This window comes from Streptomyces sp. P17 (genome assembly GCF_032436805.1).
GTDB lineage: Bacteria > Actinomycetota > Actinomycetes > Streptomycetales > Streptomycetaceae > Streptomyces.
This window is the reverse complement of record NZ_JAVRBF010000025.1, coordinates 1-55,164: the sequence shown is the minus strand read 5'-3', so window position 1 is coordinate 55,164 and position 55,164 is coordinate 1. Positions and strand designations below refer to the sequence as shown.

Annotated in this window: 56 protein-coding genes and 2 pseudogenes (1 of these 58 only partly in view); 27 read left to right on the top strand and 31 right to left on the bottom strand. The window is 69.7% G+C overall.

What is annotated here, in order from left to right; all coding sequences use genetic code 11:
• From RMT89_RS18025 to RMT89_RS18005, 5 genes are all read right to left on the bottom strand, one after another.
• On the bottom strand, positions 1–404 hold the 5' portion of the coding sequence (locus RMT89_RS18025) for an ATP-binding protein (protein WP_399498357.1). 1 nt of this gene lie to the left of the window's left edge; 404 of the gene's 405 nt are visible here — the first part of the coding sequence; its start codon is at positions 402–404; only part of the stop codon is in view: it crosses the left edge, with 2 bases visible at positions 1–2.
• Between the two features lie 204 nt (positions 405–608).
• Positions 609–1,013 carry a (deoxy)nucleoside triphosphate pyrophosphohydrolase gene (locus RMT89_RS18020; RefSeq protein ID WP_315884772.1) on the bottom strand — a complete coding sequence of 135 codons (405 nt, stop codon included), beginning with the start codon at positions 1,011–1,013 and terminating at the stop codon, positions 609–611.
• 32 nt (positions 1,014–1,045) lie between these two features.
• On the bottom strand, positions 1,046–1,237 hold the full coding sequence (locus tag RMT89_RS18015) for an SPOR domain-containing protein (RefSeq protein ID WP_315884771.1): 192 nt from the start codon (positions 1,235–1,237) through the stop codon (positions 1,046–1,048).
• A gap of 325 nt (positions 1,238–1,562) precedes the next feature.
• Positions 1,563–2,315 (bottom strand): GntR family transcriptional regulator, encoded by a 753-nt coding sequence (locus RMT89_RS18010; protein ID WP_315884770.1) that lies wholly within the window; start codon positions 2,313–2,315, stop codon positions 1,563–1,565.
• Between the two features lie 147 nt (positions 2,316–2,462).
• Positions 2,463–3,644: a DUF4190 domain-containing protein gene (locus tag RMT89_RS18005; RefSeq protein ID WP_315884769.1), complete on the bottom strand. Its 1,182-nt coding sequence runs from the start codon at positions 3,642–3,644 to the stop codon at positions 2,463–2,465.
• A gap of 114 nt (positions 3,645–3,758) precedes the next feature.
• Between RMT89_RS18005 and RMT89_RS18000 the strand changes: the two genes are divergently transcribed.
• On the top strand, positions 3,759–4,517 hold the full coding sequence (locus RMT89_RS18000; RefSeq protein ID WP_315884768.1) for a hypothetical protein: 759 nt from the start codon (positions 3,759–3,761) through the stop codon (positions 4,515–4,517).
• Positions 4,518–4,585: 68 nt separating this feature from the next.
• Here the strand turns inward: RMT89_RS18000 and RMT89_RS17995 are convergent, their stop codons facing one another.
• On the bottom strand, positions 4,586–6,160 hold the full coding sequence (locus tag RMT89_RS17995; RefSeq protein ID WP_315884767.1) for a S8 family peptidase: 1,575 nt from the start codon (positions 6,158–6,160) through the stop codon (positions 4,586–4,588).
• Between the two features lie 273 nt (positions 6,161–6,433).
• Here RMT89_RS17995 and RMT89_RS17990 point away from each other — a divergent pair, with 273 nt between their 5' ends.
• Entirely contained in the window at positions 6,434–6,643 is a 210-nt protein-coding gene (locus RMT89_RS17990) for a hypothetical protein (RefSeq protein WP_315884766.1), read from the top strand.
• Between the two features lie 137 nt (positions 6,644–6,780).
• Here the strand turns inward: RMT89_RS17990 and RMT89_RS45975 are convergent, their stop codons facing one another.
• From RMT89_RS45975 to RMT89_RS17975, 3 genes are read right to left on the bottom strand one after another with little or no spacing between them, the layout of a single operon-like run.
• Positions 6,781–7,167, bottom strand: coding sequence for a hypothetical protein (locus tag RMT89_RS45975; RefSeq protein WP_399498354.1), 387 nt, complete (start codon positions 7,165–7,167; stop codon positions 6,781–6,783).
• The gene (locus tag RMT89_RS17980) at positions 7,146–7,925 is read right to left on the bottom strand and encodes a DNA-formamidopyrimidine glycosylase family protein (RefSeq protein ID WP_315884765.1); all 780 of its coding nucleotides are present in this window, start codon (positions 7,923–7,925) and stop codon (positions 7,146–7,148) included. The genes RMT89_RS45975 and RMT89_RS17980 overlap by 22 nt, the downstream gene beginning before the upstream one ends.
• A gap of 11 nt (positions 7,926–7,936) precedes the next feature.
• Positions 7,937–8,389, bottom strand: a complete 453-nt coding sequence (locus RMT89_RS17975; RefSeq protein WP_315884764.1) for a YbhB/YbcL family Raf kinase inhibitor-like protein — start codon at positions 8,387–8,389, stop codon at positions 7,937–7,939.
• Positions 8,390–8,572: 183 nt separating this feature from the next.
• Here RMT89_RS17975 and RMT89_RS17970 point away from each other — a divergent pair, with 183 nt between their 5' ends.
• Positions 8,573–9,187, top strand: coding sequence for an antibiotic biosynthesis monooxygenase (locus RMT89_RS17970; protein WP_315884763.1), 615 nt, complete (start codon positions 8,573–8,575; stop codon positions 9,185–9,187).
• A gap of 19 nt (positions 9,188–9,206) precedes the next feature.
• Here RMT89_RS17970 and RMT89_RS17965 read toward each other — a convergent pair whose 3' ends face one another.
• Complete coding sequence (locus tag RMT89_RS17965) at positions 9,207–10,625, bottom strand: DUF234 domain-containing protein (RefSeq protein WP_315884762.1); 1,419 nt, start codon at positions 10,623–10,625, stop codon at positions 9,207–9,209.
• 99 nt (positions 10,626–10,724) lie between these two features.
• Here RMT89_RS17965 and RMT89_RS17960 point away from each other — a divergent pair, with 99 nt between their 5' ends.
• Positions 10,725–11,306, top strand: a complete 582-nt coding sequence (locus RMT89_RS17960; protein WP_315884761.1) for a Uma2 family endonuclease — start codon at positions 10,725–10,727, stop codon at positions 11,304–11,306.
• A 72-nt stretch (positions 11,307–11,378) separates the two neighbouring features.
• On the opposite strand, the gene ychF is transcribed toward RMT89_RS17960, so the two are convergent.
• Complete coding sequence (ychF, locus tag RMT89_RS17955; protein WP_315884760.1) at positions 11,379–12,467, bottom strand: redox-regulated ATPase YchF; 1,089 nt, start codon at positions 12,465–12,467, stop codon at positions 11,379–11,381.
• 170 nt (positions 12,468–12,637) lie between these two features.
• On the opposite strand from ychF, the gene RMT89_RS17950 reads away from it, so the two are divergent.
• Entirely contained in the window at positions 12,638–13,219 is a 582-nt protein-coding gene (locus tag RMT89_RS17950) for a DUF6542 domain-containing protein (RefSeq protein WP_315884759.1), read from the top strand.
• Position 13,220: 1 nt separating this feature from the next.
• Here RMT89_RS17950 and ppgK read toward each other — a convergent pair whose 3' ends face one another.
• Positions 13,221–13,964 carry a polyphosphate--glucose phosphotransferase gene (gene ppgK, locus RMT89_RS17945; protein ID WP_315884758.1) on the bottom strand — a complete coding sequence of 248 codons (744 nt, stop codon included), beginning with the start codon at positions 13,962–13,964 and terminating at the stop codon, positions 13,221–13,223.
• Positions 13,965–13,993: 29 nt separating this feature from the next.
• Complete coding sequence (locus tag RMT89_RS17940; protein ID WP_315884757.1) at positions 13,994–15,004, bottom strand: 4-hydroxy-3-methylbut-2-enyl diphosphate reductase; 1,011 nt, start codon at positions 15,002–15,004, stop codon at positions 13,994–13,996.
• 63 nt (positions 15,005–15,067) lie between these two features.
• Between RMT89_RS17940 and RMT89_RS17935 the strand changes: the two are divergent.
• The 4 genes and pseudogenes from RMT89_RS17935 to RMT89_RS17920 all read left to right on the top strand — a co-directional run bounded on the left by RMT89_RS17935 (position 15,068) and on the right by RMT89_RS17920 (position 18,689).
• A pseudogene (locus RMT89_RS17935) lies at positions 15,068–16,446 on the top strand (APC family permease).
• Positions 16,447–16,478: 32 nt separating this feature from the next.
• A complete protein-coding gene (xseA, locus tag RMT89_RS17930) occupies positions 16,479–17,687 on the top strand; it encodes an exodeoxyribonuclease VII large subunit (protein ID WP_315884756.1) in 1,209 nt (402 codons plus the stop codon).
• 9 nt (positions 17,688–17,696) lie between these two features.
• Complete coding sequence (locus RMT89_RS17925) at positions 17,697–17,924, top strand: exodeoxyribonuclease VII small subunit (RefSeq protein ID WP_315884755.1); 228 nt, start codon at positions 17,697–17,699, stop codon at positions 17,922–17,924.
• 174 nt (positions 17,925–18,098) lie between these two features.
• Positions 18,099–18,689, top strand: coding sequence for a malonic semialdehyde reductase (locus RMT89_RS17920; protein WP_315884754.1), 591 nt, complete (start codon positions 18,099–18,101; stop codon positions 18,687–18,689).
• Between the two features lie 93 nt (positions 18,690–18,782).
• Here RMT89_RS17920 and RMT89_RS17915 read toward each other — a convergent pair whose 3' ends face one another.
• Positions 18,783–19,307, bottom strand: coding sequence for a DUF4245 domain-containing protein (locus RMT89_RS17915; protein WP_315884753.1), 525 nt, complete (start codon positions 19,305–19,307; stop codon positions 18,783–18,785).
• A gap of 128 nt (positions 19,308–19,435) precedes the next feature.
• Here RMT89_RS17915 and glpX point away from each other — a divergent pair, with 128 nt between their 5' ends.
• Positions 19,436–20,470: a class II fructose-bisphosphatase gene (gene glpX, locus RMT89_RS17910; RefSeq protein ID WP_315884752.1), complete on the top strand. Its 1,035-nt coding sequence runs from the start codon at positions 19,436–19,438 to the stop codon at positions 20,468–20,470.
• A 75-nt stretch (positions 20,471–20,545) separates the two neighbouring features.
• Here the strand turns inward: glpX and RMT89_RS17905 are convergent, their stop codons facing one another.
• The gene (locus RMT89_RS17905) at positions 20,546–20,923 is read right to left on the bottom strand and encodes a WhiB family transcriptional regulator (protein WP_269661420.1); all 378 of its coding nucleotides are present in this window, start codon (positions 20,921–20,923) and stop codon (positions 20,546–20,548) included.
• Positions 20,924–21,086: 163 nt separating this feature from the next.
• Positions 21,087–21,767 (bottom strand): DUF1707 domain-containing protein, encoded by a 681-nt coding sequence (locus RMT89_RS17900; RefSeq protein ID WP_315884751.1) that lies wholly within the window; start codon positions 21,765–21,767, stop codon positions 21,087–21,089.
• A gap of 156 nt (positions 21,768–21,923) precedes the next feature.
• On the opposite strand from RMT89_RS17900, the gene RMT89_RS17895 reads away from it, so the two are divergent.
• The 3 genes from RMT89_RS17895 to RMT89_RS17885 all read left to right on the top strand — a co-directional run bounded on the left by RMT89_RS17895 (position 21,924) and on the right by RMT89_RS17885 (position 27,130).
• Positions 21,924–23,591 (top strand): fumarate hydratase, encoded by a 1,668-nt coding sequence (locus RMT89_RS17895; protein WP_315884750.1) that lies wholly within the window; start codon positions 21,924–21,926, stop codon positions 23,589–23,591.
• Positions 23,592–23,925: 334 nt separating this feature from the next.
• Positions 23,926–24,267, top strand: coding sequence for a hypothetical protein (locus RMT89_RS17890; RefSeq protein ID WP_315884749.1), 342 nt, complete (start codon positions 23,926–23,928; stop codon positions 24,265–24,267).
• Between the two features lie 13 nt (positions 24,268–24,280).
• Positions 24,281–27,130 carry an NACHT domain-containing protein gene (locus RMT89_RS17885; protein WP_315884748.1) on the top strand — a complete coding sequence of 950 codons (2,850 nt, stop codon included), beginning with the start codon at positions 24,281–24,283 and terminating at the stop codon, positions 27,128–27,130.
• A 4-nt stretch (positions 27,131–27,134) separates the two neighbouring features.
• On the opposite strand, the gene RMT89_RS17880 is transcribed toward RMT89_RS17885, so the two are convergent.
• Positions 27,135–27,617: an allene oxide cyclase barrel-like domain-containing protein gene (locus RMT89_RS17880; protein ID WP_315884747.1), complete on the bottom strand. Its 483-nt coding sequence runs from the start codon at positions 27,615–27,617 to the stop codon at positions 27,135–27,137.
• A gap of 148 nt (positions 27,618–27,765) precedes the next feature.
• Between RMT89_RS17880 and RMT89_RS17875 the strand changes: the two genes are divergently transcribed.
• The 3 genes from RMT89_RS17875 to RMT89_RS17865 all read left to right on the top strand — a co-directional run bounded on the left by RMT89_RS17875 (position 27,766) and on the right by RMT89_RS17865 (position 32,317).
• Positions 27,766–29,163, top strand: coding sequence for a class II fumarate hydratase (locus RMT89_RS17875; protein WP_315884746.1), 1,398 nt, complete (start codon positions 27,766–27,768; stop codon positions 29,161–29,163).
• A 72-nt stretch (positions 29,164–29,235) separates the two neighbouring features.
• Positions 29,236–29,964 carry a DUF402 domain-containing protein gene (locus tag RMT89_RS17870; RefSeq protein WP_315884745.1) on the top strand — a complete coding sequence of 243 codons (729 nt, stop codon included), beginning with the start codon at positions 29,236–29,238 and terminating at the stop codon, positions 29,962–29,964.
• Positions 29,965–30,232: 268 nt separating this feature from the next.
• On the top strand, positions 30,233–32,317 hold the full coding sequence (locus tag RMT89_RS17865; protein ID WP_315884744.1) for a SpoIIE family protein phosphatase: 2,085 nt from the start codon (positions 30,233–30,235) through the stop codon (positions 32,315–32,317).
• 40 nt (positions 32,318–32,357) lie between these two features.
• On the opposite strand, the gene RMT89_RS17860 is transcribed toward RMT89_RS17865, so the two are convergent.
• Positions 32,358–34,649, bottom strand: coding sequence for a transglycosylase domain-containing protein (locus RMT89_RS17860; protein ID WP_315884743.1), 2,292 nt, complete (start codon positions 34,647–34,649; stop codon positions 32,358–32,360).
• A 244-nt stretch (positions 34,650–34,893) separates the two neighbouring features.
• Here RMT89_RS17860 and RMT89_RS17855 point away from each other — a divergent pair, with 244 nt between their 5' ends.
• The 5 genes from RMT89_RS17855 to RMT89_RS17835 all read left to right on the top strand — a co-directional run bounded on the left by RMT89_RS17855 (position 34,894) and on the right by RMT89_RS17835 (position 39,693).
• Positions 34,894–35,829, top strand: coding sequence for an SPFH domain-containing protein (locus RMT89_RS17855; protein ID WP_315884742.1), 936 nt, complete (start codon positions 34,894–34,896; stop codon positions 35,827–35,829).
• Positions 35,826–36,053: a hypothetical protein gene (locus RMT89_RS17850; protein WP_315884741.1), complete on the top strand. Its 228-nt coding sequence runs from the start codon at positions 35,826–35,828 to the stop codon at positions 36,051–36,053. The genes RMT89_RS17855 and RMT89_RS17850 overlap by 4 nt, the downstream gene beginning before the upstream one ends.
• Before the next feature lie 105 nt (positions 36,054–36,158).
• Positions 36,159–36,683, top strand: a complete 525-nt coding sequence (locus RMT89_RS17845) for a PadR family transcriptional regulator (RefSeq protein WP_015658114.1) — start codon at positions 36,159–36,161, stop codon at positions 36,681–36,683.
• On the top strand, positions 36,680–37,369 hold the full coding sequence (locus tag RMT89_RS17840; protein WP_315884740.1) for an ABC transporter ATP-binding protein: 690 nt from the start codon (positions 36,680–36,682) through the stop codon (positions 37,367–37,369). Before RMT89_RS17845 ends, RMT89_RS17840 begins: the two co-directional genes overlap by 4 nt.
• A complete protein-coding gene (locus tag RMT89_RS17835) occupies positions 37,366–39,693 on the top strand; it encodes an FtsX-like permease family protein (protein WP_315884739.1) in 2,328 nt (775 codons plus the stop codon). The genes RMT89_RS17840 and RMT89_RS17835 overlap by 4 nt, the downstream gene beginning before the upstream one ends.
• A gap of 1 nt (position 39,694) precedes the next feature.
• Here the strand turns inward: RMT89_RS17835 and RMT89_RS17830 are convergent, their stop codons facing one another.
• Positions 39,695–40,699 (bottom strand): LysR substrate-binding domain-containing protein, encoded by a 1,005-nt coding sequence (locus RMT89_RS17830; protein ID WP_315884738.1) that lies wholly within the window; start codon positions 40,697–40,699, stop codon positions 39,695–39,697.
• Positions 40,700–40,832: 133 nt separating this feature from the next.
• On the opposite strand from RMT89_RS17830, the gene RMT89_RS17825 reads away from it, so the two are divergent.
• Complete coding sequence (locus RMT89_RS17825; protein ID WP_250077425.1) at positions 40,833–41,387, top strand: peroxiredoxin; 555 nt, start codon at positions 40,833–40,835, stop codon at positions 41,385–41,387.
• A gap of 6 nt (positions 41,388–41,393) precedes the next feature.
• The gene (locus tag RMT89_RS17820; RefSeq protein WP_315884737.1) at positions 41,394–41,927 is read left to right on the top strand and encodes an alkyl hydroperoxide reductase; all 534 of its coding nucleotides are present in this window, start codon (positions 41,394–41,396) and stop codon (positions 41,925–41,927) included.
• A 22-nt stretch (positions 41,928–41,949) separates the two neighbouring features.
• Here the strand turns inward: RMT89_RS17820 and RMT89_RS17815 are convergent, their stop codons facing one another.
• The 5 genes from RMT89_RS17815 to RMT89_RS17795 all read right to left on the bottom strand — a co-directional run bounded on the left by RMT89_RS17815 (position 41,950) and on the right by RMT89_RS17795 (position 47,150).
• Positions 41,950–43,224, bottom strand: coding sequence for an AI-2E family transporter (locus RMT89_RS17815; protein WP_315884736.1), 1,275 nt, complete (start codon positions 43,222–43,224; stop codon positions 41,950–41,952).
• A gap of 119 nt (positions 43,225–43,343) precedes the next feature.
• Positions 43,344–44,036, bottom strand: coding sequence for a transglycosylase SLT domain-containing protein (locus tag RMT89_RS17810; protein WP_315884735.1), 693 nt, complete (start codon positions 44,034–44,036; stop codon positions 43,344–43,346).
• A gap of 399 nt (positions 44,037–44,435) precedes the next feature.
• Positions 44,436–45,761: a PhoH family protein gene (locus RMT89_RS17805; RefSeq protein WP_315884734.1), complete on the bottom strand. Its 1,326-nt coding sequence runs from the start codon at positions 45,759–45,761 to the stop codon at positions 44,436–44,438.
• A 339-nt stretch (positions 45,762–46,100) separates the two neighbouring features.
• Positions 46,101–46,874, bottom strand: a complete 774-nt coding sequence (locus tag RMT89_RS17800) for an isoprenyl transferase (protein WP_315884733.1) — start codon at positions 46,872–46,874, stop codon at positions 46,101–46,103.
• A gap of 120 nt (positions 46,875–46,994) precedes the next feature.
• Positions 46,995–47,150 carry a hypothetical protein gene (locus RMT89_RS17795; RefSeq protein ID WP_315884732.1) on the bottom strand — a complete coding sequence of 52 codons (156 nt, stop codon included), beginning with the start codon at positions 47,148–47,150 and terminating at the stop codon, positions 46,995–46,997.
• Between the two features lie 663 nt (positions 47,151–47,813).
• On the opposite strand from RMT89_RS17795, the gene RMT89_RS45970 reads away from it, so the two are divergent.
• The 3 genes and pseudogenes from RMT89_RS45970 to RMT89_RS45960 all read left to right on the top strand — a co-directional run bounded on the left by RMT89_RS45970 (position 47,814) and on the right by RMT89_RS45960 (position 49,069).
• Complete coding sequence (locus tag RMT89_RS45970; RefSeq protein WP_399498344.1) at positions 47,814–48,221, top strand: DNA glycosylase AlkZ-like family protein; 408 nt, start codon at positions 47,814–47,816, stop codon at positions 48,219–48,221.
• Positions 48,214–48,489, top strand: a pseudogene (locus RMT89_RS45965) (hypothetical protein); the annotation flags it as partial. The gene RMT89_RS45970 and the pseudogene RMT89_RS45965, both read left to right, overlap by 8 nt.
• Positions 48,490–48,625: 136 nt before the next feature.
• Positions 48,626–49,069: a DNA glycosylase AlkZ-like family protein gene (locus RMT89_RS45960; RefSeq protein WP_399498343.1), complete on the top strand. Its 444-nt coding sequence runs from the start codon at positions 48,626–48,628 to the stop codon at positions 49,067–49,069.
• On the opposite strand, the gene RMT89_RS17785 is transcribed toward RMT89_RS45960, so the two are convergent.
• Positions 49,066–49,884 carry a methyltransferase domain-containing protein gene (locus RMT89_RS17785; RefSeq protein ID WP_315884731.1) on the bottom strand — a complete coding sequence of 273 codons (819 nt, stop codon included), beginning with the start codon at positions 49,882–49,884 and terminating at the stop codon, positions 49,066–49,068. The genes RMT89_RS45960 and RMT89_RS17785 overlap by 4 nt on opposite strands.
• 100 nt (positions 49,885–49,984) lie before the next feature.
• Between RMT89_RS17785 and RMT89_RS17780 the strand changes: the two genes are divergently transcribed.
• On the top strand, positions 49,985–50,500 hold the full coding sequence (locus tag RMT89_RS17780) for a DinB family protein (RefSeq protein WP_315884730.1): 516 nt from the start codon (positions 49,985–49,987) through the stop codon (positions 50,498–50,500).
• Here the strand turns inward: RMT89_RS17780 and RMT89_RS17775 are convergent.
• The 6 genes from RMT89_RS17775 to RMT89_RS17750 form a co-directional block, all read right to left on the bottom strand.
• The gene (locus RMT89_RS17775) at positions 50,495–50,959 is read right to left on the bottom strand and encodes a GNAT family N-acetyltransferase (RefSeq protein ID WP_315884729.1); all 465 of its coding nucleotides are present in this window, start codon (positions 50,957–50,959) and stop codon (positions 50,495–50,497) included. The two genes, RMT89_RS17780 and RMT89_RS17775, sit on opposite strands and share 6 nt — an antisense overlap.
• Before the next feature lie 93 nt (positions 50,960–51,052).
• Positions 51,053–51,925 carry an LLM class flavin-dependent oxidoreductase gene (locus tag RMT89_RS17770; protein WP_315884728.1) on the bottom strand — a complete coding sequence of 291 codons (873 nt, stop codon included), beginning with the start codon at positions 51,923–51,925 and terminating at the stop codon, positions 51,053–51,055.
• A gap of 10 nt (positions 51,926–51,935) precedes the next feature.
• On the bottom strand, positions 51,936–52,535 hold the full coding sequence (locus tag RMT89_RS17765) for a hypothetical protein (protein ID WP_315884727.1): 600 nt from the start codon (positions 52,533–52,535) through the stop codon (positions 51,936–51,938).
• A gap of 110 nt (positions 52,536–52,645) precedes the next feature.
• Positions 52,646–53,245 carry a hypothetical protein gene (locus RMT89_RS17760; RefSeq protein WP_315884726.1) on the bottom strand — a complete coding sequence of 200 codons (600 nt, stop codon included), beginning with the start codon at positions 53,243–53,245 and terminating at the stop codon, positions 52,646–52,648.
• 96 nt (positions 53,246–53,341) lie between these two features.
• Entirely contained in the window at positions 53,342–54,562 is a 1,221-nt protein-coding gene (locus RMT89_RS17755) for a putative T7SS-secreted protein (protein ID WP_399498339.1), read from the bottom strand.
• A 134-nt stretch (positions 54,563–54,696) separates the two neighbouring features.
• Entirely contained in the window at positions 54,697–55,014 is a 318-nt protein-coding gene (locus RMT89_RS17750) for a hypothetical protein (protein ID WP_315884724.1), read from the bottom strand.
• Positions 55,015–55,164 lie beyond the last annotated feature (150 nt).

Here is a 55,164-nt window from a genome sequence, read left to right as displayed (position 1 = left end):
CAGGGCACCGCGAGTTCGAACCACACCGTTTTGCCGGCACCCCCGGGGCGGGTGCCCCAGCGGCGTGAGGTGTGGGCGACCAGCTGGAGGCCGCGGCCGCTCTCGTCCTCGGGGGCGGCGATCCGCTCGCGCGGGAAGTCGGGGATCGGGTCGGAGACCTCGACCAGCAGGACCCCGCTGAGGTGGGAGGGGCGGACCAGGCGGACGCCGATGGGGCCGGTGGCGTGCCGCAGGGCATTGGTGACGAGCTCGCTGACCAGGAGGGCAGCTATGTCGGCGAGGCTGTCCAGGTCCCAGTCGTGCAGTCGGCCGCGGACGGCGGCACGGGCGGCACGGACGGCGCCCGGTTCGGCGGAGAAGGTCCACTCGACGCAGTCGCCTTCGGTGTCGATCACACCGATCACTTCCCAGGCAGCGGTGTCCTATTTCGCGGGGTTAATGGGGACATACCCGGTATTTGTAGGGGTGTATCGCTGCGGTGGGCGCACTGTGGCGCGAACGGCGTATCAGGGGCGCCCAATAGCTCGGGGGCTGGTGTTGCCGGGCGGGTGCGTTGTGGTTGAATCGCGCCCACGCGGCGGAGCCGCATATCGACACAGTCCCGCCCCCTAGGGAAGCCTCCGGCGCCGTTCGATCTTCTGTACCGCCGGGACATCCTGGTCCAGCCACTCCACGTCCCACAGTTCTGCGGGCGTCAGCCAGCGCAGCTCGTCGTGGTCCTGAAGGGGCTTCGGGGCCGGGGAATCCGAGAGGAGGCGGGCCGTCCAGACCTGCAGCACATACGGCTCACGCAGGGGCCACTCCCCCGGTACCCGCTCCACCGCTTCCGTCTCCACGCCCAGTTCCTCGCGCAGTTCGCGGACCAGGGCCGCTTCGGGGGTCTCGCCCGGTTCGACCTTGCCGCCGGGGAGTTCCCAGCGTCCGGCCAGTTCGGGGGGTGCGCTGCGGCGGGCGGCGAGGAGGCGGCCGTCGTTCAGGAGGGCGGCCCCCACCACCACGATCGGTTCCGTCATGCGCCGGAGCCTACGGGACCCCTGGGGTCGGCTCAGTTGGCGGTCTCGGCGCCGTTCTGGCCGATCCTCTCGACCCAGTAGAGCTGCCTGTGCCCGCGGGAGTCGAGGCTGTCCGCGATCTTCTGGGCCTCGGCCCGGGTCGCGTACCGGCCCACGCGGTAGCGATTGCCGTTGTCGTCCTGCCGTATGACGAGCCAGGGAAGAGTGATCGTGCTGTCGTTCATCGCGCCCCACCGCTCCTTCCCGCCCAAGGCCGTCCCGCCCGCGGCCTGTGCCGTGCCCCGCCCGCCGAGGAAACCGCAATCCGCATATGCCCGAGCCTACGCCTAACCTTTACGCAGCGAATACGGCTTTTCACAAAGAGGTACGCAACCGGCCAGGACGCAGGGGGCGCACGTCATCGAACGCGCCGTCGACACGCGCCGACGCATCAAGTCAGCGGCATGCCGGGCACATCGGTGACGACCTGCGAGAACGACCAGATTCCAACCCCTGCCGAAGGGGCTCCGGTTGATCCGGTGCCGGGGGCAACCGCCCCGGAGTTGTGCGCTACTTCACGGGGAGGTGGTAGGCGACCCGGTAGCGGTCGGCGGGGATGACCACGTCCGCGGTCTCCACGGGGCGGCCGGAGGCGTAGTAGGTGCGCTGGATGACGAGGACGACATGGCCGGGGACGCCGCCCAGGGCGTGCAGTTCCTCGGCGAGGCCGGGGCGGGCGCCGACCTCCTCGGTGACGTTGTCGACGATGACGTCGATGGCGCGCATCCGCTCGACGACACCCATGCCGCCGAGCGGGCCCTCCTCGGGGAGCATCACGGGGGTGCGGCCGGTGACCACGAGGGGCTCCCAGGAGGTGGAGAGCATCATCACCTCGCCGGCCTCACGGAAGAGGTATCTGGTGCACATGACCCGGTCGCCGGGTTTGATGGCGAGCCGCTCGGCGACCGCCCCGCTCGCCTCCGCCTGCTCGCTGCTGGACTCCCAGGTACCGCGCGCCTCGCCGTCGGCCTGCTCCTGCCGGAAGGGCGTGGCCCCACCGGTCGGGCGGAACCCGGAGCGGGCGATCCGGCGGGGCACCGGCCGCTCGCGCACATACGTCCCGGAGCCGGAGCGGCCCTCGACCAGGCCCTCCGCCATCAGCACCTTGCGCGCCTCCAGAGCGACGGTGTCCGAGACGCCGTACTCCTCGCGGATCCGTGCCTGGGACGGGAGGCGGGTGTGCGGTGGCAGCGAACCGTCGACGATCTTCTTGCGGAGATCACCCGCGACACGCAGGTACGCCGGCTGCTCACCGAATGTCACTGGCCGCTCCCATCAGGTTGTACAGACAGCAACAGCGTGGCAACCGTGGGTTGTGCCATGCAAGCAAAGGCCAGAGAATCACTCGATGTGATGACTTGTGCCCGCGGAAGGCTTTACGCAGGCACTTTCTCCCCGCTATAGCCGCGATCACACATCGAGTTCCCCGCGGCCCGGGCTCTCGCTCCCGGTGTCGTACTCGCCGTCGTAGGTCGGCACGGCGGTGGCCAGACCCAGAGCCTTGCGCGCGGTGACGGTCGTGGGGCCGTCGACGTACTCGTAGCCGGTGTCGTAGTGCTCGTAGAACGTGTCCACGTCGTCGGAGGCGGCCGCCTTCTCCCACGCCCTGCGGGCGTCCCGCATGTCCGCGACCAGGCCGGCGACGGACTCCTCGGCGCCGCTCTGCCAGCCGTGCGCCTCCAGCGCCTCGATCTGCTCGCCGAGCACGCCCTCGACGTCCTTCGCCCAGTCCTGGTTGGCCGGCAGGTCGTCCTCGGGGTAGTCCTCGGGCTCCTCGTAGAGCACGTCGTCGACGGCGCTCATCGCCTTCAGGAAGGCCAGCTGGTCGGCGTCGAGGGTGGTCTCGTCGTTGCGGAGCGAGCCGGTGAGGGGGGCCTTGGTGTCGGTGCTGCCGAACAGGCAGGTGATCTCGCGGTCGCCGAAGCGCCAGCTCTGACTGGACGGGACGAGGTAGTAGACGTCCACGGCCTCCGGCACGGCCCAGGGGTCCATGGCGTACTGGGCTTCCAGGGTGTAGCACTTGTCCTCGGCGGTCCGGGTCACCGAGTCGTCGCCGGGGAACCGTCCGCCGGGCAGGGTGACCACCGCGAACACCTCGCCGTCGTGCCGCCCGGCGCAGGGCACCTCCGTCACGTCGTAGGTGGCGCCCTCCAGGGAGTCGGACGGGGAGTTGAAGCAGTCGCCCTCGGCGAGGGCGTAGGCGGTGCCGTCCGCGCTCGCCGCGTCCTTGACGCTCTCCCAGACGTCGGAGGCGAAGCCGGTGGACAGCGTCACCGTCCACAGCGCGAGCCCGACGGAGGACAGCACGGAACCGGCGATCGCCATCCCCTTCCCCCGCTCGCCCTTCTTCTTGATCTGCGCGAGGGCCACCAGACCGAGGACCAGACCCACGGCCGGCAGGAAGCAGAGGATGCCGAGGACGAGCGCGGCGATGGCGAGGCCGTTCACGGACGCGGGGCGGCCGTAAGGGCCGTAAGGGTGGTACGGGTAGGGCGCGTACGGGCCCGGCGGAGGGAACTGGCCTTGTGCGTACGGTCCCTGGGGCCCCGGAGGCTCCTGCTGGTGGGGCCCGTGGGGCGGGGGTATCGACACGAGTACCGTGCTCCTGTTTCGGACGGCGAGGCCGGGACGAGGCAGAACTGGCGTACGTCTGAACGCACGCGCATGGTAAACGCGGCAGGCGTGGGGGCGGAATGCGGGTGACGAATGCGACGATCCGGGCAGTCACGGGCTGACGGCGCGTCGGGCGGGGTCGCGGAGGGCGGCACGGTCTTCTCCGGCGGGCGGGGTCGGCCGCTGCCGGCCTTCCTCGCGGACGGCGCGGCGGGGCCGGCGCGCGAGGGGCTGACGGACGCGGTGGGGCTGCCCGCGGACCGGGCGCCGTCCGCGGCGCGGGAGCTGCTCGCCGGGCTGGGCTCGGCACCCGGCCTGGACTCCGCCCTCGGCCTGTGGACCAAGCGCACGCTGGAGCTGCGCGAGCGCTGGGAGTCGGGGCTGCCTGCGGACGCGCACGGGGTGCTCACCTGCGGACGACGTGGGAGGAGCCGTTCGAAGGCGGGTCACCGTGCGCGGCCACAACTGGATCGACGTCCAACTACTGCTCGGCGAGGGGCAGATGACCCCCGGGCAGACCCTCGGCGCCGGTCTCGACCGGCTCGACGGCACCCTCAAGCCGACGGCGGGCGAGCGGTTGAAGAGGGGGGACGCCGGCCCGGGCTCTCCTGCGCCACGCCCCGGACCGGCTTCCCCGGTATCAGCTCCGCTCCGCTCACCGTGGGCTCGGTAGCGCAGTCCTCGGCGGAGGTCCAGGCGGCGGCGGTGACGGTGGCGGGCATCGCGTGGATGGGCGGGTTCGGCGGGGAGCTGCCGTACGAGACGACCAAGGCGTACGTCCGTGTCGACCGGCCCTTCGGCTTCCTCGCGGTCCACCGGGAGACGCGGCTCGTCCTCGTCGCGGGTGGGTGACGGGTCCCGGGCCCTTCGACGAGGACGAGTACAGCTGACCGGTGCAGCCTCCTGTCAGTGAGTGAGCGTCAGAACTGGAGCGCCCAGGCGTCGATGCGTCCGGTGTCGATCGACGCGTTGTCGCTGACCCGCAGTTTCCACGTGCCGTTGGCGACCTCGGAGGAGGCGTTCACCGAGTACGTGGTGTTGATGTTGTCCGAACTGCCGCCGGTGCCGTAGCCCTTGAGGGTGTACGCCGTGCCGTCCGGGGCGATCAGCTGGACCTGGAGGTCACCGATGTAGGTGTGGACGATGTTCACCTCGACGGCCAGGGCCGAGGGCGCGTTGCCGGACACGCCGGAGACGGTCACCGGGGACTCCACGGTGGAGTTGTCGCTGATCGCGTAGTCGCCGGTGTTCTCGAAGCGCGGTCCGGGCGGGGTGGTGGTGCCGCCGCCGACATAGAGCAGCCGGTTGGGCGAGCCGGTGCCGGGGCTCGTGACGACGTTCGGGGTGGCCGCGGTCGTCAGGGCCGAGGAGACCTGCGCGGGGGTGGCCGAGGGGTTCGCGGCCAGGTAGAGCGCGGCCGCGCCGGCCACGTGCGGGGTCGCCATCGACGTACCGGAGATGGTGTTGGTGGCGGAGTCGCTGCTGTTCCACGCCGAGGTGATGGACGAGCCGGGTGCGAACAGGTCGAGGACCGAGCCGTAGTTGGAGTAGCTGGCCTTCGCGTCCGACGAGGTGGTCGCGCCGACCGTGATGGCCTCCGTCACGCGGGCAGGGGACCTGGTCGAGGCGTTCGTGGACTCGTTGCCCGCCGCCACGGCGAAGGTGATGCCGGAGGCGATGGCGTTGCGGACCGCGGTGTCGATCGCGGTGTCCGCGCCGCCGCCGAGGGACATGTTGGCGACGGCCGGCTTGACCGCGTTCCGGGCGACCCAGTCGATACCGGCGACGACCTGCGCGGTGGTGCCCTGACCGCTGTTGTTCAGCACCCGGACGCCGACGATCCGCGCCTTCTTGGCGACGCCGTACGCGTTGCCCGCAACCGTGGCCGCGACATGCGTGCCGTGGCCGTTGCCGTCCTGGGCGGTGTTGTCGTTGTCGACGGCGTCGTAGCCGTAGGAGGCGCGGCCGCCGAAGTCGCTGTGGCTGATGCGGACGCCGGTGTCGATGATGTACGCCGTCACGCCCTGCCCGGCCGAGTCCGGGTAGGTGTACGAGCTGTTCAGCGGGAGGTTGCGCTGGTCGACCCGGTCCAGGCCCCAGGAGGGCGGGGAGGGCTGGGTCTCGGTGATGCTGAGGGTGCGGTTCTGCACGACGGAGGCGACGGCCGGGTCGGCGGCGAACTTCTTCGCCTCGGCCGCGGAGGCCTCGACCGCGTAGCCGTTGAGCGCCTTCTTGTACGTCCGCTCGATGTCGGCGCCGTACTTCTTGGCGAGCGCCCGGCCCTCGGCCGAAGCGGCGCGGGCCGCCTCCGGCTTCAGGGTCACGATGTAGCTCTCGGCCACGGCGTTCGCGGCACCGGCGTACTGGACACGGCCGTCGCCCGCGGTCGGGGCGGCGCCGGCGGGGAGAGCGGAGACGAGGCCCGCGGTGAGTAGCGCGGAGGCCGCCACGCTGATCGCGGCCAGTCTTCGCCGGGTAGAACGCATCACTGCCATCTGAGGGATCCTCCTCAATCGGTGGTGCGCTGGTGGGGGGTGGTGCGGGCATGCCGGAGTCCGCCCAGGGTGGGCGTGATCATGTCAACTTCGCTTGCACGTGCTTCCGTGCTGTCCGTGCTTTCCTGTGCGAACTCTGTGCACCAGCCGAAAGATTGAGGCTTCCACAGGAATTGCACAAGGGCCCTGCACGGACGAGGTCGCGCCCGGCGAGTGGCGGGCCGTACTCCCGGAAGCGGCGGACGAGGTGCCTGTCAGGTACATGGCACATGTGTGTTCGTCGCGGTGGCGCGGGCCGCGGATCCGCTGGAGAGCGCCCTGCCGACGCGGATGCCGGCCGTCGGCGCCTGGGCCGAGCCCGCGCTGCTGCCGCAGATCCTGCTCAAGGAGGGCGGCGCCCGGCCCGCCGACGCGGTGCGCCAGGTCCTCACCGTCCTCGCGCTGTCCAGGCCGGCGATATCTACCCCGGCCTCGACGTCCTGACCGAGCACTGCACCGCCGACTCCCTCGCCTCCTTCGCCTGGGGCCTGTTCGAGCAGTGGCGCCTGGCCGGTATGCCCCCGAAGGAGACCGTCCCGGCCTGGGTGGATGCCCACATGCACCTGCTGACGAGCCTGGAACTACACCGCGGACCTGTGTGAACGGCGGTTACGCCACCAGGTGACCAGCCACAGGACGTTGATCCCGCCCAGGATGATCAGCACCGCGGCCGAGTCGGCGTTGCCCGCGAGGCCGTGCTCCGGGCCGAGGCCCCGGACCGCGCGGCCCAGCAGGGCGATGTCCACGGGAAGGGTGACGGCGGCCATGAACGTCAGACAGGCCGCCGTACCGCCCCGGCGCTCCACCGCGAGCTGAGCGGACTGTTCACCGCCTGGTGCAGGGACTTCGAGAAGGCCCTGCGACTGCGCTGGGTTCCGGTGCGCGACCAGGTGGAGCACCAGGCCCGCACGGTGGTGGCCGCCGCCGACAGCGCGCTGAAGGTCGTTCAGTTCTGACAGTGCGGGCACCAGACCGTGCGGCGTCCGGCCATGCGACTCGAACGCATGGAGCTGCCGCAGCGGGGGCACAGGGGCTCGCTGTCGTCCCTGCGCCCGGTGAGCCAGGAGCGTCGGGGCGGCACGCATCCGTCACGCACGGAGGTCGCGAGAACCCGGCCCATCGCCGCGTGGATGCGCCGTAGGGACTTCTCGCTCAGGCTCCGCGTCGATGTCCGAGGCGCGACACGGGCCCGCCAGAGGATCTCGTCGCACAGGAGGTTTCCGAGGCCCGCGACGACGGACTGGTCCATCAGCGCGCTCTTGACGGCACCCCGTCGTCCCGCCATCAATTCCAGGAACTCGTCTCGGCTCACGGCCAGGGCGTCCGGGCCGAGGCCCTCCAGAATCCGGTCGACGTCAGCACTGTCGGCCAGCCGCACACCCTGCAGCTTGCGCTGATCGCGGTAGCACAGAAGCCGGGTACGGCCGAGTGTCAGCACGATGCGATCATGCGCCTCCGCCGGTTCCTCCCGGTCACAGCAGCGCAAGGACCCGGTCATGCCGAAATGAAAGACCAGCGTGGGGCCGTCGCCCGTGGGCACGAAAAGCCATTTCCCGTGCCGCCACGCCTTTCCGAGACGCCTCCCCTCCAGTTCTTTCCGGAGCCGTTTCTCGGAGACGCCCCTGAGAACTCCGGGATCCCGTACGTCGACATCGGTGACGGACCGGCGGCCACTGCAGGTCAGCAGGGTCTGCCGGAATCCTTCGACGTCCGGAAGCTCGGGCATGCCTGCCCCGGTCAGCGCCGGTAGAGCCCCACGAGCGTGCCGCTGGACAGCTCCCGTTTCTCGACCGCCTCGTGCACCTGGTCGGCGCGGGGCTCGTCGGGGAGGACGCACGGCTCCGACAGGGCGTACAGGCGGAAGACGTAGTGGTGCGGTTCGTCTCCCGGGGGCGGGTGCGGTCCGCCCCAGCCCCGTTCGCCGTAGCCGTTGATCAGCTCGGTGCCGCCGGGTGGGCACTGCCCCGCGTTGACGCCTTCGCTGCGGGGGTCGATGCCGACCACGATCCAGTGCGCGAAGGTGCCCGACGGGGCGTCGGGGTCCTCGCACAGGAGCACCAGCTCGGCCGCCTCGTCCGGTGAGCCGCTCCAGGTCAGCGGAGGGGAGACGTTGTCGCCCTCGTAGGCGTACCGGCGCGCGATGAAGCCTTGATCCTTGAACTCACTGCTGCTGAGGTCGATGCCAGCCATGTGCCCGGAGTACCCCGGGCCCTGGCCCGGCACACGGATTCGGCCGACGCCCGCGACGCACCTGGCGATGGCCCGCCTCGTCACCTGAATGCCCCTGCCACGTTGCCCCCCATCCGCTCCGGCCCTCGCATGGAGGGGGGAACACGAGCCCGCACGGGGCCACCGAAGGCAGAAAAGGGCGCTATGTACGTTCGCAGCATCTACGTAACGGGTGATCCGGCCAAGCTCGACGGGGTCGCGGAGGCGCTCCGGACCGAGGGGCGCGAGCTGCTGTCGGCGCAGCCGGGCTTTCGCGGGATGGGGCTGTTCGCCGACCGGGAGCTCGGCAAGCTGCTGGTGGGATCCTGGTGGGATGACGAGGCCTCCCGGCAGGTCAGCTACGAGAAGCTGAGCAAGCGGCGGGCGGAGCTGATGGCGCCCTTCGCGCAGACCATGACGGTCGACAACTGGGAGGCGGCGGTCGCCCGGCGCGCGGAGACCATCGCGCCCGGCGCGGGATTCCGGCTGGTCCGCATGGAGGTCGAGCCGCCCGACATCGACCTGCTGGTGGAGACGTTCCGCGACACCGCACTGCCCAAGATCGAGAAGGTCCCCGGGCTGGCCGGCATCTCCCTGCTCATCGACCGCGACCGGAGCAGAGCCGCTGTGGGCGCGCTCTACACCGACCGCGACTCACTCGTGGCATCCCGTGGCGCCGTCGCGGCGATCCGCGGAGAGGCCACGACGCAGGCCCGCGTGACCACCAGCAGCCTTGAGGAATTCGAGGTGGTCCTCGCCACGACGGTCCCCCACTCCTGAAACCTCGGCCGTCCGCTGCTCACAGCGGCCAGGCCGTCAGCAGATCGTCGGGGTCGTAGGCGGCGTCGAGTCCCGGACAGTCGACTCCGCTGCGCGAGACCGCCACGACCGGGACGGGTTCGGCGGTGAGCGCCGCCCGGTGGCGGTGCAGGGCCGCGAGGTCGTGCCGGTCGAAGGGCGATCGTTCCAGCCACTTGATGGAGCCGACGAACAGCAGCTCCTTGGCGACGGGGGCACGGTCCGCCCCGACGATGTCGATCTCCACGTCGTTGGTACGGGTCCAGTAGCCGCCCACCGCGGGCGCCGCGGGCAGCCGGTCGTCGGGCAGTATCCGGGCGAGCGCCTCACGGACGAGCGGCTCGACGGCCCGGCCGCGCCACCTGGTCCAGTTCTCCCGGATCCGCGCCAGGGCCAGGTCGCCGCGTCCCCGCTCGATCTCCCCGATGGACGGGCCGAGGAACTGCAGCCAGAACCGCAGATAGGGATCGGTGACCCGGTAGCGGCGGTCCTTCGACGGGCGCGGGGACACGGGCAGTTCCGCGGCGACGATCCGCTTGTCCGTGAGCAGCTCCAGCGCTCGCTGCAGCGGCGTGGCGCCGATCCCGCCGGCCGCGCGGGCGATGCTGGTGAAGGTCCGCTCGCCGCTGCCGATCGCCGCCAGCACCTTGCGCGCCTGGGCCTGCGGCGGGAACTCGGCGGCCAGCGAGCGCTCGGCGGAGACCAGCAGCGCCGAGACCGGATCATTCAGCGTCTCGCCGAGGAACTCCCACAGACCCGCGCCATGCGGCCACTCCGCGCAGATCAGCGGCAGCCCGCCGGTGATCAACGCGGCGTCGAAGGCTCCGGCCGGATCCAGTCCCAGCATCCGCCCGACCTCGGCGGGGTTCAGCGGCCCCAGCACCATCTCCCGGCCGCGCTGGTGGAAGGGGCGTCCGCAGCTGTTCAGCGCTTCCATCATCGACAGATCGGAGCCGATGACGATCAGCAGCACCGGCTTGGTCTCCAGTACCCGGTCCCAGGCCCGCTGCAGCATCCCCTCGAAGGCGCCCCCGGCATCCATCAGGTACGGCACCTCGTCGATGACCAGCACGCTCGGCCGGTCGGCGGGCAGCGTCGCGGCCAGTACGTCGAACGCGGCGTCCCAGCTCTCCGGCCGCGCGGCGGCCACCAGCTGCGCCAGTGGCAGCGTCGACGCCTGGGCGTCCCGGGCCAGCCGCGCCAGATCATCCCCGGGAGACGCACCGGTGGCGGCGTAGAACAGGAACGGCGCCCCCGAGCGCTCCGCGAACCGCTCCACCAGCCGCGACTTGCCCACCCGTCGCCGCCCGCGCAGCATCACGCAACGGCCCGGCCGCTCTCCTCCGACTCCCGCGGCGACCTTCTGCAGCTCACGCTCCAGCGTCGCCAGCTCATGCCGACGGCCCACGAAGTCCACCATGCCTGCCGACCTCCACGCGTGACACTAACACCAATGTTAGTAACTCAGACGTTAGCGCATCTCGTGGCCCGGTCCTCGCCGAGTCGCTACGGTTGAGCCATGACCGCACTGCCCGACTGGATGCGCCCGCCGCGCGAGGAAGGCTGGTTCGCGGAGGACCTGGACCGCCTCCCTGAGGCGCCACGCCATACCGAGCTGATCGACGGAGCGCTTGTCTTCATGATGTCGCCGCAGAGGTGGTGGCACGGCCACCTCGTCACCATGCTCACTGTCGCTCTCATGGAGCAGGCGCCAGGCGATGTCAGGGTCAGCCGCGAGATGACCATCAAACTCGACGAGCGAAACCGGCCCGAGCCGGATCTGCTGCTGACGACGGCCGACTACGACGGAGACCGTACCTGGTTCGCCCCGGACGAAGTGCGGCTCGTCATCGAGGTCGTCTCACCCGAGTCCGCGCACCGGGACCGCACGGTCAAGCTACGCAAGTACGCGGAGGCCGGCATCCCTCACTACTGGTGCATCGAGGACGAGGCCGGGACACCCGTCGTCCGTGTCTACGAACTTGACGAACCCACCGGCACCTACGCCCCCGCCGGCATCTTCCGAGGCACTCTGAAGCGTCCAGTACCTTTCGAAATCAGCCTGGACCTCGACAAGCTCACCCCGCCGCGGGGCAACTAGGGCCGGCCCCAAGTCGGCACAGGGACACCGAAGGGGCCAGACTCACCAGAGCCTGGCCCCTTCCGCCAGCGATCACACGTTGAAGCGGAACTCCACCACGTCCCCGTCCTGCATGACGTAGTCCTTGCCCTCCATCCGCGCCTTCCCCTTCGCGCGGGCCTCCGCGACCGAACCCGTCTCCACCAGGTCGGCGAAGGAGATGACCTCCGCCTTGATGAAGCCCTTCTGGAAGTCGGTGTGGATGACGCCGGCGGCCTCGGGGGCCGTGGCGCCCTTCTTGATGGTCCAGGCGCGGGATTCCTTGGGGCCGGCCGTGAGGTAGGTCTGCAGGCCGAGGGTGTTGAAGCCGACCCGGGCGAGGGTGGCGAGGCCGGGCTCCTCCGCGCCGACCGACTCCAGCAGCTCCATCGCGTCCTCGTCGTCCAGCTCGGCGAGGTCCGCCTCCAGCTTGGCGTTGAGGAAGATCGCCTCGGCGGGGGCGACCAGGGCGCGCTGCTCGTCCTTGAAGGCGTCGTCGGTCAGCTCGTCCTCGTCGACGTTGAAGACGTAGAGGAAGGGCTTGGTGGTCAGCAGGTGCAGGTCGTGCAGGAGCTCCTCGTTGCCGGAGCCCTGGACGATGCCCGCGGAGAACAGGGTGTCGCCCTTCTCCAGGATCTCCTTGGCCTCCTCGACGGCCTTCACCTTCGGCGCGATGTCCTTCTTGATCCGCGACTCCTTCTGGAGCCGGGGCAGGACCTTCTCGATGGTCTGGAGGTCGGCGAGGATCAGCTCGGTGTTGATCGTCTCGATGTCGTCCTTGGGCGAGACCTTGCCGTCGACATGGACGACGTTCTCGTCCTTGAAGGCGCGGATGACCTGGCAGATCGCGTCCGACTCGCGGATGTTCGCGAGGAACTTGTTGCCCAGGCCCTCGCCCTCGGAGGCGCCGCGCACGATGCCCGCGATGTCGACGAAGTCGACGGTGGCCGGGAGGACGCGCTGGGAGGAGAAGATCTCGGCCAGTTTGGTGAGGCGCGCGTCCGGGACGCCGACCACGCCGACATTCGGCTCGATCGTGGCGAACGGGTAGTTGGCCGCCAGCACGTCGTTCTTGGTCAGGGCGTTGAACAGGGTCGACTTGCCGACATTCGGCAGACCGACGATTCCGATCGTGAGCGACACGTTGCGACTTCCCGTACGTGAGAGGAGAGGACTGGAGGCTGGTGGGGCCGATCCACCAGTCTACGGCGTGACACGTCCGGCACCGGCTGCGTATCGAACGCTTGGCCAAGGTCCGCCCCTCGGCGTGTCTGAAGGGCGATTCGACACATAAACAGACCTAAGTTGGTCCAGTGGAGCAACACAGGACGCGCCCGGCGGAGTACGGGCAGCAGGGAACGCGCCGCGGCACCCCGCCCCTGCCCCCGCAGGCCAGGGGCAGCGCCCGCGGTGCGCAGCCACGGGCCGGCGCCCCCCGCCGTCCCCCGGCGGCCGTACGGCGCCCCCCGCCTCCGGTGGTGCAGGCCGTCCGCCGGCTGCCCAACCCCCGGCTCACCGGCCTCGGCGTCGGTCTCTTCTGCACGGTCCTGATGCTCGCCCTCGGCGCCCTGGACGCCCTGCTGTTCGGGTCCTCGCTGACCGTCTACGGCGTGCTGTTCCTGCCGGTGTGCGTGCTGACCGCGGCCTGGGTGCGCAAGGCCGATCTGGTGACCGCGGTCATCGTCGTGCCGATCGCCTTCGCGCTGGGCCTCGTGGCGGTCGCCGACAGCGGTGGCGGCGGGACCGGCGACCGCCTGATGGGCCTGTTCACCGCGCTCGCCACCCAGGCCGGATGGCTGTACGGCGGAACCCTGATCACCGGGGTCATCGTGACCGTACGCAAGGCACGGCTGATGTCGCAGCGGATCGCCGCCCGGCGCCGCCCGACCGTGTGAGCTACCCCTGCACCGCCCGCATCGCCGCCCCCACGATGCCGGCGTTGTTCTGCAGCTGGGCCGGGACGGTCTCCGCCTTGATGCCCTCGATGTAGTGCAGGAACTTCTGTGACTTGCGGCTGACGCCGCCGCCGATGATGAACAGCTCCGGCGAGAACAGCATCTCCACATGGGCGAGGTACTTCTGGACCCGGTGCGCCCAGTGCTCCCACGTCAGCTCGTCGTCCTCCTTGGCCTTGCTGGAGGCCCGCTTCTCCGCGTCATGGCCGTGCAGCTCCAGATGGCCCAGCTCGGTGTTGGGCACCAGGGCGCCGTCCACGAACACGGCGCTGCCGATGCCGGTGCCGAAGGTCAGCAGGATGACGGTGCCCTTGCGGTCCCGCCCCGCGCCGAAGGCCACCTCGGCGACGCCCGCGGCGTCCGCGTCGTTGACCACCGTCACCGGCAGACCGCCCAGACGCTCGCTGAACAACGCGCGCGCGTCGGTGTCGATCCAGCGCTTGTCGACATTGGCCGCCGTACGGATCGTCGACCCGCCGGTCACCACGCCGGGGAAGGTCAGCCCGACCGGTCCGGTCCAGCCGAAGTGGTCGACGACCTGTTTGACGCCGTCGGCCACGCCGTCGGGCGTCGCCGGTTGCGGGGTGAGCACCTTGAAGCGCTCCTCGGCCAGGGCGCCCCTGTCGAGATCCACAGGGGCGCCCTTGATTCCGGAACCGCCGATGTCCACACCGAAGATCTGCATGGCTCTACGTTACGACGGACGACTGACAGTCACTCCTGGGAGGTGCCCGTACGCTCCGCGATCAGCGCCGCGGCCTCCTCGCGCAGATCGCGGCGCAGCTCCTTCGGCAGCGAGAAGGTGATCGACTCCTCGGCCGCCTTCACCAGCTCGACATCGCCGTAACCGCGCTGGGCCAGCCACTCCAGGACCTCCTCGACGAGGACCTCCGGCACGGAGGCTCCGGAGGTGACGCCCACCGTGGTGACGCCCTCCAGCCAGGCCTCGTCGATCTCGCTCGCGAAGTCCACCAGGTAGGCCTCGCGGGAGCCCGCGAGCTTGGCGACCTCGACCAGCCGCTTGGAGTTGGAGGAGTTGCGCGAGCCGACCACGATGACCAGCTCGGCCTCGGCGCCCATCTGCTTCACGGCGAGCTGACGGTTCTGCGTGGCGTAGCAGATGTCGTCGCTGGGCGGGGAGATGAGCTGCGGGAACTTCTCCTTGAGCGCGTCCACGGTCTCCATGGTCTCGTCGACGGAGAGCGTCGTCTGCGACAGCCAGACGACCTTCGACTCGTCGCGGACCTCGACCTTGGCGACGTCCTCGGGGCCGTCGACGAGCTGGATGTGGTCGGGGGCCTCGCCGGAGGTGCCGATGACCTCCTCGTGGCCCTCGTGGCCGATCAGGAGGATGTCGTAGTCCTCGCCCGCGAAGCGGACGGCTTCCTTGTGGACCTTGGTGACGAGCGGGCAGGTGGCGTCGATGGTGGCGAGCTTGCCGCGCTCGGCCTCTTCGTGGACGACGGGGGCGACGCCGTGCGCCGAGAACATCACGATGTTCCCGGGCGGGACCTCCTCGGTCCGCTCGACGAAGACGGCGCCCTTCCTCTCCAGGGTCTGCACGACGTACTTGTTGTGCACGATCTCGTGCCGGACATAGACCGGGGCCCCGTACTGCTCCAGGGCTTTCTCGACGGCGATCACGGCGCGGTCCACACCCGCGCAGTAGCCACGGGGGGCGGCGAGCAGGACACGGCGGCCAGGCGAAGCAGTCATGCGTCCCATCGTAAGGCCGCGTTCGGCCGGTCAGAGATCGCGCCGTGGAGGACGGCTCAGGACACTTGCGGCATGTCCGACATTGGTACGGCCTGCGCTACGACCGACGCGGAACACCACCGTCTGCGGCGCAGCCTCGGTTTCCGGGACCTGGTGGTCTACGGGCTGTTGTTCATCGCCCCCATGGCCCCGGTCGGCGTGTTCGGCACCCTGGACGCCAAGTCGCACGGCGCGGTCGCGCTCGTCTATGTCGTCGCCACCGTGGCGATGGCGTTCACCGCGTTCAGCTACGCGCAGATGGTGCGGGTGGTCCCCCAGGCGGGTTCGGTGTTCGCCTACGCGCGGGCGGGTCTCGGGCCGCGGGCCGGTTTCGTCGCGGGCTGGATGGCGATGCTGGACTATCTGCTGATCCCGGCGGTCGCGTACCTCTTCTCCGGGATCGCCATGGAGGCGCTGGTCCCGGAGGTCTCGCGCTGGGTGTGGACGGCGCTGGCGGTGGTCGTCACGACGCTGCTGAACCTGTGGGGCGTGCGGACGGCCGCGCGGGTGGGCTTCCTGGTGCTGGCCATGGAGATCGTGGTCCTGCTGGTGTTCGTGGTCTCGGCGCTCGTGGTCCTCGCCCGGGACGGCGCCGAGCGGGGCTGGCTGTCGCCGCTGTCCGGGGACGGCACACAGGGCGCCTTCGCGCTCTCCGCGGTGCTCGGCGCCGTGTCCGTCGCGGTCCTGTCCTACCTCGGCTTCGACGCCATCGCCTCCTTCGCCGAGGAGGTCACCGGCGGCTCGGAGAAGGTGGCGCGGGCGGTCCTGTTCTGCCTCACCCTCGCCGGCGTCCTCTTCGTGGCGCAGACCTACCTCGTGGCCCTGCTGGAGCCCACGTCGTCCGCTCGGCTCGCCGCCGAGCCGGGGGCAAGCAGGGCTCCGCCTTCTACGACGCCGTCGACGCGTCCGTGGGGACGTGGCTGCGCGATCTGGTGGCGGTGAGCAAGGCCATCGGCGCCGCGTTCGCCGCGCTGGCCGGACAGGCGGCGGCCGGACGGCTGCTGTTCGCGATGGGCCGGGCCGGACGCCTGCCGAGGCTGCTGTCGAGGACGGACTCCGGTGTGCCCCGCCCGGCACTGCTCTGCGCGGCCGTCATCACCCTGGTCGCCTCCGTCTGGGCGGCCCGCCGCGACGACGGCATGGATCACCTGGTCTCGGTGGTCGACATCGGCGCCCTCACCGCCTTCACGCTGCTGCACGCGAGCGTGGTGGGCTGGTTCGCGGTGCGGCGGCTCGGGGGGCCGGTGAGCTGGTGGCGGCATGTGCTGGTGCCGGTGGCCGGCGCGGCGATCACGGTCGCGGTGATCGTGGAGGCGTCGGGGACGGCTCAGGTGGTGGGGGCGATCTGGCTGGCGGTGGGGTTGACCGTGCTGGTGGCGAAGCGGGGGCGGGAGCGGGCCGGGGACGTCTGAGACTGTCGGTGCCGGGGACTACGCTCACCGGCATGGCTGTCAACACGTCCGCGGAATCGCCCCTGCCCGTCGGTGAGGTGTCGCGGCTCATCGGGGGGTGGATCGACCGCCTCGGGGCCGTGTGGGTCGAGGGGCAGATCACCCAGCTCTCCCGGCGGCCGGGCGCGGGGGTGGTGTTCCTGACGCTGCGGGACCCGTCGTACGACATCTCCGTGAGCGTGACCTGCTATCGGCAGGTCTTCGACGCCGTGGCGGATGTGGTGAGCGAGGGCGCGCGGGTCGTCGTGCTGGCGAAGCCCGAGTGGTACGCCCCGCGCGGGCAGTTGTCGCTGCGGGCCGCCGAGATGAGGCCGGTGGGGGTGGGGGAACTCCTCGCGCGCCTTGAGCAGTTGAAGAAGGCCCTCGCCGCCGAGGGACTCTTCGCGCCGGAGCGGAAGAAGCCGCTGCCGTTCCTGCCGCAGCTCATCGGGCTGGTGTGCGGACGCGCCTCCGCCGCCGAGCGGGACGTACTGGAGAACGCCCGGCACCGCTGGCCCGCCGTCCGTTTCGAGGTGCGCAATGTCGCCGTGCAGGGTGTGCACGCCGTGCCGCAGGTCGTGCAGGCGGTCAAGGAGCTCGACGAGATCGACGACGTCGACGTGATCGTCGTGGCGCGCGGGGGCGGCAGCGTGGAGGATCTGCTGCCGTTCTCCGACGAGCAGTTGGTGCGGACGGTCGCCGCGTGCCGTACGCCGGTCGTCTCCGCGATCGGGCACGAGCCCGACAACCCCCTTCTCGACTACGTCGCCGACCTGCGCGCCTCCACCCCGACCGACGCCGCCAAGAAGGTCGTACCGGATGTGGGTGAGGAGTACGAGCGGGTGCGGATGCTCCAGGGTCGTGCCCTGCGGTGTGTCGAGGCCTTCCTCGACCGGGAGGAGCGCGGTCTTGCCCAGGCGCTCTCCCGGCCGTCGATACAGGATCCGCACCGGATGATCGACGAGCGCGCCGAGCATGCCGCCGCGCTGCTGGACCGCGGCCGCCGCACCCTCGGCCACCTCCTGGACCGCGCCGACTCGGAACTGACGCACACGCACGCGCGCGTGGTGGCCCTCTCCCCCGCGGCGACCCTGAAGCGGGGGTACGCCGTGCTCCAGAAGGCCGACGGGCATGTGGTCCGGGGCCCGGACGAGGTCAGCGGCGACGAGGTGCTGCGGGCGCGGGTCTCCGAGGGTGAGTTCAGTGTCCGAGTCGATGCTTAGGGTGGGTGCATGACCAGCAAGGTGGATGAGGCGCTCGGGTACGAGCAGGCGCGGGACGAGCTGATCGAGGTCGTACGGCGGCTTGAGGCGGGCGGTACGACGCTGGAGGAGTCCCTGGCGCTGTGGGAGCGCGGGGAGGAGCTCGCCAAGGTGTGCCGACGCTGGCTGGACGGCGCCCGGGCGCGGCTGGACGCGGCGCTGGCCGAGGAGGCGGCGGAGGAAGAGGCCGAGGAGTAGCCGGACCGGTGGTCCTGTGGTCCTGTGGTCCTGTGGTCCTGTGGTCCTGTGGTCCTGTGAAGCGGATCACCACACCCCCGGTTTTTGTTGAAGGTTGAACATCAACGGCCTATGGTTGACGTGTCAGCTGATCCGGCCCACGGATCCGACGTACCCGCCCGAGAAGGTTCACGCATGTCACTCGTTCTTGACCCCGCCGCCCAGGACCTGCTGTTCCGCGAGGCCCGCACCGCGAACACCTTCACCGACGAGCCGGTGACCGAGGAGCAGGTGCAGGCGATCTACGACCTGGTCAAGTACGGCCCCACCGCCTTCAACCAGTCGCCGCTGCGCGTCACCCTGGTCCGCTCCGCCGAGGCCCGTGAGCGCCTGGTCAAGCACATGGCCGAGGGCAACCAGCCCAAGACCGCCACCGCCCCGCTGGTCGCGATCCTCGCCGCGGACAACGAGTTCCACGAGGAGCTGCCGCAGCTCTTCCCGCACTTCCCGCAGGCCAAGGACGTCTTCTTCGCCGAGCGTCCCGCCCGTGAGGGCGCCGCCGCGCTGAACGCCGCCCTGCAGGCCGCGTACTTCATCATCGGCGTCCGCGCCGCCGGCCTGGCCGCCGGCCCGATGACCGGTCTGGACTTCGAGGGTGTCCGCAAGGAGTTCCTGGACGACGACCACACCCCGCTGATGGTGATCAACATCGGCAAGCCGGGCCCGGACGCCTGGTTCCCGCGCTCCCCGCGACTGTCGTACGACGAGGTCGTCACGACCGTCTGAGCGGACGAGGTATGACGAAGGCCCCCGGCTCCTCTTGGGTTCCAAGGGTCGTTACCGCTGCCGGGGGCCTTCGTCATGCCCGCGCGGCCGGGCTCACTTCGTCGTCAGCGCGTCCGCCATCTCGGCCAGCTGCCTGAACGACCCGGTGCCCGCGACGACGGTCGCCGAGCCGTCGGCCTCCAGCACCAGCGCGTCGTAGCGGCCGCCGGTGTAGCGGGTCCACGTCTTGCCGTCTATCTCCTGGGTGGCCTTCGTCTCGCGGCCGCCCTGGGTGGCCTCGTCGATGAACACCTTCCGCTTCGGCGTCGCCGACTGCTCGATCTGGACGTACTCCCCGTCGGGCGCCTGGTAGCCGAGGTGCCAGGCGTCGAACTCGTCGCCCTGGAACCGCACCGAGGTCGCCTTCCACTCCTTGGCCAGGCCCTCGGGGGCGGCCACGGGGTACGCCGCCACGCGGCGGGCGGTGAGCAGCTCGATCCGGTAGTCGACCCGGGGGAGGTCCGGAGCGGATTCGTCGTGCGGGATGAAGAGGTACACGACCCCTGCCGCGAGAATGGTCACCCCGAGGGAGAGGACCATGCTCCGGACCGACTTCTGCTTAGCGTTCGTACCTGCCACGTCCCCTATCGTCGCAGGTGCCCCGGTCCGCTCATCCGTGGGGCCCCCTGCTCATTTTGTCGACCTGACGATAGAGTCATGGCCATCACCCTCATCCGGCCGTCGTCGTATCAGAAAGGTGCGCTCCGATGACCGAAAATCATCAGTTGCCGTCCGAGCTCGATGTCCCCTCCGAGGCCCCCGACCGCAACCTCGCTCTGGAACTCGTCCGGGTGACCGAAGCGGCCGCGATGGCCGCGGGCCGCTGGGTCGGGCGCGGCGACAAGAACGGCGCCGACGGTGCCGCGGTGCGTGCCATGCGGACCCTCGTCTCCACCGTGTCGATGAACGGCGTGGTGGTCATCGGCGAGGGCGAGAAGGACGAGGCGCCGATGCTCTTCAACGGAGAGCGGGTCGGTGACGGCACCGGGCCCGAGGTGGACATCGCCGTCGACCCGATCGACGGCACCACGCTGACCGCCAAGGGCATGCCGAACGCGATCGCCGTCCTCGCGGCCACCGAGCGCGGGGCGATGTTCGACCCGTCGGCCGTGTTCTACATGGACAAGCTGGTCACCGGGCCCGAGGCGGCCGACTTCGTCGACATCAACGCGCCGGTGTCGGTGAACATCCGCCGGGTCGCCAAGGCGAAGCGCTCCACCCCGGAGGACGTCACCGTCGTCATCCTCGACCGGCCCCGGCACGAGGGGATCATCAAGGAGATCCGGGACGCCGGCGCGCGCATCAAGCTGATCTCCGACGGTGACGTCGCGGGTTCGATCTACGCGCTGCGCGAGGGCACCGGCGTCGACATGCTCCTCGGCATCGGCGGTACGCCGGAGGGGATCATCTCGGCCTGTGCCGTGAAGTGTCTCGGCGGCACGATTCAGGGCAAGTTGTGGCCGAAGGACGACGAGGAGCGGCAGCGGGCGATCGACGCCGGGCACGATCTCGACCGGGTGCTGACGACCGAGGACCTGGTTCAGGGTGAGAACGTGTTCTTCGTCGCCACCGGGATCACCGACGGTGAGCTGCTGCGGGGTGTGCGGTACCGGTCGGATTCCGCGGTCACCGAGTCCATCGTGATGCGGTCGAAGTCCGGGACGGTCCGGCGGATCGATTCCGAGCACCGGCTGAGCAAGCTGCGGGCCTACAGCGCGATCGACTTCGACCGGGCGAAGTAGCACCTGGGGAGTCGCAGCCCCGCACGCCAAGAAGTGGGCGCCCTCTGGTGCGGAGAGGGCGCCCTTTCTCTGTCCTCAGCCTGCTTGCGCTATGCGGTCCGTCGCCCTTGCCGCCTTTTTCAGTTCCAGGTCCCTGCGCCTGCGGCGGGCCAGGACCACGCGGCGTTCCGCTGCGGTGAGGCCGCCCCAGACTCCGTAGGGCTCGGGCTGCAGGAGGGCGTGTTCGCGGCATTCGACCATGACCGGGCAGCGTGCACAGACCCGCTTGGCCGCCTCCTCGCGGGAGAGCCGGGCGGCGGTGGGCTCCTTGGAGGGGGCGAAGAACAGGCCGGCCTCGTCGCGCCGGCACACCGCCTCGGTGTGCCAAGGGGCGTCTTGGTCCCTGTCTCGCACTGGCACCCGCTGGGCCGGAACGGCAGCTACCTGCAGGGACGAATGCGGCGGTTGCAGCACGGTCTACTCCTGACGACGGCTTCGCGAGCGAGAGACGATGCAGCAAGGTCTACCCGTTGTACGCGCGCCTATGCAGGGAGTTCCGAACCGCTGGATTCCGGGGGCTCCTGCGCGGCCGGATGAGCGGACTGGTTGGTTTCGGTTCCACTCCGATTCGCAACCGTCAATGATCCAGATGCTTGCACAAACGCTTCTCGACCTTGGCGTGGACCCGGTCGAGGATGTCCGTCACCAGCTTGCCGCGCCGGGGCCTGCCCTCGACGCTGCCCAGTACGGCCCAGCCGTCCACGTAGACCACGGGCGCCGCCGCGTCCTCCGCGTCCAGCATGTCCACCTCGAAGCTGCCGAGGATGCCGCCGCCGGTGCCGCGCAGCGACACGTTCTCCGGGACGCGGACCTCGATGCTGCCGAAGACCGCGATCGCCTTGATCACGACCTGCTGGTACTCGAAGAGCGCCTCACTGAGGTCTATCTCCACGCTGCCGAAGATCGCGTACGCATGGATCCGGCGTCCCGCACGCCATCGCCCCTTGCGCACGGCGCTGCTGAAGATCGCGACGGCGTTGTCGTCGGGGTCCGCGGGGAGGTGGTGGGTGGGCCGGTTCGGGACGGAGGCGTACGCGGTGGCCGGTCTGGGGCCGTGGGCCGCGGGCAGATCCTTGATGAAGGCCTCCAGCCCACCCACCGTCTTGGCGTTCAGCACGCCCTCCACCCGCTCGCTGTGCTCGTCGGCGGTGAGGCGGCCCTCGGCGAGTGCCTCGCGGAGGATGTCCGCGATCCGGTCGCGGTCGGCGTCGGAGGCACGCAGTTCGGCAGCGGGCGCGGTCTGCTTCTGAAGGTCCACGGCAGCAGCGTACCCAAACACGATAGATCGCGATAGTCCCCGCCGGGTCGAACTGAGCCCTACCTCACAAGCTTGCCTCCGGCGGCAGGTTCTACGCTGGTGGACGCTGCCCAACGGAGGTCAGCCGCCGCATCTGTCGAGTGAGGAATGGGCGACATGCCTGAGTTCGCGTACACCGATCTGCTCCCCATGGGAGAGGACACCACCCCCTACCGGCTGGTGACCTCCGAGGGTGTCTCCACCTTCGAGGCCGACGGGCGCACCTTCCTCAAGGTCGAGCCGGAGGCGCTGCGCAAGCTCGCCGAGGAGGCCATCCACGACATCCAGCACTATCTGCGCCCCGCGCACCTCGCGCAGCTGCGGCGGATCATCGACGACCCCGAGGCGTCCGGCAACGACAAGTTCGTCGCCCTGGACCTGCTGAAGAACGCGAACATCGCGGCGGCGGGTGTGCTGCCGATGTGCCAGGACACCGGTACGGCGATCGTCATGGGCAAGCGCGGGCAGAACGTGCTCACCGAGGGCGGCGACGAGGCGGCCCTCAGCCGGGGCATCTACGACGCGTACCTGAACCTCAACCTGCGCTACTCGCAGATGGCTCCGCTCACCATGTGGGAGGAGAAGAACACCGGCTCCAACCTCCCCGCCCAGATCGAGCTGTACGCCACCGACGGCGGCGCCTACAAGTTCCTCTTCATGGCGAAGGGCGGCGGCTCCGCCAACAAGTCGTTCCTCTACCAGGAGACGAAGGCCGTCCTGAACGAGGCCTCCATGATGAAGTTCCTGGAGGAGAAGATCCGTTCGCTCGGTACGGCCGCCTGCCCGCCGTACCACCTGGCGATCGTCGTCGGCGGTACGTCCGCCGAGTACGCGCTCAAGACCGCCAAGTACGCCTCCGCGCACTACCTGGACGAGATCCCGGCCGAGGGCTCCCCGCTCGGGCACGGGTTCCGGGACAAGGAGCTGGAGGAGAAGGTCTTCGAGCTGACGCAGAGGATCGGGATCGGCGCGCAGTTCGGCGGCAAGTACTTCTGCCACGACGTGCGGGTCGTACGGCTGCCGCGGCACGGCGCCTCCTGCCCGGTCGCCATCGCCGTCTCCTGCTCCGCCGACCGCCAGGCCGTCGCGAAGATCACGGCCGAGGGTGTCTTCCTGGAGCAGCTGGAGACCGACCCGGCCCGCTTCCTGCCGGACACGACGGACGAGCACCTCGACGAGTCCTCCGACGTCGTGAAGATCGACCTCAACCAGCCGATGGACGACATCCTCGCCGAGCTGACCAAGTACCCGGTGAAGACCCGGCTTTCGCTCACCGGCCCCCTGGTCGTGGCCCGTGACATCGCGCACGCCAAGATCAAGGAGCGCCTGGACGCGGGCGAGGAGATGCCGCAGTACCTGAAGGACCACCCGGTGTACTACGCCGGTCCGGCGAAGACCCCCGAGGGCTACGCGTCGGGTTCCTTCGGCCCGACCACGGCCGGCCGGATGGACTCCTACGTCGAGCAGTTCCAGGCGGCGGGCGGCTCCAAGGTGATGCTGGCCAAGGGCAACCGCAGCAAGCAGGTCACCGACGCCTGCGGCACCCACGGCGGCTTCTACCTCGGCTCCATCGGCGGCCCCGCCGCCCGGCTCGCCCAGGACTGCATCAAGAAGGTCGAGGTCGTCGAGTACGAGGAGCTCGGCATGGAGGCCGTCTGGAAGATCGAGGTCGAGGACTTCCCGGCGTTCATCGTCGTGGACGACAAGGGCAACGACTTCTTCCAGGATCCCGCGCCGGCGCCGACGTTCACGTCGATTCCGGTCCGCGGGCCGGGGCTGGCGTAGCTCCTGCGGGGCGGCTGGGATGGATTTCGCCCCCGCCGCCCCTACCCGTCCCATCCCCCCGGGGCTCCGCCCCTTCGACCCCGTCAGAGGGCTGCGCCCCCGGACCCCGCTTCGGCCTGACCGCCGCGTCCTCAAACGCCGGACGGGCTGAGTGGCGCCGTCGGGCGCACAAGGGCAACGACTTCCTCCAGCAGCCGGCCCCGGCTCCCACGTTCACTTCCATCCCGGTACGGGGACCTGGGCCGGCGTAGCCGCCTGAGCAAAAAGGGGCGGCGGGGGACAACTTCCCCCGCCGCGCTCTAACCTGAGGGCAGTCACTCCCGGGGGAGCGTTCATGGCGTTTTTCGACCAGTCCGGCTGGCAGCTCCAGAACAGCCGGGTCTACAACATCGCGGGGAACCTGACGCTCACCGAGCACAGCGGCCCGCGCGAGTTCGCCGAGGTGGTGGCCGAACTCCAGTCCCAGGTCCGCGCGTTGACGGATGTGGCGGAGTCGGAGCGGGAGGCCGTCAACGCCGAACTGGCCGAGGCGCTGGCGAACGGGGAGGAACCGGTCGCCGGACGGCTGACCCGTCTCGCGGACCGGCTGCGCGCCCTCGGCGGCACCACGGCCGCCGCCACCGAGCTGGGCAACTCCGTGGACGCTCTGGCCCAGTGGGCCGGACAGCACTTTTGATCGGCCCCGCGAGGTGCGGGGCGACTCCGACTTCGACCAGCCGGCCTGGCAGCCGGACACCGTCATCAACGCGGGCGTCTACCAGGCGATCCAGCAGCCGGCCCAGGCGGTCTCTCCCCCGCCGTCCGACGACCCGCAGTTCCGCCGCGCCCTGGCCCGGCTGCTGCTGCGCAAGCTGACCTCCACGCTCGACGAGATCCACTGGCTGGACGACGAACTGGTCGAACTCACCGCCATCGTCGAGGACGTCGACGGCTACCCCGCCACCCGCCGCCGGGGCCTGCTGCGCCGCCGCGGCCGCTACGCCACCAGCCCGCTGAGCCAGGCACTGACCCGGCCCAAGACGGACCTGATCCTGCTCCAGGGCCAGGCCGGGTCCGGCAAGAGCGTCGCGCTGCGGCAGTACGCGACGGCCCAGTTGCGGCAGATCGCCGAGGGCCGCGCCCCGAACGCCTCGCTGCCCGTCTACGTCAACCTCCGTGAACTGCACGCGAAACCGCACGAGATCACCACGGAGGTGCTGCGGCGCTACATCATGGAGCAGACCGGCCCGCGGGGCAGTGCCGACATCGCCGCGTACTTCACGCACTGCTTCGCCGACGACCTGCGCGAGCGCAAGGTCACCCTGCTGCTCGACTCCTTCGACGAGATCCCGGCCGTCCTCGGCAGCGCGACGGTGGACGCGGTGGTCGCGCCGTACGTGCAGACGGTGATCGAACTCGTCGGGGGCGGCGGGCGGTGCGTGGTCGCGTCCCGGGAGTACAAGGGGCTGCGGGCGAACGGCTGGACCCGTCTGCACATTCTCGGGCTCTCCCCCCAGCAGCAGGAGGACTTCCTGCGCCGCGTCGGGCTCGACCAGCACGGACTCGCCCTGCTCCAGCCCCTGTTGACGGACCCGCGACGCGGTTTTACGGCCGAGGCGCAGAACCCGCTGAGCCTGAAGCTCCTCGCCACGTACGTCCAGGCCCACCAGGCCCTGCCGGACCGGCCGAGCACCCTGTTCGCCGACTACGCGGCCCTGCGGCTGCGCGCGGTGCTGACCGGGGCGCAGGACGTCCAGCGGCGTCTGGAGGACTTCCTCGCGCGGTTCGCGTTCCGGCTCACGGCCTCCGGTGGCGGACTGTCCGTGGACGAACGCAGCCACCAGGACGACCTGGTGAAGGTCGCGGAGGAGGATCCCGGCACCCGTGTACTGCTGATCCGGGCGCTGTCGGAGTCCCGCATCCTGGTCTCCTCGGGCCGCCGCGTCTTCTTCGGGCACCGCCGGGTCCAGCAGTACTTCGCCAGCAAGTACGTCGCCGACCACCCCGACGCCGTACCGCCGCACGAGCTCGCGACGAACGGGCGGTGGCGGGAGACCGCGGTGACCGTCCTGCAGGACGGCGCCCCCGAGGCCACCGAGCCGCTACTGGGGGCGCTGGCGGAGGTGCTGGCGGCCGAGCGGTCGGACGGGGCGGTCTTCGAGTGGTCCCGGGCGGCGGTGCACTGCCTGGAGCTGCTGACGGCCGCGTACCAGGGGCGGCCGCAATGGCCGTACGAGACCGTCCGTCCGCTGGTCGAGACACTGGTCGCCACCGCGTGGGAACGGGGCAGCGTGAGCGACCGCAAGTTCGCCCTGGACTGTCTGCCGCTGCTGTCGGAGGAGGCGCGGGAGCTGTACATCGACCGGGCGTTCGCGGGAGAGAGCGGGTGGCTGAGGACTACGGCGCTACGGGACTGCGCGACGCTGCCGACCCTGTCGCCCGCGATCCGGGGGTGCATCCGGCGGTTGCTGATCACGATGCTGGGGCAGAAGGTGTCGCCCGCGGAGGCGCATGCGATCAAGGCGGATCTGCAGCGGTTGCGGGGGGACGAGGATCTGGTCAGGGTGCGGAGGGTGGTGGAGCGGGTTCCGGTGGGGGTGGTGGTCCTGTCCACTGCCTACTACGTGGTCGGCAGTGCGGCATGGGACCCGGTCCTGGATCCCTGGACGCTGGTCGCCCCCGTGTTCTATTTCCTGCTGCCACTCACGCTGTTCTGGTTCTTCCAGTCGACTCAGCCACTGTCGTACGGAGCGTACAAGGGCCGGTTCCGCCGGCTCGTGGAAGATCTGCTCCGCCGCTGGACCGACACGGAGGCGGACAAGGCGGAGACCAACTCCTGTCTGACGGCGATCAGCGGGTTGGCCGTGGCCGTGATGGTGATCCACCTCATGGCGGCGGGGGTCGCCCTGAGCATGCCAGACCGTGCTGCCGTGGCCGTGGGCGCGGTCCTCTCGCTGCCCCTGGCCGCCCTCGCATTGCTCTGGGGTCCGAGCACGCTCTACGTCGTACGGCACAACTGCTCGGGCGAGAACCTCGGTGCCGCCGGACTGGCCCGCATGCCGTTCACCGCCGTCCGGGTGGAGGAGCACCCGATTCGTGGCATGTTCAACGGCCCCTGGCTCACACGTGCGCTCCGCTCACTGCGGAGACGAGGGCTCGGCATCATCACAGCGGTCGCCACCGGCGGCGCACTGATCTATTTGACGCTCCGCTTCGAGATCGTTCTCCTGATCTGTCTGGTCCCGGCCGCAGTGGGAGTGGTCTCCCTCATCGCGGATCTCGTTCGTGCCCTCCTCCGCGACCTCCTCAGCCGCCGCCGCGTATCCCGAGCCGCCGAGCGCGGCTCCGCCGGAGGCCCCGCCTTCTTCTCCGCCCTCGCCGAGCTGCGGGACACCGCCGAGGCCGCCGAGTACGTCCGGCTCGTCCGCGGCATCCCCCGGGCCGAGCCGCTCGCCCTCGATCGTCAGGCCCTGCGCCGGTACATCGCGGGCCTCCCGGAGACCGACAGCGAGCTCCTCGACCAGCTGGGGCGGCTCGATGAGCAGCTCCGCACCAGGTGACGCGTCACTCACCCAGGTCGAAGTCCAGCTTCTGGTAGTCCCCGTCCTCCGTGAACCGGATCTGTCCGCTCGCGCCGCGGTAGTCACCGGTTCCGCCGGTGACGGAGGCGTCGAATTCGGGCAGTTCCGCCGTCTCCGACAGCGGAACCGTCATCAGCACCTGCGCGGTGAGCTGCCCGCCGGACAGCACGAAGGTGCCGACGCACTGGATGTCCATGGGGTCGCCGGTGCGGACGACCGTGCACACGACGCCGTCCCGGCCGACCCGCTCCCCGCCCTTCTCCTGGAAGAGGTCATCGGCGAAGGAGAAGGAGTCGCCGACCTTGGGGGGCTGCTGTTCCTCCTCTTCCTCCTCGTCGGCCCCGACCTCCCTGGCGTAGAGCGTGAAGTCGTCCTCCTGGGCCGACGCGGGCGCGGAGACGACGAGCGTGCCTGCGGCCGCCAGGCCGGCGCCGAGCGCGGCAAGCGTCCTGATGCTGCGGAGCATGCCTGCCTCCTGTGGGGTGACGAGCCCGCCCCCCCGCACTTCCTACATTGTCCGGCGCTCCCCTCCCGGCCGCGCGCCGTGAGGAGCCGCGCCGACGGGGGAACAGGTGACCTGTCCCGGATGCTGTGACAGGTGGAGGTGATCGGCAGTGGCCGACGAAGAGCAGAGCTATCGCATCGAGCACGACTCCATGGGCGAGGTGCGGGTGCCCGCCCACGCCAAGTGGCGGGCCCAGACGCAGCGTGCCGTGGAGAATTTCCCCATCTCGGGGCAGCGGATCGAGCGGGCCCATATCGAGGCGCTCGCGCGGATCAAGGGCGCCGCGGCGAAGGTCAACGCCGAGCTGGGCGTGCTCGACAAGGACGTGGCCGAGGCGATCCAGCAGGCCGCCGCCGAGGTCGCGGACGGGGCGTGGGACGAGCACTTCCCCGTCGACGTGTTCCAGACCGGCTCCGGGACCTCGTCGAACATGAACACCAACGAGGTCATCGCCACGCTCGCGAGCGAGCGGCTCGGGCGGGACGTACATCCCAATGACCACGTCAACGCCTCGCAGTCGTCCAACGACGTCTTCCCGTCCTCCATCCACATCGCCGCCACCGCCGCCGTCACCGGCGATCTCGTCCCGGCGCTCGATCACCTCGCCGCCTCCCTCGCCCGCAAGTCCGAGGAGTTCGCGGACGTCGTGAAGTCCGGGCGGACGCATCTCATGGACGCCACGCCCGTCACGCTCGGGCAGGAGTTCGGCGGGTACGCCGCCCAGGTCCGGTACGGGATCGAGCGGCTGCGGGCCTCCCTGCCCCGGCTCGCCGAGCTGCCGCTGGGCGGTACCGCCGTCGGCACCGGCATCAACACCCCGCCCGGCTTCTCGGCCGCCGTCATCGAGGAGGTGGCCCGGGCCACGGGGCTGCCGCTGACCGAGGCGCGCGACCACTTCGAGGCGCAGGGCGCGCGGGACGGCATCGTCGAGACCAGCGGGCAGCTGCGGACCATCGCGGTGGGACTGACGAAGATCGCCAACGATCTGCGGTGGATGGCGTCGGGGCCGCGGACCGGCCTCGCCGAGATCAGCCTCCCCGACCTGCAGCCCGGCTCCTCGATCATGCCCGGCAAGGTCAATCCGGTCATCCCGGAGGCCGTGCTCATGGTCGCCGCGCAGGTCACCGGGAACGACGCCACCGTCGCCACCGCCGGAGCCGCCGGCAACTTCGAGCTCAATGTGATGCTTCCGGTCATCGCGAAGAACGTCCTCGAATCGATCCGGCTGCTCGCCAACGTCTCCCGGCTGCTCGCCGACCGGACCGTCGACGGCATCGTCGCGCACCGTGAACGGGCCCGCGAATACGCCGAGTCGTCACCCTCCGTAGTCACGCCGCTGAACAAGTACATCGGGTACGAGGAGGCCTCCAAGGTCGCCAAGAAGGCGCTCGCGCAGCGCCGGACCATCCGTCAAGTCGTGCTGGAGGGCGGTTATGTGGAGCGCGGCGACCTCACCCTCGCTGAGCTGGACGAAGCCCTGGATGTCCTGCGTATGACGCGCCCGTGACGATTCCCGCCGGCACGGCGAACCGTGACGTTCGCCGCAGCGTCGTCAGTCAGTGACACCTAATATCTGTGCATGGCAGACGGCGGAGCGATGACGACAGTGGAAGCGGACGGGTCCACGGCGCGCTGGGCGCCCGGCAGTCACATCGTGTGGCGGTACCGGGAGAACGCCGGTGCGCGCTTTCACATCGTGCGTCCCGTCACCGTCGTGCGGGACGACGCGGACCTGCTCGCCGTATGGCTGGCGCCCGGGACCGAGTGTCTCAAGCCCGCGCTCGCCGACGGCACCCCCGTGCACCAGGAGCCCTTGCGGTCGCGCTACACCAAGCCCCGTACGGTGCAGCACGACCGCTGGTTCGGCACCGGGGTCCTGAAACTGGCCAGACCCGGTGAGCCGTGGTCGGTGTGGCTGTTCTGGGAGCCGGGCTGGCGGTTCAAGAACTGGTACGTGAATCTGGAGGATCCCCTGGTGCGTTGGGCGGGCGGCGTGGACTCCGAGGATCACTTCCTGGACATCTGTGTGTACCCTGACCGGACTTGGGGCTGGCGCGACGAGGACGAGTTCGCGCAGGCCCAGCAGGACGGCCTGATGGACGCCGCCACCGCCGAACGGGTGCGGGAGGCCGGGCGGTCCGCCGTGGAGGTGATCCGCGCCTGGGGGTCGCCGTTCTCGGACGGCTGGCAACACTGGCGCCCCGACCCGTCCTGGGCTGTACCGTCACTGCCGGAGGACCTGCCAGGGGGCATGTCGGAGGAGCTGCCGGGGGACTCGGGCCGTACGCCCGCGCACATGTCCTCATGAGACCCTTGATGCGCCCCCGGGCAACAAACGTAGGATCGTCCTCCGCAAGGGCGCGCGGTGGCAACTGCCGGAGCGCGCACTGGGCTTGACCGATCGTCACCGAGGGGCGGCTGGACGTGAGCGAGGGGTACGAGGGCAACACCGGTACGGGCGGCGCACAGCCCGCCGGTGACACAGGAACAGCCTCTGGCCACGCGGGAATCCCGTTCCTGGGGCACGTATTGCGGGTATCGGGACTTCGGCGGGACGAACAACACGCCCCGGACGGATGGATGCGACACGCGTGACGGAGCAGCCGACCTCCTTCGAGCGCCCCCTGGGCGCCGACCCCGCGGATCCCCGCGGGGCGCTCCTGCGTACCCCGACCCCGCCCCGCGCGCCCGGCGCCGCCGCGTTACCCGCGCAGGCGCGCACCGGCGAACCGCCCTCCACCCCGGGTACCACCGCACCGTCCGGCAACGACAAGGCCCCCGTGAGCAACGGTCCCGAGCATGCGCAGCCCTCCGCCGCCGCGGAGGCCGACACCCATCGTCCCCGACCGGTCCCGGAGGGCATCCCGGCCCAGCCGAGCACCGAGTCGGCTTCGGAGGAGCGCCGTACCGGGCAGGGCGTGGCGCCCGGCCGGCCCACGCCGATGCGGCGGGACGGGGACCGGCTGCGGTTCGTGGGCGCCGCGACCCGGCGGATCGCCCGCGGTATCGACCTCGACGAGATCGTGATGGGGCTGTGCCGGGCGACCGTGCCGACGTTCTCCGACGCGATCCTCGTCTACCTCCGCGACCCGCTGCCGGTCGGCGACGAGCGGCCCACCGGGCCCGTCGTGCTGCGGCTGCGCCGCACCGACCGGATACCGGAGGAGCGGGACACCGACGGCGGCTTCCTGCCCGCGCAGGGCGTGCCGGAACCCACAGAGCTGGCAGAACTGTCCGCCGTCACCGCCGAGTTGTGCGAGGTACGGCCCGGCGGCGCGCTCGCCGAGGTGCTGCGCGGGGTCCGCCCGGTGTTCGCCGACGCGCCCGCCGCCAGCGCCGCGCTGCCCGAACTCCTGGGCGACGACGGCGAACTGGTCGTACCCACCGGCCAGCGCGCCATCCTCGCTCCCCTGCGCGGCCGCCGCCGGGTGATCGGGGCCGCCCTCTTCCTGCGCCGCCCCGAGCGCATCGCCTTCGAAGCGGACGACCTCCTGGTCGCCGCCCAACTCGCCACGCACAGCGCGCTGGGCATCGACAAGGCGGTGCTGTACGGCCGCGAGGCGTACATCGCCGACGAGCTCCAGCGCACGATGCTGCCCGAGACCCTGCCCCGCCCGACCGGCGTACGGCTCGCGTCCCGCTATCTGCCCGCCGCCGAGACCGCGCGCGTGGGCGGCGACTGGTACGACGCGATCCCGCTGCCGGGCAGCCGGGTGGCGCTGGTGGTGGGCGACGTGATGGGCCACTCCATGACCTCCGCCGCGATCATGGGCCAGTTGCGTACGACGGCCCAGACGCTCGCGGGCCTGGACCTGCCGCCCCAGGAGGTGCTGCACCACCTCGACGAGCAGGCGCAGCGGCTGGGCACGGACCGCATGGCGACCTGTCTGTACGCCGTGTACGACCCGGTCTCGCACCGCATCACCATCGCCAACGCCGGTCATCCGCCGCCCGTCCTGCTGCACCTGGGCGGCCGGGCCGAGGTGCTCCGGGTGCCGCCGGGCGCGCCGATCGGGGTCGGGGGCGTCGACTTCGAGGCCGTGGAACTGGACGCGCCGGCCGGAGCGACCCTGCTGCTCTACACCGACGGTCTGGTCGAGTCGCGACTGCGGGACGTGTGGACCGGGATAGAGCAACTGCGCGAGAAGCTCGCCGCGACCGCCCAGCTCACCGGTCCTGATCATCCGCCGCCGCTGGAGGCCCTGTGCGACGAGGTGCTCGACATGCTGGGCCCCGGTGACCGGGACGACGACATCGCGCTGCTCGCCGCGCGGTTCGACGGGATCGCGCCGAGTGATGTCGCGTACTGGTTCCTGGAGCCGGAGGACGCGGCGCCCGGGCGGGCCCGGCGGCTGGCCCGGCGTGCGCTGTCCCGGTGGGGACTTGAGGAAATGAGCGACTCGGTCGAGCTGTTGGTGAGCGAGGTCGTGACGAACGCGGTGCGGTATGCCTCGCGGCCGGTGACGCTGCGGCTGCTGCGGACCGATGTGCTGCGCTGCGAGGTCGGGGACGATGTGCCGCAGTTGCCCCGGCTCAGGCAGGCGCGGGCCACGGACGAAGGTGGCCGCGGGCTGTATCTGGTGAACAAGCTGGCCAGACGGTGGGGGGCCACACGGCTCAGTACCGGCAAGGTCGTGTGGTTCGAACTGAACCGAGGATGAATCAAGGGCCGGTCCCCTGTGCGGGGACCGGCCCTTTTCCTTACCGCTCTTCGTCCGGGTCCACCGGATCCTCCGGGATCTCGTCCGTCGGGGGCTCGGTGGTCGGCTCCTGCGTCGTCGGCTCGTCCGTCGGCTCGTCCGTCGTGGGCGCGCCGGTGGGCGTCGGGGGCTCGGTGGTCGGGGCCTCGGTCGTGGGAGCCTGGGTGGTCGGCTCCCGCGTCGTCGGCTCGTCCGTCGGCTCCTGCGTCTTCGTCGGCGTCCAGGTCGGCTCGACCGCCGCGCCCTGGTCGGTGTCCAGTTCGAACTCGGCGTCCGTGTCCGTCACTCCGAACATGTACGCCGCCCAGATCTGCGCCGGGATGCCACCGCCGTTGACCCGGCCCGTGCCCGGCAGTTCGCCGGTCGCGCCCTTCATGTCGACCTGCTTGCCCGTCTTCTTGTCCTCACCGAACAGGCCGACCGAGGTCACCAGGTCCGGGGTGTAGCCGGTGAACCAGGCCGACCTGCCGAAGTCGGACGTACCTGTCTTGCCGGCGACCTCCTGGCCGTCGCGGGCGGGGTTGTCGCGCACGGACTTCCGGGCCGTACCGTCGTCGACCACGCCCGTCAGGACGGAGGTCACGGTGTCGGCGGCCTCGGGGCTGATGACCTGGTCGCCGACCGGGTCGGGCATCTCGATCTGGCGGTTGTTCTGCTCTGCCGACTTGATGAGGGTCGGGGTGACCTTCTTGCCGTGGTTGTCGAGGGTGGCGTAGACGCCGGCCATCTGGAGCGGGCTCGCGCCCATGGTGCCGAGGGTCTGCGCGGGCACCGCCTGGAGGTCGTCGTCCATGCCGAGCCGGGCGGCCGTGTCCATCACCTCGTCCATGCCGACGTCGATGCCCATCTGTGCGAACACCGAGTTGATGGACTTGTTCATCGCGGTCTGGACGGTGACGTCGCCGTAGTCGACGTCATCCTCGTTCGGCGGGGCGAAGCCGACCTTGTTGCCGTTCGCGTCCACCACCGGGCGCTTGCTGTCGCCGTCGTAGACCGTGCTCGCGCCGATCGCCTCGCCGTCCTGCGTCTTCGCCTGGTTCTCCAGGGCCGCGGCGAGGATGACCGGCTTGAACGTCGACGCCGGCTGGTAGTCGGTGCGGGTGGCGTTGGAGCGGTAGTGCTCGAAGTAGTCCGCGCCGCCGTACAGGGCGACGATCTTCCCCGTCTTCGGGTCGACCGAGACGGCTCCCGCCTGGATGTCCCCGTCGACGGGGCGCTTCTTCGGGTCGAGCTTGCTGGTCAGCTGGGTCTTGACCGACTTCTCCAGCTGCGCCTGCTTCTTCGGGTCGATGTTCAGGGTGATGGTCCAGCCCTGGCTCTTGACCTGGGTCTCGGCCTCGGAGCGCGAGATGCCCTCGTCCTTCATCAGCTGCTCTTCGAGCTGATTGTTGGCGAGGTCGACGAGATAGCCCTTCTGGCCTTCGAGACCGGCGGCGGCCTTGGGCTCCTCGGGCACCGGGAACTTCATCGACTGGCGCTCGGAGGAGCTCAGCCAGCCCTCCTCGACCATGTTGTTGAGGACGTAGTTCCAGCGGTTCTTGACGAGTTCCCTGCCCGTCTCGGAGGCGACCGCCCAGTCGTACTGGCTCGGCGCCTGGAGCAGGGCCGCGAGATAAGCGCCCTGCTCGACGTCGAGCTCCTCGGCGTCGACCCGGTAGTAGGCCTGCGCGGCGGCCTGGATGCCGTAGGCGTTACGGCCGAAGTAGCTGGTGTTGAGATAGCCCGCGAGGATGTCGTCCTTCGACATCTGGCGGTCCACCTTCAACGAGATGACCAGCTCCCGGAGCTTGCGGGTGACCGTCTGATCCTGGGTCAGGTAGTAGTTCTTGACGTACTGCTGGGTGATCGTCGAACCGCCCTGCGCGCCCTTGCCGCTGAGCGTGTTGATCAGGCCTCGGGTGGTGCCCTTGAAGTCGACGCCTGAGTCCTTGTAGAAGGTCTTGTTCTCGGCGGCGACGAAGGTGTTGCGGACCTCCTCGGGCACCTTGGACAGGTCCACGATCTCCCGGTTGACCTTGCCGTCGCGGGCGAGGATCGAGCCGTCGCTGTACTTGTAGACGTTGCTCTGCAGCCTCGCGGCCGCGTTGCCCTTGGGGACGTCCACCATCAGGTACAGGACGATGAAGCCGCCGATGCCGAGCAGGCACAGGCCGAGGAACGTGCCGAGGATCTTCTTCCAGGTGAAGAACCTGCGTATGCCGCTCGTGCCGGCCGCGCCGGACGAGCGGCGACGCTTGGGCGCCGCGCGGCGGCCACCGCGCTGCCGCGCTCGTCTCTCTTCCGCTCGTCCCATGAGTCCGATCCGCTCCGCTTCGCTCTGGTGTGCACTCGTGCCACACAGGTTCGCCGCTCAGGTCAGCTCAGAAAGCTAACACCGGGAGATGTGACAAAGGGCCGCCGATCCGGCCTTTTACGGACGTGACAATCAGCACCCGTCTCAACGGAACCGACCATCGAGGCGGGCGCAGGGTTGCCTCGCGGGTTATTGTGCTATCACTTAGATAGATCAGAGTAAGCACACGAAACGGGGACCAGCCATGTCGAACGACCACACATCCGTCACCGCCGACGTACCCGAGATGCCCGCGCCACGGGTGCGCGAGTTCGCCGCGCACAGCATCGGCGGCGGCCTCGCCCTGCTGCTCGGCCTGCTCGGGCTCGCCGCCGGCGTCGGCTGCGCCGTCGGCTCCACCACCGTCTCCGGGGGCGGCGCCAAGGCCGCGATGATCATCGGCGGCATCGCCGTCGCCATCGCCGCCTTCCTCGCGATGTGCGGACTGAACACGGTCGCCCCGGGCGAGGCCCGGGTGGTGCAGCTCTTCGGGCGGTACCGGGGGACGATCCGGAAGGACGGACTGCGCTGGGTGAACCCGTTCACGTCCAGGACCAAGATCTCGACCCGGGTCCGCAACCACGAGACCGCCGTCCTCAAGGTCAACGACGCCTACGGCAACCCGATCGAGCTCGCCGCGGTCGTGGTGTGGAGGGTCGAGGACACGGCCCAGGCCACCTTCGAGGTGGACGACTTCCTGGAGTTCGTCTCCACCCAGACCGAGGCGGCCGTCCGGCACATCGCCATCGAGTACCCGTACGACGCCCATGACGAGGACGGTCTCTCGCTGCGCGGCAACGCCGAGGAGATCACCGAGAAGCTCGCCTTCGAGCTGCACGCGCGCGTGGAGGCGGCCGGAGTGCAGATCATCGAGTCGCGCTTCACGCATCTCGCGTACGCTCCCGAGATCGCCTCGGCGATGCTCCAGCGGCAGCAGGCCGGGGCGGTCGTCGCGGCACGGCGGCAGATCGTGGACGGAGCGGTCGGCATGGTCGAGGCGGCACTCGCGCGGATCTCCGAGCGGGACATCGTGGAGCTGGACGAGGAGCGCAAGGCGGCGATGGTGTCGAACCTGATGGTGGTCCTGTGCGGTGACCGGTCGCCGCAGCCGGTGCTCAACACGGGAACCCTCTACCAGTGACAGCTCCTCAGGGCCGGCCGCAGCGCAAGCAGGTGCTGCTGCGGCTGGACCCGGCCGTGTACGAGGCGCTCGCCCGGTGGGCGGGGGACGAACTGCGGTCCGCGAACGCGCAGATCGAGTTCCTGCTGCGGCGCGCCCTCGCGGAGGCGGGTCGCCTTCCGGGCGAGGCCAAGCCGATGCCGCGCCGCGGCCGGCCGCCCGCGAAGCCTCCCGAATCCCCGTAGCAGAACCGTGACAATCGGCCCCCACCTGGGCCGCCGTACGGACCGCCATGATCTGCACACTCGATGTATACATGCGGCGTATACACCCCGTGTAGAGTCCTCGGCATGTCCATCGGTCACACCCTCCTAGGGCTCCTGGAATCGGGCCCCCGTCACGGTTACGACCTGAAGCGGGCCTTCGACGAGAAGTTCGGTCACGACCGGCCGCTGCACTACGGCCAGGTCTACTCGACGATGTCCCGGCTGCTGAAGAACGGCCTCGTCGAGGTCGACGGCATCGAACCCGGCGGCGGGCCCGAGCGGAAGCGGTACGCGATCACCGACGCCGGGGTCACCGACGTACAGCGGTGGCTGGCGACGCCCGAGAAGCCCGAGCCGTATCTGCAGTCCACGCTGTACACCAAGGTCGTCCTCGCGCTGCTCACCCGGCGCGACGCCGCCGACATCCTCGACACCCAGCGCGCCGAGCATCTGCGGATGATGCGGATCCTGACCGACCGCAAGCGCAAGGGCGATCTCGCGGACCAGCTGATCTGCGACCACGCCCTGTTCCACCTGGAGGCCGATCTGCGCTGGCTGGAACTCACGGCCGCGCGGCTCGACAAGCTGGCCGAGGTGGTGGTCAAGTGACGCCGCCCGCCGGTGCCCTGCTCGCGGCCGAGGAGCTGCGCAAGGCCTACGGTCCGACCGTCGCGCTCGACGGCGCCGAGTTCTCCGTGCATCCCGGGGAGGTCGTCGCCGTGATGGGGCCCTCCGGCTCCGGGAAGTCGACGCTGCTGCACTGTCTCGCCGGGATCGTGCCCCCGGACTCCGGGTCGATCACCTACGCCGGGCGGGAGCTCGCGACGATGAGCGACGCCGAGCGCAGTGCGCTCAGGCGCTCGGAGTTCGGTTTCGTCTTCCAGTTCGGCCAGTTGGTGCCCGAGCTGACCTGTGTCGAGAACGTCGCCCTGCCGCTCAGGCTGAACGGCACCTCCCGCAAGGAGGCCGAGCGCACCGCGCTGTCCTGGATGGAACGTCTTGAGGTCGACGACCTGCGCAAGAAGCGGCCCGGCGAGGTCTCCGGCGGTCAGGGGCAGCGGGTCGCCGTGGCCCGGGCGCTGGTCACCAGCCCCCGGGTGGTGTTCGCCGACGAGCCGACCGGCGCGCTGGACTCCCTCAACGGCGAGCGGGTGATGGGGCTGCTCACGGAGGCCGCTCGATCCACCAACGCCGCCGTCGTGCTGGTCACGCACGAGGCACGGGTGGCGGCCTACTCCGACCGCGAGATCGTCGTACGGGACGGGCGGTCCCGGGACATGGAGCGGATCGTATGAACCAGTGGGGGAGAGATCTCGCCCTCGGTTTCCGGTTCGCCTTCGCGGGCGGGCGCGAGGGCTGGACCCGGGCCCTGCTGACGGCCGTCGGGGTCGGGCTCGGGGTGGCGTTGCTGCTGCTGACGACGGCGATCCCGAACGCGCTGTCGGCCCGGGACGACCGGAGCGACGCGCGCACCGACATCACCTACAGCTCCGAGGTGCCGCCCAAGGCGGACAACACGCTGCTGGTCGCGGAGACCGACACCGTCTTCCGCGGCGAGGACGTCCGGGGGCGGTCGCTGGAGCCGGAGGGCCCGCGGGCCCCGCTGCCGCCCGGGGTGTCCGAGTTCCCCGCCGCGGGCGAGATGGTGGTCTCCCCTGCGCTGAAGCGGCTGCTGGAGTCGGACGGCGGCAAGCTGCTGCGCGAACGGCTGCCGGACCGGATCGTGGGAACCATCGGGGACAGCGGTCTGGTCGGCTCGGCCGATCTCACCTTCTACCGGGGCGGCGAGGGACTCGAACGGTATGTCGACGGCGCCCAGGTGACCCGTATCGACCGTTACGGCGATCCCAACCCGTACCGCGAGAAGACCGACCCGGTGCTGGTCCTGCTGATCCTGGTCGTGTTCGTCGCACTGCTGATGCCGGTCGCGGTGTTCATCGCGGCGGCCGTGCGGTTCGGCGGCGAGCGGCGCGACCGGCGGCTCGCGGCGCTGCGTCTGGTGGGCTCCGACGGCCGGATGACCCGCCGGATCGCGGCCGGCGAGGCGCTCGCGGGAGCGCTGCTCGGGCTGGTCTTCGGTACGGTCTTCTTCCTGATCGGACGTCAGATCGCGGGCTCCGTCGAGGTGTTCCGGTTCAGCGTCTTCCCGCACGACCTCAACCCCTCCCCCGCGCTCGCCCTGCTGGTGGCCGTGGCGGTCCCCGCGGCCGCGGTGCTGGTGACGCTGCTCGCGCTGCGCGGGGTGGTCATCGAACCGCTCGGCGTGGTGCGTACGGCCAAGCCCGCGCGCCGCAGGCTGTGGTGGCGGCTGCTGCTGCCGCTCGGCGGACTCGCGATGCTCTACCCGATGATCGGGCAGGGCAACGACGACGGCGACTTCAACCAGTACCTCGTCATCGGCGGAGTGATGCTGCTGCTGGTCGGTGTGACGGCGCTGCTGCCCTGGATCGTGGAGACGGTCGTCGCCCGGCTCGGCGGCGGCGGGATCGCCTGGCAACTGGCCGTACGACGACTGCAGTTGAGCAGCGGTACGGCCGCCCGGCTGGTCAACGGTGTCGCGGTCGCGGTGGCCGGGGCCATCGCCCTGCAGATGCTCTTCGCCGGAGTGGAGAGCGACTACACCAAGGACACCGGCTACGACCTCACGAAGGCGCAGATGCAGGTCGACGTGGGCGGTGGTGTGGAACTCGCCGGTGCCGCGGAGGAGTTGCGAGGGACCGAGGGCGTGCGCCGGGTCCTCGCTCTTTCGGAGGGCGCCCTGGGCGACAAGCCCGCCGACCCCGAACGGAGCTCCTCCGTGACCGTCGGCGACTGCGCGGCGCTGCGCGAGGTCGCCGAGCTGCCCTCCTGCCGGGACGGTGACGTCTTCGCGATACGCGGGGCGGCGTACGACACCGACACCCCGCGACTGGCCGTCCCCGGCACGAAGTTGTACCTGGACCCCGGCTACGTCGGAGCCGACACGGGCCTCGGCGTCGCCTGGAAGGTACCGGAGGGGATCCGCAAGGCGGACGGGGTCAAGGATCTGAGCGGTCTTGAGCGCAGCGGCTTCCTGATCACCCCGAGGGCGCTGCCCGAAGCGGCGAAGCCGGCCATGCTCGGCCGCGCCTACCTCGGGATCGACCCGTCCGTACCCGACGCGCGCGAGCATGTGCGCAACACCGCGGCGGCCCTGGGCCCGCTGGTGTACGCCTCGGACTGGTCGGCGACGGAGCGGTCCGACCGCTACGCCTCCATCCGCACCGGCCTGTTCGTCGGCGCCGTGTGTGTGCTGGTGCTGATCGGGGCGAGCCTGCTGGTCTCCCAGCTGGAGCAGTTGCGCGAGCGCAGGAAGCTGCTGTCGGCGCTGGTCGCCTTCGGCACCCGGCGGCGCACGCTGAGCCTGTCGGTGCTGTGGCAGACGGCGATCCCGATCACGCTGGGCCTGCTGCTGGCCTCGACGGTGGGCCTCACCCTCGGCGCGGTCCTGCTGCGGATGACGGCCACGCCGGTCCGGGTGGACTGGGGCAGCCTGCTGTCGATGACGGGCGCCGCGGCCGGAGTCGTCCTCGCGGTGACCCTGCTCAGCCTGCCTCCCCTGCTGAGGCTGATGCGCCCGGACGGTCTGCGCACCGAGTGAGTCAGGACAGCACCCTCACGGGCAGGGGGCGCAGTTCCTCCCGCAGCGCGGTGGCCAGTTCCTGGTACTCCGCGCTGCGGGCCGCGCCCATGCGCATGGCGAGGGCGATCCGGCGGGTGGGGGCAGGGTCGGAGAAGTATCCGGTCAGAAGCTGGTTGCTGCGGGACGTCTCGACCTTGACGGCGGTCCGCGGCAGCAGGGTGACACCGAGGCCGCCCGCGACAAGCTGGACCAGCGTGGAGAGACCGGCGGCCGTGGTGGTGACCGGGGCGCCCTCCCGGCGCCCGCCACCACCCTCAAACGAGGGGCTTTGCCCCGCCCCCTTGAATCCCGGGCCGGCCTCCCGGCAGATGTCGAGGGCCTGGTCGCGCAGACAGTGCCCTTCGTCCAGGAGCAGCAGATTCAGCTCCTTCAGCGCCTCGCGCGGAATCCCCGCACGGCCGCCGAGGCGGTGGTCCGCAGGCGTGACCAGCACGAAGTCCTCGTCGAAGAGCGGGAGTTCGGTGACCCCGGGCACCCCGAGCGGGACGGCGAGCAGCAGCAGGTCGAGGCGGCCGGTGTTCAGGCCGTCGATGAGGCTCGCGGTCTGCTCCTCGTGGACCTGGAGGTCGAGGTCGGGGTAGCGGTCGTGCACCAGACGCAGCACCGTCGGCAGCAGATACGGCGCGACGGTCGGGATGACCCCGAGCCGCAGCACCCCGGTGAACGGCGCCCGTACCGCCTCCGCCTCCTCCAGCAGCGCGCCCACCTCGTCCAGTACTGCCTTGGCGCGTACGGCGAGCCGCTCGCCGGCCGCCGAGAGCAGCACTTTGCGGGTCGTACGCTCCAGGAGGGTGACGCCGAGCGTCTCCTCCAGGGCGGCGACGGCACCGGACAGCGCGGGCTGGCTCATGCCGATGGCGGCGGCCGCGTCCCGGAAGTGCAGATGCTCCGCGACGGCCGCGAAGGCCCGCAGCTGGGCCAGACTGGGCAGCCGCCTCTTGGCTCCCGCATTACCCACAGTCACTGATAACCGCCTCCGATCAACATGACCGAGTGTAGCGATTTCTCTAATCAATGCACCTTGTGCCAGCATCTGGCTCGTCCAACCCATGGGAAGCGTCCGCGATCCGGACGCTTCTTCGCTGCAAGGAGAGCGTGTGCTCACTGTTGGTGACAAGTTCCCCGAGTTCGAACTGACCGCCTGTGTCTCGCTGGAGAAGGGCAAGGAGTTCGAGCAGATCCACCACAAGTCCTACGAGGGCAAGTGGCTCGTGGTCTTCGCGTGGCCCAAGGACTTCACCTTCGTCTGCCCGACCGAGATCGCCGCGTTCGGCAAGCTGAACGACGAGTTCGCCGACCGCGACGCGCAGATCCTCGGCTTCTCCGGTGACTCCGAGTTCGTCCACCACGCCTGGCGCAAGGACCACCCGGACCTGACCGACCTGCCCTTCCCGATGCTGGCCGACTCCAAGCACGAGCTGATGCGCGACCTCGGCATCGAGGGCGAGGACGGTTTCGCGCAGCGCGCCGTCTTCATCGTGGACCCGAACCGCGAGATCCAGTTCACGATGGTCACCGCCGGCTCCGTCGGCCGTAACCCCAAGGAGGTCCTGCGGGTCCTCGACGCGCTGCAGACCGACGAGCTCTGCCCGTGCAACTGGAGCAAGGGCGACGAGACCCTGGACGCGGTCAAGCTGCTGGCCGGGGAGTGACCTGAGATGTCGCTCGACTCCCTCAAGTCCGCCGTCCCGGACTACGCCAAGGACCTGAAGCTCAACCTGGGCTCGGTCATCGGCAACTCCGACCTACCGGCGCAGCAGCTGTGGGGCACCGTGCTGGCGACCGCCATCGCCTCGCGCTCCCCGATCGTGCTGCGCGAGCTGGAGCCGGAGGCGAAGGCGAACCTGACGCCGCAGGCGTACACCGCGGCCAAGTCCGCGGCCGCGATCATGGCGATGAACAACGTCTTCTACCGCACCCGGCATCTGCTCTCGGACCACGAGTACGGCACCCTGCGCGCCGGTCTGCGGATGAACGTCATCGGCAACCCCGGCGTCGACAAGGTCGACTTCGAGCTGTGGTCCTTCGCGGTCTCCGCCATCAACGGCTGCGGCATGTGCCTCGACTCGCACGAGCAGGTGCTGCGCAAGGCGGGCATCGAGCGCGAGGTCGTCCAGGAGGCGTTCAAGATCGCCTCGGTGATCCAGGCGGTCGGCGTGACGCTGGACGCGGAAGCGGTGCTCTCCGCGTAACCCGCTCTGCCGCGGGCCCCGTTCACTCCCGGTGGACGGGGCCTTCGACGTGGGGAGCACGGGCTTCCTGCGAATGGGCCTTCAAATAGCCCACCACCGTGTTCGTCACCGCCACCAGCGGTACGGCCACGACCGCCCCGCCGATCCCCGCGACCAGCCCGCCCGCCGCCACCGACAGGACGACCGCCAGGGGGTGGACCCGGACCGCGCGGCCCAGGATGAACGGCTGGAGGATGTGGCCCTCGATCTGCTGGACCGCGAGCACGACCGCCAGCGTCATCACCGCCGTGAACACGCCCTGCGTCACCAGCGCGACGACGACGGCCAGCGCGCCGGAGGCCACCGCGCCCACGAGCGGGATGAAGGAGAAAAGGAAGATGAAGACGGCCAGCGGTACGGCCATCGGCACATCCAGGAAGTAGATGCCGATGCCGATGAAGATGGCGTCGATCAACGCCACTATCACCGTGCCGCGCACATACGCGGTCAGGGTGCGCCAGGCCGCGGGTCCGGCCCCGGCCACCCCCGGCCGCGCCGCCGCCGGCACCAACTTCAGCGACCACTCCCAGATGCGCTTGCCGTCGTAGAGAAGGAAGAGCGTCGAGAAGGCGGCCAGCAGGATGCCGGTCAGCGCCTCGACGATGACCGTGACGCCCTCCAGGCCCGCCGAGGTGATCTCGTCGGTGTTGGCGCCGATCGTGTCGCGCAGGTTCTCGGCGACGTCGTTGATCTGCTTGTCGGTGACGTGGAAGGGGCTGTCCAGCAGCCAGTTGCGCAGCTCGTCGATGCCGTCCTGGACCTGGTCGGAGAGGTTGTCGATGTTCTCCATCACCTGCCAGGTGACGAACCAGCCCATCAGCCCCATCACGACGAAGCCCAGGATCGCGGTGAGCGCGGTCGCGAGGCCCCGCGGGACGCCGTAACGGCGCAGCCGGGCCACGGTGGGCTGGAGCAGCGCCGTCATCAACAGCGCGGCCACGAACGCCAGTACCACCAGCTGTACGGCGCTGATGACCCGCATCAGCACCCACACGGTGCCGGCCAGCACCAGCAGCCGCCACCCGGCCTCGGCGGCGACCCGCACTCCCCACGGCACGGCCAGCGCGGGATCCGGACGCGCCGGAGCGGCGGGCACGGGCTCAGGGGGCGGCGGCACCTTGTCGGCGGGCGGCGGTGTCGGGGCGGGCGGGGAGTCGCCGCTCTCGCGCTCCACGTCCGCGCGGCGCTCGTCCAACCGCTCTCCCATCCGCGTCAGACCGGCACCGAGCCGACCGAGCCACCCTGGCACTCGCGACATGATCCGTCCTTTTCCCCCGTCTTTCCCCACCACTCCCCCCGGAGCCGTCCGGTCCGACCGTACATGGCAAAGCCCCCCACCAAAGACGGTGAGGGGCTGAGCAAGGCTGAGCGGTGAACCTAGTACCAGCGGTTCGCCTGCCAGAACGACCAGGCGTCACAGGGACTGCCGTAGCGCTGGTTCATGTAGTTGAGGCCCCACTTGATCTGGGTCGCCGGGTTGGTCTGCCAGTCGGAGCCCGCCGAGGCGTACTTGCCGGCCGGGAGCGCCTGGAAGAGGCCGTAGGCGCCGGAGGACGGGTTCACGGCCTGGTAGTTCCAGCTGGACTCGCGGTCCACGATGTTGCTGAAGCACTGGTACTGGCCGGACGGCACCATCGACTGCGCCATCGCCTGGATCTGCGCGACGGTGTACGAGCTCTGCACAGGGAAGCTGGAGGAGGACCGGGAGGCCTTCGCCTCGGCCTCTTCGCGCTCCTTGGCTTCCTCGGCCGCCTTCGCCGCCTTCGCCGCGGCTTCCTTCTTCTGGATCGCGGTCTGGGCGGCGGCCCTGCGGGCCGACTCCTCCGCGTCCTTCTTGGCGCTCGCGTCCGCGGCAATCGCCTGGACGTTCGCCTGCTGTGTCAGGGACGCGGTCTGCACCTGGGCCTGCTGACCCGTGGGTATGTCCGCGAGGAGCGTCGCGTCGGCTGCCGTCGCTTCGGCGTCGTTGGTCTGCGCGGTGCTGCCCGAGGCAACGCCGACAACGCTTCCGACAGCGGTGACCGCGGTGGCCGAGGCCACTGCGAATCCCCGGACCGAGATCCGGCTCACACGGTTTCCTTCCAGCATCGTCCGCTTCGGTGACCCTGGCGGACGCAATCGTGCCCCTGACACTGGCCTCCCAACTGCGGGGTCACGGGAGGCGCGGGCCCGGTGGGCAACTCCCCTGTGGGGAGCGCCGCGTGGTGCACGGGCGGCATACGACGACGCTTTGGAGTTAGCGGTGTTTCTCAAGTTGTGCCGTACCGCTGGGGGTACAGGTGTGTCGTATGCGGGGCCTGACAGGAGTGAGACTCTGCCGTACCCGGACGCCGCAAGGCAATTCTGTGTTGCGTGTGAAAGCTCACATCCCGTTTGGTCCAGGGAGTTCTGAGAAACAGCAACACGCCAAGGCGCCGCCCAACTAGGCTCTAGGCCTTTGTCGGACGGCGCCAACTGGTCGCTATGACCTCAGATTTGTCCGTCTTCCAGCATTTCGGTCACAAGGGCCGCGATCTGGGACCTCTCGGACCGCGTCAGCGTGACATGGGCGAAGAGCGGATGTCCCTTCAGCTTCTCCACGACGGCGACGACTCCGTCGTAGCGTCCGACCCGGAGGTTGTCCCGCTGGGCCACGTCATGGGTCAGAACGACCCGTGAATTCGCGCCGATCCGGGACAGAACGGTCAGCAGGACATTCCGTTCCAGCGACTGCGCCTCATCCACGATCACGAACGCGTCGTGCAGCGAGCGTCCGCGGATGTGGGTGAGCGGAAGGACCTCCAGCATCCCGCGCGCGGTGACCTCCTCGATGACCTCGCGGCTGGTGACCGCGGACAGCGTGTCGAACACGGCCTGCGCCCAGGGGCTCATCTTCTCGGCCTCGGTGCCCGGCAGATAGCCGAGCTCCTGCCCGCCCACGGCGTACAGCGGCCGGAAGACCATCACCTTCTGGTGCTGCCGGCGCTCCAGCACGGCCTCAAGACCCGCGCACAGCGCCAGCGCCGACTTACCGGTGCCGGCCCGGCCGCCCATGGAGACGATCCCGATGTCCGGATCGAGGAGCAGATCGAGCGCGATGCGTTGCTCGGCGCTGCGCCCCTTGATCCCGAACGCCTCCCGGTCGCCGCGCACCAGCCGGACGTTGCCCTCGGCCGTCACCCGGCCCAGCGCCTTGCCGCGCTCGGACTGGATGGTGAGCCCGGTGTGCACCGGCAGGTCCGCCGCCTCGGGCACATACGCGTGCCCCTCCTCGAAGAGGATGTCCACCTGCTCGCCCGGCAGGGTCAGTTCGGACATTCCGGTCCAGCCGGAGGAGTCCGTGATGGCGAGCTCGGCGCGGTACTCCTCGGCGAGGAGCCCGACGGACGAGGCCTTGATCCTGAGCGGAAGGTCCTTCGACACCACGGTGACGTCGAACCCCTCGGCCTGCAGATTGCGGGCGACCGCGAGGATGCGGGAGTCGTTGTCCCCCAGGCGGTAGCCGGTCGGCAGAACGCTGGGGTCCGAGTGGTTGAGCTCGACACGCACCGTCCCGCCGAGGTCCCCGATCGGGATGGGGCCGTCGAGGCGACCGTGCCGGACTCGGAAGTCGTCCAGCAGACGCAGCGCCTGCCGGGCGAAGTAACCGAGTTCGGGGTGGTGCCGCTTGGCCTCCAGCTCCGTGACCACGACGATGGGGAGCACGACTTCGTGCTCGTCGAAGCGGTTCAGGGCGTTCGGGTCGGACAGCAGGACGCTCGTGTCGAGAACATAAGTGCGCCGGTCGGGCTTGTGGCGCTTTGTGCTGGTCACCACGGAAGGACGTACCCCCTCGGAAGAGGTCGGGGAGCGACGGAGAGGATGCAGGGCCGGGAGGGCGGGAAGAACCAGGCCGGTCGACGGCGCCGTTGCACGGGCCGAAAACCGGCCCTTGGCTGCTTCGTCCGTACGGTGACCGCACGATCGGGCTGGTGCAAAGGGCCTCCCGGGCGGACGGCCCCGTGCCGTCCGCTGAGATCCGACACCCGTGGTTCGGGTGTCGACCTGCTTGGCTTATGCCCTCGAACAAGCGCTGCCATGCCAGGGCATATGACGGCGCGCTGGTGAACTCCTTGTTACTTCCGCCCCGGACGAGGTGGCCGCATGACCTGTGGCTCAGCCGCCGTAACGGCGGTGGCGGGCGGCGTAGTCGCGCATCGCTCGCAGGAAGTCGACCTTGCGGAAGGCCGGCCAGAACACATCACAGAAGTAGTACTCGGAGTGCGCCGTCTGCCACAGCATGAATCCGGACAACCGCTGTTCCCCGCTGGTGCGGATCACCAGGTCCGGGTCGGGCTGGTCGCCGGTGTAGAGGTGGCGGCCGATCATCTCGATGTCGACGGAGTCGGCGAGCTTCTCGATCGAGGTGTCCCGGTCCGCCGCGTCGAGCAGCATCGAGCGCACCGCGTCGGCGATCTCCTGGCGGCCGCCGTAGCCGATGGCGACGTTGACGAGTATGCCGTCGACGTGCTCGGTGCTCTCCTCGGCCTCCTTGAGGGTGGTCTGCATCCGCGGCGGCAGCAGATCACGCGTGCCGACGTGGTGGACGCGCCAGCGGCCGTCGGCGGCAAGAGTCCTGACGACGTCCTCGATGATCCCGAGCAGCGGGACCAGCTCCTCCTGCGGGCGGTCGAAGTTGTCCGTCGACAGCAGCCAGAGGGTGACGACCTCGACGTCCGTCTCGGAGCACCAGCCGAGGAACTCCTCGATCTTCTCGGCCCCGGCCCGGTGACCGTGCACGGTGGTGGAACCCGCGGCCTTCGCCCAGCGGCGGTTGCCGTCCATGATGACGCCGATGTGCTTGGGCACCTGAGCGTGGTCCAGGTGACCTTCCACCCGGCGCGCGTACAGCCTGACCAGCAGGCCGCGCAGCTTGTCGCGCAGGTTCACGTGATTGTCAGCCCCTCCGTACAGATCGGGCGGCCGCTGGCCCCGGCCAGATCCCCGGGGGCGGTCCCAGCCCTGTGGCGGTCCCGGGACTGAGCCTACCCCCGGTGCCGGGGGCGGCCGTCAGCGGCTTCGGGGGCGGCTGAACCAGGCGTCGGCGGCGTCCCGCCCGAGCAGGACGACGACCGTGATCGCGGCGCCGAGCGGGATGACGCCGAGCAGGGCTTCCTGCCTGGACAGCGCGCTCAGCGCGAAGATGATCTGGATGACCGGGGACACGATCGAGGCGGTACGGACGCCGCCGTTCGGGTAGCTCCGAATGGCATGTACCGGACTTTAACCGGGACAAGAAAACGGGCCGGTCCGTGGGGGGGAGACGGACCGGCCCGAGGGGGGGTTTCCACCATAACCCTTCGTAAGTGATGCTGCGCGCATCGGCGTGCCACAACTACTCTCCGAAATCGCGTGGCGACGGGGCGGTGGGCGTGAGTGGGGGATTTCGCAGGGGGCTCATGGCCGGAACCCAGCGGATTCCCAGGGCAATCAAGCGGGATAAGGGGCGGAGCGGCCGGGTTTGGCGGCCCTGCGACGCGCTCGGCGAGTTGGCCGCCATCCCTCCCCCGGGTGACCCGGGCAGCGAACGCCGGCTTGACGCCGGGGCGGGCCGTACGACGGCACATCCGCCGCAGGTGGGCACGGCACCGCGCAGCCCCCTCCACTGCGCGGTGCCGCCCGCGCAGCTTTGCTGACGCGAATTGCCTTGGTCTGAACTTACGCGAGTTACAGATGGGACGCGAGTGGCAAGCGATAACAATGTGGACAAGCCATGAATCCTTGGATACATAGGCGGAAGCACCCTGATTCCCTGTTTGCCGCATTTGCTACGGCCTTTCGGCACTCAAGAGGCCGGGATCTGACCTACATCCCCCCTACCGTCACCCCATGACGGTGACGATCTCCTGGCACGAGGCGAGCACACGGCGGCTCGAACGACAGTTCCTGGCCAATCCCCCATCGGAGGGCGCTTCGGTGCCCGGCATCGTCTCGGCGATGCTCGGCGCGCACGCCCAGGTCCTGTCCGCGGCCGAGCTGTCGATCGGCGTACGGTCCTGGGGCCTGACGCGGGCGGACATACGCACCGCACTCTGGGACGACCGCTCGCTCGTGAAGACCCACGGCCCGCGCGGCACGGTACATCTGCTCCCCGCCGGCGAACTCCCCCTGTGGACCGCGGCCCTGACCGCCATCCCCTCAGGCGCAAGCCCCTTCGCCCCCGACGCCCGGATCACGCAGGCGCAGGCCCAGGAGATCGTGACGGCGATCGGGACGCGCTGGACGGGGTGTGCCTGACGATCGACGAGCTGAGCGACGAGGTCGTGGCCCGCACCGGCCCCTGGGCAGGCGACCTGGTGATGCCGGCCTTCCAGGGCATGTGGCCGCGCTGGCGACAGGTCATGCTCCCCCATGGCCCAAAGGGCATGGGGGGACCCCCACGGCGGGCCAGGCGGGAGCTCTGTGCTTCGGCCCCAATCGGGGACGGAAGGTGACATACACCCGGCCGCCGCACTTCGACCCACTGCCGCCCGCGGAGGCGACGGCTGGGCTGGTACGGCGCTATCTCCACGCCTACGGTCCCTCGACGGCGCCCTGGTTCGCCAAGTGGCGGGCGGCACCGGACGGTTGGGCTGCCGTCTCCTCCGCGATCTGGCCGCCGAGGGAGCGATCGAGGAGGTCGACTTCGAGGGGGCACCGGCGTGCGATCGAGGAGGTCGACTTCGAGGGGGCACCGGCGTGCGATCGAGGAGGTCGACTTCGAGGGGGCACCGGCGTGGGTGGCGGCGGGCGACACATCGTTCCCCTCCTCCGGGTGGAAGGGCGTGCGGCTTCTGCCGTACTTCGACGCGTACGTCATCGCCGGGCAGCCTCGGCAATCACTGTTCCCCGGGCAGGCGTACCGGAGGGCGCTGGCGGGAGGGCAGGCGGGGAACTACCCGGTGCTGCTGGTGGACGGTGTGGCGGCCGGGGTGTGGCACCAGCGGCGCCAGGGCCGGCGTACGACGGTGACCGTGGAGGCGCTGAGAAGCCTGACCGCGCGGCAGGAGCGGGAGTTGGACGAGCAGGTGCGGCGGGTGGGTGAAGTTCTCGAAGCCCGGCCCGAGTTGGTGCGGGGGGAGGTGACGGTGGGCCCGCACGCCTAACGGCGCCGCGGCTTACGGGCGTCGAACAGGTGCCGGGTGCTGTGGGCGACGAAGGGCCCCTCGTCCCGGATCCGCTCATGCAGGGACCGGAGTTGAGGCTCGTAGGCCTCGACGGTGAAACCGGGGACCATCCAGATCACCTTGCGCAGGAAGTGGACGACGGCCGCGATGTCGTGGAACTCCATGCGGAGTTCCTCGGCACGCAGATCGACGACCTCCAGACCGGCGGCCTCGGCGTCGGCGCGCTCCCTTTCCGGATGGCGGCCCTCGCGCACCTCTTCCGGCTGCGGCCCGAGAAAGAACTCGACGAGTTCGAAGACGCTGTGCGGCCCGACATGCTGGGCGAAGTAGATGCCGCCGGGCGCGAGCACACGGGCGATCTCCGTCCAATGGGCCCGGACGGGGTGCCGACTGGACACGAGATCGAAGGCGCCGTCGGCGAAGGGCAGCGGGCCCGGCTCGGGCGAGGCCACGACGGCGACACCGCGCGGCGCCAGCAGGGCGGTGGCCTTGGCGACATTGGGCGGCCAGCCCTCGGTGGCGACGGTGAGGAGCGGGGCCTTTGGGGTGTGCCGGAGGGCGAAGTCGAGCACCTCCCCTCCCCCGGTCTGGATGTCGAGGGCGGCGGCGACGCCGGGACCGGCCAGCCGCTCGGCCAGGGAGACGGCGTACCCCCAACTGGGCCGCGCCTCGGTGGCCCGCCCCTCGAACCAGGAGAAGTCCCAGCCCTCGGTGGGCACGGCGGCGCCCTCGGCGACGAGGTCCTCGAAGGAGCGGGTGTCGTGGCCGTCGTGGCTGTGGTGCGGGTGTCCCATGCCCGGATGATCGCAGCCACTGTCAGTCAGAGGCTGGGCCACGATCACCGGAACCTGGGTACCCGCATCAATGTCAGAGGCCGCTGCTAATTTCCGCGGTATGACGAACCCTGAGACTCCACGTACGCAGTACACGGCCGATGACAAGGAAACGCTGCACGCGAGCCTCGACCGGATGCGGGACGCGGTGCTGTGGAAGCTGGAGGGGTTGGACGACTCGGAACTCCGCCGCCCGCTGACCCCGTCGGGCACAAACCTGCTGGGCCTGGTGAAGCACCTGGGCTCGGTGGAGTACGGCTGGTTCGTCTCGGCCTTCGGCGGCGAGGTCGAGCCGCTGTGGTTCGACCCGTACAGCGACGAGGACATGCGCGCGGACCAGGGCGAGACGACCCAGCAGATCATCGACTTCTACGGCCGCGCCCGCGCCGCGGCCGACCGCACGATCCGCGAGCGGTCCCTGGACGACCTCGGCCGACCGGACTGGCGGGGCGAGGCCATGTCCCTGCGGTGGGTGCTGGTCCACATGATCGAGGAGACGGCTCGGCACGCGGGGCACATGGACATCGTGCGGGAGCTGATCGACGGGGCGACGGGGGACCGACGGCCGGGGTCATGAGTCCTTCTGGAGCATGAGCATGATGTGCTCGTCGTCGCCATGGGTGACGGTGCCGGTGCGCCGGAAGCCGTGCTTCTCCAGGAGCCGGACGGAGGCGGTGTTGTCCTTGAAGGGATCGGCGTAAAGGGGGCGGGTGGTCTCGCGCTCCAGAAAGAGCCCGAGGGCACGACTGCCGACACCGCGCCCCCAGTAGGCCCGCCCGAGCCAGTACCCGATGAACCGCCGCTCCCCCTCCCACCAGGCGACGAGGTTCCCGGCGACTTCGCCGTCCAGAGTGACCGTCTGCACGAAACCGTCGGGGTCCCCGAGAACACGCTCCTTCCAGTGCCGCATGAAGCGGTCCCGAGGCCGGGGCGTGAAACGGGAGCGCCGGACGGCCTCGGGATCGTGCTCGAAGGCGAGGAAGGCTTCGAGGTCGGCGTCGACCACGTCACGCAGTGCCACGATGTCATCGCTCATGTCGGGGAGTGTGACACCCGGCACTGACATTGATGCTGATACTCGGGTTCCGGTGGTCGTGACCCGGGCACTGACTGACGTCAACGCCGGTGGCTACGGGACGAGCGGCCGCACTTCCTCGGCGACGAACCGCACGAACCCCTCGGGGTCGGGCTCGTCCCCCGTCGGCTGCAGCACGACGGTATCGGCCCCGGCCTCCGCGAACCGCTGAACGGCCTTGGCAACAGCACCGGCGTCTCCGGCGACACCGAGTCCGGGGACGTCGGCGAGGCCTTCGTCGCCGAGCTCGTTCCGCAACCGGTCGGCTGCGCCGGCCCCGGTGGCGGCGAGGAGATAGACGACGACGCGATGCGGATCGGTACGCCCGGCGGCCGCCCGCCCTTCATCGATGAGCTGCCGGGCCCGACGTACGCCATCCGGGGGGTTGGACGCGGTGAGCAGCGTCCCGTCGGCAGCCTCACCGGAGAGCCGGAGGGAACGGGGCCCGGTGACACCGGCGATGACGGGAACGGATTCCGCCGGGGGCCAGTCAAGTGCGACGTCATCGAGCCGGACGTACCGTCCCTCGGTCGTCAGCCGCTCCCCGCGCAGGAGTGCCCTGAGGGCAACGAGATGCTCCCGCAACAAGGTGACCGGCGACTCAACCCGCGCCCCCACCTGCCCCATCCACTCCTGCACCCCATGCCCGACGGCAAGGACGGCCCGCCCCGGAAACATCCGCTCCAGCGTGGCCGCCTCCATGGCGGTGATGGCCACGTTCCGCAAAGGCACCGGCAACAACCCGATCCCGACCCGCACCCGATCGGTCCAGGCGAGCGCGGCCGCGGCGGCGGAGACACCGCCTTCCCGGAAGCAGTCTTCCCAGAGCCAGAGTTCGTCGAGCCCGGAGCTGTCGGCGAGATGTGCGATGGATCGGAGGTGCTCGGGGGGTAGTTGGGGGCGGAAGACTGCGCCGAGTTGGGTCATGGGGGTGTTCCTACCCCGGGTCAGCGTGGTGGATAACGCCTTCACCTGTTAGGGGGTCTTCGAAAGTGACTGTCTCGGCGATCTCGTGGAGCAGTGTCCGGTACTGCTCCCGGCGCGCCAGGGCCGTTGTGCTCAAGGTGAGAATGGCCAGCCGCTTGCAGTCCGGATGGGGCAGGTAGCCACGGAACTGGACCAACTGTTGCTTCGGCAGCCCACTTTCGGCGGACGGCATCAATGTTGCTTCGCTGAATGCCACTGGGCCACAAGAAAGTTCGCGAAATTCGACTCTCTCTTGGCCCGTAGCGGAGGTCACCGCGCGGGCTACCGTTACAGCACGCGGAGCGACAGCGATGTCACGCCAGACAATGGTGAACCACGATACAAGCAGATCTCCACTGGTCGCGCGTGCGTCGTCGATGTCGTCACGGTGCAGTCCGATCGAGCAATGGACAGTACCCACCTCTCGAAGCGCACCCAGCAACTGCTGGGCCATCGCGAGTTGGGCAATGAACTGCTGGCGTACCAGCTCATTGGGCGCCGCCTCCAGGAAGGGAGCAAAGGCAGTGCGAAGGTCGTCGGCTGCCGGAGTACCAGGTACGGGCAAATGCATCGAGGGGAAGAGCAGTAAAGCCTGGCAGCTCGGCAAACCACATTTCCGTGGCGGGATCCTTAGCGGACTCGTGAATGGTGACGCCGGGGATATCCATGAGCCTCATGCTTTCAATGTGAGCCAAGGGTGGGAGGGGGCGAGCCCGCAAGCCGACCACGCTCGATGTCTTCAGCAGTTGCACCCCAGCCCACTGCGTGAACGCTGTCCTCAGGCTTCATCTGCTGACGCAGGATATGCATTCGACGCGGCCCCTCACGGCCGCTCGTAGGTGCAGCGATGAGCCCAATAAATCGAGGGTCACCGGCGAACCAAACAATCGCGATTTGCGCCTTCAATTCGCTCTTGGCCCTCGGCGCCATCCGGCGGTTCCACCACTCTGTGCGCAGGTGATGCGGGAAAACCAGGGCCAGCCGTTGGCCCGGCCGGGACGGGTTGGGAAATTCGAACCAGCCGTGCTGCTTGCCCTCGACCTCAGGATGCTTGCCCAATCCAAAAGAAGGCTCCCGAACAATCTGCCATGGATATACCCGCAGAATCCTTCTCATGCGCAACGCGGCCGGGAAGTAGAACAATTGGAGCACTACTCTGTACATGGAATAGGCCAGAAGCGGGATAAACAAGACGATGAAACCTTGGGACAAGAACCCGACGAGCACGGCCAGCAGCCCGACCCAGACGGCAATCCAACCGATCAAGCCCACGGCGTTCATTACCATGTGTCTCATCCAGGCACGACGCGTCGGCGGGTGCTCCCAGGCAGTGGTGTGGTCGACAGGGGTCACTGGCAGGCGCTCCAAGTGAGAAAGTCAGAAGACATGGCCGATGAGGTTGAAGATTCCGCCGTTATCCAGGATGATCCTGGCTCCGTCGATTCCGGCGACGCTGCCGTCCTTGATTCCGTCGTCGTCCGAATCCACCACTGAGTTGTACAAGCCGAAGCCGCCTGTTCCAACACCCACCAGCCCGGAGGTTGCGGCTACGGCTTTGGCTGTGCTCTCACGCCTGGCAGCGCTGACACCCCGCACAGTCAAGCCAACCAGGGGGTTACTCACCCGCGAGATCCCCTGCATACCTTCGACGGTCTTCGTTCCGAGAGTCGCCAGCTTCTGGCCGACCGTGAGACTCCCACTGCCCGTCCGAATTGCATTCATCAAACCCTTGGTGCCGAGCGTTACGGCCCCGACCCCTGGGATCATACCCATGGCATCCGCTCCGACACTGACGAGATTGCTGAAGAAATCCGCGTCGAACTCGCCGCGGAGGAAGCCGTCTTTCAGGGACTCCCATGTTTCGTCGTCGCTCAGCCTCCAAGCCAGCGCAGAGGCACTCAACGCTGACGCTGCGAGCATCAGGGCAGCCACCATGGCAGCACCCAAAGGGCCGGCGAAAATGATCGCCACGACCGCGACAATGCCAGCCGCAAGGCTCAGGATGTCGCCGAGGTTCTCGTCAAGCCAGTCAAGTGCCTTATCAAACCACCCAGGCTCGTGCGGTGCTAGTTTCTTTGTGGCGTCGCGGATCTTCTGCGCCCGGTGGGAGGCCTGATTCTCGTGCTCCTCTGCAAGCCTTTTCGCCCTGCCGATGATCTTGCGTAGATCAGCCTGGGCCTCTTCGACGTCGGCCTTCGCGCGCGTGAGAGCCTTCTGGGCGGAGGTCTGGTCGGCGCCTGTCTTGTCCAGGCCTGAATCTTCCTCAGCCTTGTCCGCTCGCCCTTGCGCGCGGTCCAGCGCTGCCTGGGCTTCCTTGGCGTCTTCCTCAAGGCGCTTGGCTCGGCGCTGAAAGTCGTCGAGTTCACCTTCCCAACGATTGAGCTGCTTGGCCGCCTTGCGGATGGAGTGCGCGGCGTTCTTTAGATTCAGCGGCAGTGGACCACCGTCGAGCTGCTCACGGAAGGCGACAGCCGCATCCCCCTTCCAATAGCTGCCGTCCATGAGCTTGGTGACCACGCCGTACGTATCTTCAAGTACCTTCGCGCAGTCGGAGAGCTTTTTGTACAGCCCTCGCACGGTCTCCGTATCGCCCGGCACGGGGTTGAACCCCAGGTGGGGGTAATCAGGATTGGGGATGCGCGGTGCCGACTTGAGCCCTTGGGGCTTGTCGAGGTCCGATCTTGACTGGGGGTCGAGGGCGGCTCCAGTCCGCTCGTTACCAGGAGTGAGAGTCACTTCTGACCCCCGCTCTTACCTTCCCTGGCCTTCTTCAGAGCTTCCTCAAGCGCCTTGTCAACTTCAAAGTAGCTGTCTTTGCTCTTACCGATGATCTCGGCCAGATCCTCCGTCTGTTTGCCGATCTCTTTGGTGCCGTACTCCCACTCATCCTGGAAGTGTTCGCACGCGGAGTCGAGGTCGTCTGTACCGAGCCCGGTGACGTTCGCATCCAACAGAGCTTTACGGACGCCCGCGAGTGAGCTTGTCGACTTCCTCAACTGCGACATGAAATCGGCAAGTTCACCACCGTCCACGGCCAGTCGATCTGCCATGCTCCGTCCCTCCACTCGCGTGAGCCAGGAACTCTATCCGTTCCACCTGTGATGCCGAGTCGGTCGCCGGCTGTCAGCGGTTGACGGCCTGGATTTCCTGTACGACGACCTGCTGGGTCGCGCCGAAGGTGCCGTCGGGGAGGTCGCCGC

Excerpts from the sequence above, each read along its gene's own strand:
- RMT89_RS17870 (WP_315884745.1), top strand. The coding sequence starts at position 29,236 with ATGGCAGACGGCGGAGCGATGACGACAGTGGAAGCGGACGGGTCCACG.
- RMT89_RS18000 (WP_315884768.1), top strand. The coding sequence starts at position 3,759 with ATGCGACGATCCGGGCAGTCACGGGCTGACGGCGCGTCGGGCGGGGTC.
- RMT89_RS17760 (WP_315884726.1), bottom strand. The coding sequence starts at position 53,245 with ATGAACGCCGTGGGCTTGATCGGTTGGATTGCCGTCTGGGTCGGGCTG.
- RMT89_RS17965 (WP_315884762.1), bottom strand. The coding sequence starts at position 10,625 with ATGGTGGACTTCGTGGGCCGTCGGCATGAGCTGGCGACGCTGGAGCGT.
- RMT89_RS18015 (WP_315884771.1), bottom strand. The coding sequence starts at position 1,237 with ATGAACGACAGCACGATCACTCTTCCCTGGCTCGTCATACGGCAGGAC.
- RMT89_RS17845 (WP_015658114.1), top strand. The coding sequence starts at position 36,159 with ATGTCCATCGGTCACACCCTCCTAGGGCTCCTGGAATCGGGCCCCCGT.
- RMT89_RS17975 (WP_315884764.1), bottom strand. The coding sequence starts at position 8,389 with ATGGCTGGCATCGACCTCAGCAGCAGTGAGTTCAAGGATCAAGGCTTC.
- RMT89_RS17770 (WP_315884728.1), bottom strand. The coding sequence starts at position 51,925 with ATGACCCAACTCGGCGCAGTCTTCCGCCCCCAACTACCCCCCGAGCAC.
- RMT89_RS17860 (WP_315884743.1), bottom strand. The coding sequence starts at position 34,649 with ATGGGACGAGCGGAAGAGAGACGAGCGCGGCAGCGCGGTGGCCGCCGC.
- RMT89_RS17815 (WP_315884736.1), bottom strand. The coding sequence starts at position 43,224 with ATGTCGCGAGTGCCAGGGTGGCTCGGTCGGCTCGGTGCCGGTCTGACG.
- RMT89_RS17970 (WP_315884763.1), top strand. The coding sequence starts at position 8,573 with ATGTACGTTCGCAGCATCTACGTAACGGGTGATCCGGCCAAGCTCGAC.
- RMT89_RS17855 (WP_315884742.1), top strand. The coding sequence starts at position 34,894 with ATGTCGAACGACCACACATCCGTCACCGCCGACGTACCCGAGATGCCC.
- RMT89_RS17980 (WP_315884765.1), bottom strand. The coding sequence starts at position 7,925 with ATGCCCGAGCTTCCGGACGTCGAAGGATTCCGGCAGACCCTGCTGACC.
- RMT89_RS17960 (WP_315884761.1), top strand. The coding sequence starts at position 10,725 with ATGACCGCACTGCCCGACTGGATGCGCCCGCCGCGCGAGGAAGGCTGG.
- RMT89_RS17775 (WP_315884729.1), bottom strand. The coding sequence starts at position 50,959 with ATGAGCGATGACATCGTGGCACTGCGTGACGTGGTCGACGCCGACCTC.
- ppgK (WP_315884758.1), bottom strand. The coding sequence starts at position 13,964 with ATGCAGATCTTCGGTGTGGACATCGGCGGTTCCGGAATCAAGGGCGCC.
- RMT89_RS17835 (WP_315884739.1), top strand. The coding sequence starts at position 37,366 with ATGAACCAGTGGGGGAGAGATCTCGCCCTCGGTTTCCGGTTCGCCTTC.
- RMT89_RS17750 (WP_315884724.1), bottom strand. The coding sequence starts at position 55,014 with ATGGCAGATCGACTGGCCGTGGACGGTGGTGAACTTGCCGATTTCATG.
- RMT89_RS17765 (WP_315884727.1), bottom strand. The coding sequence starts at position 52,535 with ATGCATTTGCCCGTACCTGGTACTCCGGCAGCCGACGACCTTCGCACT.
- glpX (WP_315884752.1), top strand. The coding sequence starts at position 19,436 with ATGACCGAAAATCATCAGTTGCCGTCCGAGCTCGATGTCCCCTCCGAG.
- RMT89_RS17785 (WP_315884731.1), bottom strand. The coding sequence starts at position 49,884 with ATGGGACACCCGCACCACAGCCACGACGGCCACGACACCCGCTCCTTC.
- RMT89_RS17820 (WP_315884737.1), top strand. The coding sequence starts at position 41,394 with ATGTCGCTCGACTCCCTCAAGTCCGCCGTCCCGGACTACGCCAAGGAC.
- RMT89_RS18020 (WP_315884772.1), bottom strand. The coding sequence starts at position 1,013 with ATGACGGAACCGATCGTGGTGGTGGGGGCCGCCCTCCTGAACGACGGC.
- RMT89_RS17925 (WP_315884755.1), top strand. The coding sequence starts at position 17,697 with ATGACCAGCAAGGTGGATGAGGCGCTCGGGTACGAGCAGGCGCGGGAC.
- RMT89_RS45970 (WP_399498344.1), top strand. The coding sequence starts at position 47,814 with ATGACGGTGACGATCTCCTGGCACGAGGCGAGCACACGGCGGCTCGAA.
- xseA (WP_315884756.1), top strand. The coding sequence starts at position 16,479 with ATGGCTGTCAACACGTCCGCGGAATCGCCCCTGCCCGTCGGTGAGGTG.
- RMT89_RS17780 (WP_315884730.1), top strand. The coding sequence starts at position 49,985 with ATGACGAACCCTGAGACTCCACGTACGCAGTACACGGCCGATGACAAG.
- RMT89_RS17890 (WP_315884749.1), top strand. The coding sequence starts at position 23,926 with ATGGCGTTTTTCGACCAGTCCGGCTGGCAGCTCCAGAACAGCCGGGTC.
- RMT89_RS17895 (WP_315884750.1), top strand. The coding sequence starts at position 21,924 with ATGCCTGAGTTCGCGTACACCGATCTGCTCCCCATGGGAGAGGACACC.
- RMT89_RS17880 (WP_315884747.1), bottom strand. The coding sequence starts at position 27,617 with ATGCTCCGCAGCATCAGGACGCTTGCCGCGCTCGGCGCCGGCCTGGCG.
- RMT89_RS17865 (WP_315884744.1), top strand. The coding sequence starts at position 30,233 with ATGGATGCGACACGCGTGACGGAGCAGCCGACCTCCTTCGAGCGCCCC.
- RMT89_RS17940 (WP_315884757.1), bottom strand. The coding sequence starts at position 15,004 with ATGGGACGCATGACTGCTTCGCCTGGCCGCCGTGTCCTGCTCGCCGCC.
- RMT89_RS17995 (WP_315884767.1), bottom strand. The coding sequence starts at position 6,160 with ATGGCAGTGATGCGTTCTACCCGGCGAAGACTGGCCGCGATCAGCGTG.
- RMT89_RS17920 (WP_315884754.1), top strand. The coding sequence starts at position 18,099 with ATGTCACTCGTTCTTGACCCCGCCGCCCAGGACCTGCTGTTCCGCGAG.